Origin of the sequence: Brevibacillus brevis NBRC 100599, assembly GCF_000010165.1 — a bacterium.
Taxonomy (GTDB): Bacteria; Bacillota; Bacilli; order Brevibacillales; family Brevibacillaceae; genus Brevibacillus; species Brevibacillus brevis_D.
Genome location: NC_012491.1, coordinates 5,320,001 through 5,376,621 on the forward strand (window position 1 = coordinate 5,320,001; position 56,621 = coordinate 5,376,621).

Annotated in this window: 61 protein-coding genes (1 of these 61 cut by a window edge); 20 read left to right on the forward strand and 41 right to left on the reverse strand. The window is 48.0% G+C overall.

Going from position 1 to position 56,621, the window contains the following annotated elements:
* The 3 genes in view from BBR47_RS25265 to BBR47_RS25275 are tightly spaced (at most 18 nt apart) and all read right to left on the reverse strand, a layout consistent with a single transcriptional unit that may run on beyond the window.
* On the reverse strand, positions 1-339 hold the 5' portion of the coding sequence (locus BBR47_RS25265; RefSeq protein WP_015893279.1) for a hypothetical protein. The gene continues 111 nt to the left of window position 1, outside the view; 339 of the gene's 450 nt are visible here — the first part of the coding sequence; the start codon lies at positions 337-339; the stop codon falls past the left edge of the window.
* Between the two features lie 18 nt (positions 340-357).
* Entirely contained in the window at positions 358-1,734 is a 1,377-nt protein-coding gene (locus BBR47_RS25270; RefSeq protein WP_015893280.1) for a ribonuclease H-like domain-containing protein, read from the reverse strand.
* Complete coding sequence (locus tag BBR47_RS25275; RefSeq protein WP_015893281.1) at positions 1,724-4,006, reverse strand: DEAD/DEAH box helicase; 2,283 nt, start codon at positions 4,004-4,006, stop codon at positions 1,724-1,726. Before BBR47_RS25275 ends, BBR47_RS25270 begins: the two co-directional genes overlap by 11 nt.
* A gap of 113 nt (positions 4,007-4,119) precedes the next feature.
* Between BBR47_RS25275 and BBR47_RS25280 the strand changes: the two genes are divergently transcribed.
* Genes BBR47_RS25280 through BBR47_RS25290 form a run of 3 tightly spaced genes read left to right on the forward strand, consistent with a single transcriptional unit; the run spans position 4,120 to position 7,881 of the window.
* Positions 4,120-5,226, forward strand: a complete 1,107-nt coding sequence (locus BBR47_RS25280) for a GerAB/ArcD/ProY family transporter (RefSeq protein WP_015893282.1) — start codon at positions 4,120-4,122, stop codon at positions 5,224-5,226.
* Positions 5,204-6,724 carry a spore germination protein gene (locus BBR47_RS25285; protein ID WP_015893283.1) on the forward strand — a complete coding sequence of 507 codons (1,521 nt, stop codon included), beginning with the start codon at positions 5,204-5,206 and terminating at the stop codon, positions 6,722-6,724. Before BBR47_RS25280 ends, BBR47_RS25285 begins: the two co-directional genes overlap by 23 nt.
* Before the next feature lie 8 nt (positions 6,725-6,732).
* Positions 6,733-7,881 carry a Ger(x)C family spore germination protein gene (locus BBR47_RS25290; protein WP_015893284.1) on the forward strand — a complete coding sequence of 383 codons (1,149 nt, stop codon included), beginning with the start codon at positions 6,733-6,735 and terminating at the stop codon, positions 7,879-7,881.
* A gap of 81 nt (positions 7,882-7,962) precedes the next feature.
* On the opposite strand, the gene BBR47_RS25295 is transcribed toward BBR47_RS25290, so the two are convergent.
* Entirely contained in the window at positions 7,963-8,550 is a 588-nt protein-coding gene (locus BBR47_RS25295; protein WP_015893285.1) for a TetR/AcrR family transcriptional regulator, read from the reverse strand.
* Positions 8,551-8,707: 157 nt separating this feature from the next.
* Between BBR47_RS25295 and BBR47_RS25300 the strand changes: the two genes are divergently transcribed.
* The gene (locus BBR47_RS25300; RefSeq protein WP_041749648.1) at positions 8,708-9,271 is read left to right on the forward strand and encodes a hypothetical protein; all 564 of its coding nucleotides are present in this window, start codon (positions 8,708-8,710) and stop codon (positions 9,269-9,271) included.
* A 69-nt stretch (positions 9,272-9,340) separates the two neighbouring features.
* On the opposite strand, the gene BBR47_RS25305 is transcribed toward BBR47_RS25300, so the two are convergent.
* Positions 9,341-10,102, reverse strand: a complete 762-nt coding sequence (locus BBR47_RS25305; protein ID WP_015893287.1) for a DUF4241 domain-containing protein — start codon at positions 10,100-10,102, stop codon at positions 9,341-9,343.
* Between the two features lie 153 nt (positions 10,103-10,255).
* Between BBR47_RS25305 and BBR47_RS25310 the strand changes: the two genes are divergently transcribed.
* The gene (locus BBR47_RS25310) at positions 10,256-11,434 is read left to right on the forward strand and encodes an oxalate decarboxylase family bicupin (protein ID WP_015893288.1); all 1,179 of its coding nucleotides are present in this window, start codon (positions 10,256-10,258) and stop codon (positions 11,432-11,434) included.
* A gap of 42 nt (positions 11,435-11,476) precedes the next feature.
* On the opposite strand, the gene BBR47_RS25315 is transcribed toward BBR47_RS25310, so the two are convergent.
* The 5 genes from BBR47_RS25315 to BBR47_RS25335 all read right to left on the reverse strand — a co-directional run bounded on the left by BBR47_RS25315 (position 11,477) and on the right by BBR47_RS25335 (position 18,085).
* Entirely contained in the window at positions 11,477-12,706 is a 1,230-nt protein-coding gene (locus tag BBR47_RS25315; protein WP_015893289.1) for an MFS transporter, read from the reverse strand.
* A gap of 65 nt (positions 12,707-12,771) precedes the next feature.
* Positions 12,772-13,371: a TetR/AcrR family transcriptional regulator gene (locus BBR47_RS25320; RefSeq protein ID WP_015893290.1), complete on the reverse strand. Its 600-nt coding sequence runs from the start codon at positions 13,369-13,371 to the stop codon at positions 12,772-12,774.
* Positions 13,372-13,725: 354 nt separating this feature from the next.
* Positions 13,726-14,961: a chromate transporter gene (locus tag BBR47_RS25325; protein WP_015893291.1), complete on the reverse strand. Its 1,236-nt coding sequence runs from the start codon at positions 14,959-14,961 to the stop codon at positions 13,726-13,728.
* A gap of 256 nt (positions 14,962-15,217) precedes the next feature.
* On the reverse strand, positions 15,218-17,017 hold the full coding sequence (locus BBR47_RS25330) for a vWA domain-containing protein (protein ID WP_015893292.1): 1,800 nt from the start codon (positions 17,015-17,017) through the stop codon (positions 15,218-15,220).
* 3 nt (positions 17,018-17,020) lie between these two features.
* Positions 17,021-18,085 (reverse strand): AAA family ATPase, encoded by a 1,065-nt coding sequence (locus tag BBR47_RS25335; RefSeq protein WP_015893293.1) that lies wholly within the window; start codon positions 18,083-18,085, stop codon positions 17,021-17,023.
* A 241-nt stretch (positions 18,086-18,326) separates the two neighbouring features.
* Here BBR47_RS25335 and BBR47_RS25340 point away from each other — a divergent pair, with 241 nt between their 5' ends.
* Positions 18,327-19,868 carry a vWA domain-containing protein gene (locus tag BBR47_RS25340; RefSeq protein ID WP_015893294.1) on the forward strand — a complete coding sequence of 514 codons (1,542 nt, stop codon included), beginning with the start codon at positions 18,327-18,329 and terminating at the stop codon, positions 19,866-19,868.
* A gap of 9 nt (positions 19,869-19,877) precedes the next feature.
* On the opposite strand, the gene BBR47_RS25345 is transcribed toward BBR47_RS25340, so the two are convergent.
* Positions 19,878-20,489 carry a DedA family protein gene (locus BBR47_RS25345; protein ID WP_015893295.1) on the reverse strand — a complete coding sequence of 204 codons (612 nt, stop codon included), beginning with the start codon at positions 20,487-20,489 and terminating at the stop codon, positions 19,878-19,880.
* A 124-nt stretch (positions 20,490-20,613) separates the two neighbouring features.
* Here BBR47_RS25345 and BBR47_RS25350 point away from each other — a divergent pair, with 124 nt between their 5' ends.
* From BBR47_RS25350 to BBR47_RS25360, 3 genes are all read left to right on the forward strand, one after another.
* Positions 20,614-21,471 (forward strand): helix-turn-helix domain-containing protein, encoded by an 858-nt coding sequence (locus BBR47_RS25350; RefSeq protein WP_015893296.1) that lies wholly within the window; start codon positions 20,614-20,616, stop codon positions 21,469-21,471.
* A gap of 79 nt (positions 21,472-21,550) precedes the next feature.
* Positions 21,551-23,035: an amidase gene (locus BBR47_RS25355; protein ID WP_015893297.1), complete on the forward strand. Its 1,485-nt coding sequence runs from the start codon at positions 21,551-21,553 to the stop codon at positions 23,033-23,035.
* 93 nt (positions 23,036-23,128) lie between these two features.
* Positions 23,129-24,550, forward strand: a complete 1,422-nt coding sequence (locus BBR47_RS25360; protein ID WP_015893298.1) for a DUF1254 domain-containing protein — start codon at positions 23,129-23,131, stop codon at positions 24,548-24,550.
* Between the two features lie 56 nt (positions 24,551-24,606).
* On the opposite strand, the gene BBR47_RS25365 is transcribed toward BBR47_RS25360, so the two are convergent.
* Genes BBR47_RS25365 through BBR47_RS25375 form a run of 3 tightly spaced genes read right to left on the reverse strand, consistent with a single transcriptional unit; the run spans position 24,607 to position 27,619 of the window.
* Entirely contained in the window at positions 24,607-25,533 is a 927-nt protein-coding gene (locus BBR47_RS25365) for a glycine betaine ABC transporter substrate-binding protein (protein ID WP_015893299.1), read from the reverse strand.
* A 17-nt stretch (positions 25,534-25,550) separates the two neighbouring features.
* Positions 25,551-26,396 (reverse strand): ABC transporter permease, encoded by an 846-nt coding sequence (locus tag BBR47_RS25370; protein ID WP_015893300.1) that lies wholly within the window; start codon positions 26,394-26,396, stop codon positions 25,551-25,553.
* Positions 26,393-27,619: a quaternary amine ABC transporter ATP-binding protein gene (locus BBR47_RS25375; protein ID WP_015893301.1), complete on the reverse strand. Its 1,227-nt coding sequence runs from the start codon at positions 27,617-27,619 to the stop codon at positions 26,393-26,395. Before BBR47_RS25375 ends, BBR47_RS25370 begins: the two co-directional genes overlap by 4 nt.
* 259 nt (positions 27,620-27,878) lie before the next feature.
* Between BBR47_RS25375 and BBR47_RS25380 the strand changes: the two genes are divergently transcribed.
* The 3 genes from BBR47_RS25380 (at position 27,879) to BBR47_RS32040 (ending at position 29,550) form a co-directional block, all read left to right on the forward strand.
* On the forward strand, positions 27,879-28,427 hold the full coding sequence (locus BBR47_RS25380) for a GbsR/MarR family transcriptional regulator (protein WP_015893302.1): 549 nt from the start codon (positions 27,879-27,881) through the stop codon (positions 28,425-28,427).
* 214 nt (positions 28,428-28,641) lie between these two features.
* Entirely contained in the window at positions 28,642-29,199 is a 558-nt protein-coding gene (locus BBR47_RS25385) for a cysteine hydrolase family protein (protein WP_015893303.1), read from the forward strand.
* Positions 29,200-29,289: 90 nt separating this feature from the next.
* Complete coding sequence (locus tag BBR47_RS32040; protein WP_419761093.1) at positions 29,290-29,550, forward strand: NUDIX domain-containing protein; 261 nt, start codon at positions 29,290-29,292, stop codon at positions 29,548-29,550.
* Here BBR47_RS32040 and BBR47_RS25390 read toward each other — a convergent pair.
* Positions 29,534-29,737, reverse strand: coding sequence for a YwbE family protein (locus BBR47_RS25390; RefSeq protein ID WP_015893304.1), 204 nt, complete (start codon positions 29,735-29,737; stop codon positions 29,534-29,536). The genes BBR47_RS32040 and BBR47_RS25390 overlap by 17 nt on opposite strands.
* 78 nt (positions 29,738-29,815) lie before the next feature.
* On the opposite strand from BBR47_RS25390, the gene BBR47_RS25395 reads away from it, so the two are divergent.
* From BBR47_RS25395 to BBR47_RS25425, 7 genes are all read left to right on the forward strand, one after another.
* Positions 29,816-30,301: a hypothetical protein gene (locus tag BBR47_RS25395; RefSeq protein ID WP_015893305.1), complete on the forward strand. Its 486-nt coding sequence runs from the start codon at positions 29,816-29,818 to the stop codon at positions 30,299-30,301.
* Between the two features lie 110 nt (positions 30,302-30,411).
* Positions 30,412-32,034, forward strand: a complete 1,623-nt coding sequence (locus BBR47_RS25400) for a response regulator (RefSeq protein ID WP_015893306.1) — start codon at positions 30,412-30,414, stop codon at positions 32,032-32,034.
* 12 nt (positions 32,035-32,046) lie between these two features.
* Positions 32,047-32,409 (forward strand): response regulator transcription factor, encoded by a 363-nt coding sequence (locus BBR47_RS25405; RefSeq protein WP_015893307.1) that lies wholly within the window; start codon positions 32,047-32,049, stop codon positions 32,407-32,409.
* Entirely contained in the window at positions 32,406-35,294 is a 2,889-nt protein-coding gene (locus tag BBR47_RS25410) for an ATP-binding protein (protein WP_015893308.1), read from the forward strand. Before BBR47_RS25405 ends, BBR47_RS25410 begins: the two co-directional genes overlap by 4 nt.
* Positions 35,295-35,445: 151 nt before the next feature.
* Positions 35,446-35,652: a cold-shock protein gene (locus BBR47_RS30635; protein WP_015893309.1), complete on the forward strand. Its 207-nt coding sequence runs from the start codon at positions 35,446-35,448 to the stop codon at positions 35,650-35,652.
* An 84-nt stretch (positions 35,653-35,736) separates the two neighbouring features.
* The gene (locus BBR47_RS25420; RefSeq protein ID WP_015893310.1) at positions 35,737-36,045 is read left to right on the forward strand and encodes a hypothetical protein; all 309 of its coding nucleotides are present in this window, start codon (positions 35,737-35,739) and stop codon (positions 36,043-36,045) included.
* 189 nt (positions 36,046-36,234) lie between these two features.
* Positions 36,235-37,275, forward strand: coding sequence for an acyltransferase family protein (locus BBR47_RS25425; protein ID WP_015893311.1), 1,041 nt, complete (start codon positions 36,235-36,237; stop codon positions 37,273-37,275).
* 93 nt (positions 37,276-37,368) lie between these two features.
* Here BBR47_RS25425 and BBR47_RS25430 read toward each other — a convergent pair whose 3' ends face one another.
* Entirely contained in the window at positions 37,369-38,511 is a 1,143-nt protein-coding gene (locus BBR47_RS25430) for a sensor histidine kinase (protein WP_015893312.1), read from the reverse strand.
* A 489-nt stretch (positions 38,512-39,000) separates the two neighbouring features.
* Between BBR47_RS25430 and BBR47_RS25435 the strand changes: the two genes are divergently transcribed.
* On the forward strand, positions 39,001-39,504 hold the full coding sequence (locus BBR47_RS25435; RefSeq protein WP_015893313.1) for a S4 domain-containing protein: 504 nt from the start codon (positions 39,001-39,003) through the stop codon (positions 39,502-39,504).
* Positions 39,505-39,549: 45 nt separating this feature from the next.
* Here BBR47_RS25435 and BBR47_RS25440 read toward each other — a convergent pair whose 3' ends face one another.
* The 25 genes from BBR47_RS25440 to map all read right to left on the reverse strand — a co-directional run bounded on the left by BBR47_RS25440 (position 39,550) and on the right by map (position 56,609).
* Positions 39,550-40,386, reverse strand: coding sequence for an N-acetylmuramoyl-L-alanine amidase (locus BBR47_RS25440; protein ID WP_015893314.1), 837 nt, complete (start codon positions 40,384-40,386; stop codon positions 39,550-39,552).
* Between the two features lie 6 nt (positions 40,387-40,392).
* Positions 40,393-40,848 carry a phage holin family protein gene (locus BBR47_RS25445; protein WP_015893315.1) on the reverse strand — a complete coding sequence of 152 codons (456 nt, stop codon included), beginning with the start codon at positions 40,846-40,848 and terminating at the stop codon, positions 40,393-40,395.
* Positions 40,849-40,969: 121 nt separating this feature from the next.
* The gene (locus tag BBR47_RS30640; protein WP_081437276.1) at positions 40,970-41,107 is read right to left on the reverse strand and encodes an XkdX family protein; all 138 of its coding nucleotides are present in this window, start codon (positions 41,105-41,107) and stop codon (positions 40,970-40,972) included.
* Between the two features lies 1 nt (position 41,108).
* Positions 41,109-41,456 (reverse strand): hypothetical protein, encoded by a 348-nt coding sequence (locus tag BBR47_RS25450; RefSeq protein ID WP_015893316.1) that lies wholly within the window; start codon positions 41,454-41,456, stop codon positions 41,109-41,111.
* An 18-nt stretch (positions 41,457-41,474) separates the two neighbouring features.
* Positions 41,475-43,097, reverse strand: coding sequence for a hypothetical protein (locus BBR47_RS31440; protein ID WP_015893317.1), 1,623 nt, complete (start codon positions 43,095-43,097; stop codon positions 41,475-41,477).
* 1 nt (position 43,098) lies between these two features.
* A complete protein-coding gene (locus BBR47_RS25460; RefSeq protein WP_015893318.1) occupies positions 43,099-43,398 on the reverse strand; it encodes a hypothetical protein in 300 nt (99 codons plus the stop codon).
* Entirely contained in the window at positions 43,392-43,943 is a 552-nt protein-coding gene (locus tag BBR47_RS25465) for a DUF2313 domain-containing protein (RefSeq protein WP_015893319.1), read from the reverse strand. The genes BBR47_RS25460 and BBR47_RS25465 overlap by 7 nt, the downstream gene beginning before the upstream one ends.
* Complete coding sequence (locus BBR47_RS25470) at positions 43,940-44,755, reverse strand: baseplate J/gp47 family protein (RefSeq protein WP_015893320.1); 816 nt, start codon at positions 44,753-44,755, stop codon at positions 43,940-43,942. The genes BBR47_RS25465 and BBR47_RS25470 overlap by 4 nt, the downstream gene beginning before the upstream one ends.
* A complete protein-coding gene (locus BBR47_RS25475) occupies positions 44,743-45,177 on the reverse strand; it encodes a DUF2634 domain-containing protein (RefSeq protein WP_015893321.1) in 435 nt (144 codons plus the stop codon). The genes BBR47_RS25470 and BBR47_RS25475 overlap by 13 nt, the downstream gene beginning before the upstream one ends.
* Positions 45,177-45,425, reverse strand: a complete 249-nt coding sequence (locus tag BBR47_RS25480; protein WP_015893322.1) for a hypothetical protein — start codon at positions 45,423-45,425, stop codon at positions 45,177-45,179. The genes BBR47_RS25475 and BBR47_RS25480 overlap by 1 nt, the downstream gene beginning before the upstream one ends.
* Positions 45,426-45,428: 3 nt before the next feature.
* Positions 45,429-46,382 carry an XkdQ/YqbQ family protein gene (locus tag BBR47_RS25485; protein WP_015893323.1) on the reverse strand — a complete coding sequence of 318 codons (954 nt, stop codon included), beginning with the start codon at positions 46,380-46,382 and terminating at the stop codon, positions 45,429-45,431.
* Positions 46,383-46,397: 15 nt separating this feature from the next.
* Positions 46,398-46,988: a hypothetical protein gene (locus tag BBR47_RS25490; protein ID WP_015893324.1), complete on the reverse strand. Its 591-nt coding sequence runs from the start codon at positions 46,986-46,988 to the stop codon at positions 46,398-46,400.
* Entirely contained in the window at positions 46,985-49,207 is a 2,223-nt protein-coding gene (locus BBR47_RS25495) for a hypothetical protein (protein ID WP_015893325.1), read from the reverse strand. The genes BBR47_RS25490 and BBR47_RS25495 overlap by 4 nt, the downstream gene beginning before the upstream one ends.
* Positions 49,208-49,434: 227 nt before the next feature.
* Complete coding sequence (locus BBR47_RS25500) at positions 49,435-49,821, reverse strand: phage tail assembly chaperone (RefSeq protein WP_015893326.1); 387 nt, start codon at positions 49,819-49,821, stop codon at positions 49,435-49,437.
* Positions 49,822-49,835: 14 nt separating this feature from the next.
* Positions 49,836-50,288, reverse strand: a complete 453-nt coding sequence (locus BBR47_RS25505) for a hypothetical protein (protein WP_015893327.1) — start codon at positions 50,286-50,288, stop codon at positions 49,836-49,838.
* Positions 50,289-51,626, reverse strand: coding sequence for a phage tail sheath subtilisin-like domain-containing protein (locus BBR47_RS25510; RefSeq protein WP_015893328.1), 1,338 nt, complete (start codon positions 51,624-51,626; stop codon positions 50,289-50,291).
* A 2-nt stretch (positions 51,627-51,628) separates the two neighbouring features.
* On the reverse strand, positions 51,629-51,820 hold the full coding sequence (locus BBR47_RS25515) for a hypothetical protein (protein ID WP_015893329.1): 192 nt from the start codon (positions 51,818-51,820) through the stop codon (positions 51,629-51,631).
* A complete protein-coding gene (locus BBR47_RS25520) occupies positions 51,820-52,317 on the reverse strand; it encodes a hypothetical protein (RefSeq protein WP_231850521.1) in 498 nt (165 codons plus the stop codon). The genes BBR47_RS25515 and BBR47_RS25520 overlap by 1 nt, the downstream gene beginning before the upstream one ends.
* A 368-nt stretch (positions 52,318-52,685) precedes the next feature.
* Positions 52,686-53,339 (reverse strand): hypothetical protein, encoded by a 654-nt coding sequence (locus tag BBR47_RS25525; RefSeq protein ID WP_041749650.1) that lies wholly within the window; start codon positions 53,337-53,339, stop codon positions 52,686-52,688.
* 257 nt (positions 53,340-53,596) lie between these two features.
* Positions 53,597-53,791: a hypothetical protein gene (locus tag BBR47_RS25530; RefSeq protein ID WP_015893333.1), complete on the reverse strand. Its 195-nt coding sequence runs from the start codon at positions 53,789-53,791 to the stop codon at positions 53,597-53,599.
* Complete coding sequence (locus tag BBR47_RS25535) at positions 53,788-54,015, reverse strand: hypothetical protein (protein ID WP_041749651.1); 228 nt, start codon at positions 54,013-54,015, stop codon at positions 53,788-53,790. The genes BBR47_RS25530 and BBR47_RS25535 overlap by 4 nt, the downstream gene beginning before the upstream one ends.
* Positions 53,961-54,299, reverse strand: a complete 339-nt coding sequence (locus BBR47_RS25540; RefSeq protein ID WP_041749652.1) for a sigma factor-like helix-turn-helix DNA-binding protein — start codon at positions 54,297-54,299, stop codon at positions 53,961-53,963. The genes BBR47_RS25535 and BBR47_RS25540 overlap by 55 nt, the downstream gene beginning before the upstream one ends.
* A 380-nt stretch (positions 54,300-54,679) precedes the next feature.
* Positions 54,680-55,156, reverse strand: coding sequence for a DinB family protein (locus BBR47_RS25545; protein ID WP_015893336.1), 477 nt, complete (start codon positions 55,154-55,156; stop codon positions 54,680-54,682).
* A 28-nt stretch (positions 55,157-55,184) separates the two neighbouring features.
* Positions 55,185-55,742, reverse strand: coding sequence for a DNA-3-methyladenine glycosylase I (locus tag BBR47_RS25550; RefSeq protein WP_015893337.1), 558 nt, complete (start codon positions 55,740-55,742; stop codon positions 55,185-55,187).
* Positions 55,743-55,865: 123 nt separating this feature from the next.
* Complete coding sequence (gene map / locus BBR47_RS25555; protein WP_015893338.1) at positions 55,866-56,609, reverse strand: type I methionyl aminopeptidase; 744 nt, start codon at positions 56,607-56,609, stop codon at positions 55,866-55,868.
* Positions 56,610-56,621 lie beyond the last annotated feature (12 nt).

The window sequence follows — 56,621 nt, forward strand, 5'->3', positions numbered from 1 at the left end:
TTTGCCAGGAAAATCGGGTGAGAGGAGATTCGGGTACTCCTGAAAAAGCAGTAGCTGCTGCTTTTCATTGATCTCTTCCAGATCAATTTGATTGAGGTTGCTAGCTCTACCCCCGTTGACTAAATCGGCTTCGGCATACAGCTTCGTTACTTGATTCTCCATTTTCTTTGTCAAATAAAATGGGTAGGCAACTGTCGTGTGCTCACTCTCAATTGGCCTGATCTCCATGACCACAATCCAATTATCGCTCTCCCCCGTAAACGTATGCACCCAGTCATCATTAGCGGAGCAACCACCTAGAAGTAGAAATACGATCAAAAACAAGACAATGTGCCTCATCCCAATCCCCCCAGATGGTTACTCATCCGCCCAATCCAAAAATCCGGACAACAGGCTCTCTTCTTCCGCTTCGTTTCCACGAAGCTTCCCTTCCAACCGATCGATTCGCTTTTGATACGCCTCTGCGTCGGCCTTGGACCTGTTTCGCAACAGACTCCCGCGCTTCTTCCACTGCTCATACGCTTGCTTCGTATAATGCAAAGCCTTCTCCCAATCCTTCAGCTGGTGTTCATACAGCTTGGCAGCCTCAATATACACCTCTTCCGGGACATATCCGGTGGACTGAATGCACGACTCCCAAACGGTTAGGGCTTTTTGCCAATCCTTTTGCTTTTTGTACAGATGACCGATGGCGAGCTTGGCCCGGTTACTCCACGCATGCTCACTGTCTGCGACGAGGCGATAGCCTTCCATAGCGGCTTCCTGATCTCCAAGCGCGTCGTACCATCTGGCAATTTCGTAGCTTTCCTCGAAGGATACCGTTGCACTCGCTTGCCCTACCAATAGCCGTGTCATGTGAATGTACATCGTGATCAGAGACAGGACATCCGTTTCGTTATGACGTAGCACGCCTTCGATGACATCAGGGTCTTGGGCATGCAAAAAGTCGAAATACCGCACCGGTGCCAAATAACCGGGCAAATCATCCTCGCGAAATACATCCAGCTTTTCCTGCTCGATGATTCCCAATCGGCACGATTCCAGCTCCGCCCTCCACAGTCTCCTCGCCCCGTGCAAAAGGTCAAAATGACCAAAGGTAGGCAAAGCAGGCACTTGATCGCGCACCAGTGTATGCCTCGTCCGCACCTGCGGCCAGTCAAAGGACTTTCCGTTAAAGGTCACCAGATGCGAGGACTTCTGTGCTTGCTCCAAAAACGATTGGTACAAGGTCACCTCTGCATGCGGGCCCGGGAGAAAGTGCTGGCGCACCACGACATGCTCCCCCTCGAAACGACTGTACCCCAAAAGAAAAATCGCATTGCCTGCCCCGCCTGACAGCCCTGTCGTCTCCGTATCGAAAAACAGCAAGTCTTCTGGCTTCCTGCCCGCAGCGGACAGCGGATGCTCTCGACCAGCCTCTTCCCACATACGGATCGCCTCATGCAGCTCGGAAAAAACGTAAGCACCATGCTGCTGATCGATCGGATAGCGAACTTCGCGAATCATGACGTACTCGTCATCCCAGATGTAGGGCGATGCCTGCATTTCCTTCCACTTGTCGGCAAAAGGTATCTGTGGCTCGGCATTGCTGTCCGCTAGTACAGCCGCACTCGTCTCTTCCTCTGGCTCTTTCTTGCCAATGGACGTTTCCAGTTCGACTGCTGGCACTACCGCTTTGTCCGTTTCCAGCGAGAGATGTCCCTTCATCCGTTGCAGCTTGGATTTAAGAGACATAAGTACTTCCCCCTTGAGCGATTCGCAGCAAGGTCATGGCTAGCCCCTTGCTGCCGTCATCTGTCGCTCCCACACAAGATGGACAGCCTGACTCACACGGGCAAGAGACAATCATCCGCTCTGCCTGCGTCAAAATCGTCTCCATTTCCTTATACACTTGCTCGCTCAAGCCGATGCCCCCCGGATAACGGTCGTACAGAAAAATCGTCGGCTCCTGCGAATGAACAGCCTTTCGCTGCGGTATCACGTGCAGGTCCATCGGGTCGCACATGACAAACAGCGGAGCTACGTGCTGCAACACATGCGCCAAACCGACCAAGCCACGCTCCACATCCTCAGTCCCGATCTCACCCAGCAACGCTTCGGAAAAGCCGATCCACGCCGCATTTGTATGCAGCTCCTCTTCCGGCAAATGAATCGGTCCCGAGCCGATGTTTTCATGCGTCTCGAACTTGATTTTCTTAAAGATCGTCGCCATCGCATTCACAGCCACTTCGCCATAAGCCAACGTGCTCTGCGCATGACGACGGGACTGATCTTGCTCCAAAACCTTCAGCGAAACAGCCAGATTGGCGTCCGTGTAATAATCGACCTGCACTTCCCGGACATACGCCTTCTTTTCCTCGTAGTCCAGCTTTTCCACCTGGAATTGCGTCCCCTGATGCAAGTAAATGGCCTCATCATGCAAAAGCGTCATGGAGCTGAAACGGTCCATTTCCCCGATGACACGTTCATTTCCCCGTTCACTGATGTCGATGATCACGACATTTTCCTGCGAAGCTGACCGCAGACTGATGTTGTGGGCCGGGAATGAATCGTTCATCCAGAACCATTTGCCCCGCGAGTAATGAAGCACCTGCTCCTCGGTCAAAAACTCCAGAATTTCCACGATTTCCGCACGTCCGAAAGTATCTCCCTCACGGAACGGTAGCTCGTATGCGGCACATTTAAGATGGTCCACCAAAATAATCAGGTTATCGGGGTTGATCCGCGCTGTCTCCGGACTGCGGTCGAAAAAGTACTCCGGATTGGCGATCACATACTGATCCAATGGCGTGGAGCTGCCGACCATAACGACGACGGATTCCCCCTGCCGTCTTCCTGCCCGTCCTGCCTGCTGCCATGTGCTTGCGACCGAGCCAGGATAGCCAGTAATGACACATGCCTGAAGCTGTCCGATGTCTACCCCAAGCTCCAGGGCATTGGTGCTGACCACACCCATAATGTCGCCATTGCGCAAGCCGCGTTCGATCTCTCTGCGCTGGCTCGGCAAATAGCCGCCACGATACCCTTGGATCGTTTTTGGCCCAAGCTTGCGGCGAATCAGCTCCTGCAAATACGTGAGCAAAATCTCTACACGTACACGGCTTCTCGCAAACAGAATCGTCTGAATGCCATTGGTCAAAAACTGCTCAGTAATGTCCCGCGCCTCTAATGTGGCACTGCGTCTAATATTGAGCTGCTTGTTAACCACGGGCGGGTTGTAGAAAAGGAAATGCTTGATGCCAGACGGAGCACCATTGTTGTTGACCAGCTCCACCTCTTCTTCTGTCAGGGCTTCCGCCAATTGCTTCGGGTTGGCGATGGTCGCCGATGTGCAAATAAATTGCGGGTGGCTCCCATAAAAAGCGCAAATGCGCTTCAACCGCCGAATGACGTTGGCGACATGGCTGCCAAAAACGCCACGATATGTATGCAGCTCGTCAATGACGATGTATTTGAGATGCTCGAAAAAGGACACCCACTTGGTGTGATGGGGCAAAATAGCGGAGTGCAGCATGTCTGGGTTGGTGATGACGATATTTCCTGCCTTGCGTACCATCTGCCGGATATTTGCAGGTGTATCACCATCATACGTTTCTGATTTGATGGAGAGTCCCATTTCCGTAATCAGCTCGTGCAGCTCGGACTTTTGATCCTGCGCCAAAGCCTTGGTGGGGAACAAGTAAAGAGCCCGTGCTTGCGTGTCTTCCGATAGCGTCTGGAGGATCGGCAAATGATAGCACATGCTTTTTCCTGAAGCCGTGGGCGTAACCGCAACGATGTGTTTACCTTCGCGCACATGGCGAAAAGACGTTTCTTGATGCGTATATAAGGAGGGAATGCCTCTATTCGTTAGGGCATCTCGAATTCGTCCGTCCAGCTCACTTGGAAATGGAACGGACTTTGCTTCACGGGCAGGAATGACCCTCCAATGCGCAATGTTATCCCGAAATCGTTCGTCTGTTTTTATGTGATCCAATATGGCTGCGATATTTTTTTTCAAATTCATTTTCGTCACCTTCTTGCTACCATTTTACGAATGGACGTTCGGCATGTAAACATGGAATAAAGATCCACTTAGAACAGATACTACTACCAATCCAAGTACGTAGAGGTATATTCATGAAAGACGCTACTTTAACCTTTTTTCAGGTAGTCTGCATGCTGATGCTCACCATTGGCTTAATGAACCATGTAATTGTCATCCCGATTTTGATGGATGCCGCAAAACGAGATGCCTGGATTTCCGTTATTTTGGCCGGTATCTTCTTCATTGTATGGGTCTGTCTTCTCTATTCGACTTTTACCAAAACCCGTCAACAAAGTGTCTTTCTCTTGCTGAGAAAAGCGTACCATCCCGCTATTTCGAATGTATTGGCAGCCATTGCCTGTGTCTATTTATTCATGATGTGTGCAATTACGATGAGAGATACGGTTACCTGGATTCATGTCGCGTTTTCCCCGAAAATGCCCACTTTTTTTATCGCCCTTCTGTTGGCGTGTATTTGCTTGACCAATGCATACTTGGGCATACGCTCCATCGCAAACACAGCGGTCCTGTTCCTGCCGCTTGTCATCTTTCTTGGATTCTTTGTCATGTCTGCCAACTACACGCATAAAAGCTATATATTGCTGAAACCATTTCTGGAATACGGCATGCTCCCTGTATGGAAAGGCGTGGTCTTTGTTGGGGCGGGATTGATTGAACTGATCATCCTTCTGTTCATGCAGCAACATATCAGGTCCAAGTATTCGCTACTATCACTTTTGATCTTTGCTGTCATTTTAATTGGACTGACCTTTGGACCAGTTACGGGGGCCATTGCCGAATTCGGCCCTGCGCAATCGGAGAAGCTGAGATATCCGGCTTACGAGGAATGGCGCTTGGTTAATATTGGCCGGTATATTGAGCACATGGATTTTTTAAGTATTTACCAGTGGTTCTCAGGTGCTTTTATTCGCATGTCTCTGACGCTATTTCTCATCGTCGATATTCTTCGACTAGATAGCAACGCAAAAAGAATGATGGTCCTTGTCCTGCTCGCTTCCCTTCTGGTTGCCATTGCCATTCTCCCCTTCAGCGATAACGTGTTTTTAGACATGTTAACCGCTCACATCCTTCCATTTATGTTTTATACGATGGTCGTCTACTCATTCGTCATTATCGTGCTCGTAAACTGGACCAGTCGAAGGAGGGGAATGATTCATGAGGAGAAAAAAGGGAATTGATGTATTTGTCCCAAACGACCATCCACCATCCATTCCAGATGACCAGCCTTTAACCGAGGACTATTTCCGCCAATTGTTTGCTTTATGTGCGGATGTCATTATTGATACGATTAGCCTCCCTTATCAAGGAAATGGGGAGGATTCATCTCTCGTGACCATTATTTATTCTGAGGGTCTGTGCGATATCAAGCAAATCAATCAATATGTAGTCCCGAAATTGTCCAAAACGCATCAAACGGCTCCCATGATGAGTTCTTTGGACATGCAGCAATACAGTGAGCTATTTTTGAAAGAGGTCACCGATGATCGAAACCCTGACGATCTTGTCAAAAAAGTATTCGAAGGGGAACTGCTCCTCTTCTTTCATTCGTTAAACAAGCTGTATTGGATGGAACTCTCCGACCCGCCGCAGCGTGCCCCCGAAGAATCAAATACAGAGGTCTCTGTGAAAGGACCGCGAGATGGCTTTACCGAGGAACCACACATCAGCATCGGGCTAATCAGGAAGAGACTCAAAACCAATCGGCTCGCCGTAGAAGAGTACAGGTTGGGTGATGAAACGCACACCAAGGTCAATTTACTGTTTCTCAAAAATCGGATCAATCCGGATACTTTAGAAGAGATTCGCACAAAACTTTCCAATTTGGAAGTACAGGCACTTGTGAGCAACACGCAGTTGGAAGATATATTGACAGGCACGCGCATCCCCTTGTTTCCTCTGTTTGAGTATACAGGCCGGCCAGATTTTGCTGTGAACGCCTTGTTGCACGGAAAATTCGTCATCTTTGTGGAAGGCTCTCCTTCCGCCACGATTGCTCCTGTTACGCTGACCTATTTATTCAATACGCCGGAAGATGTCTACTCCTATTTTTGGTACAGCGCGTTTACCCGGCTCATGAGATTGTTCGGATTCATATTAGCCTTGTTTCTGCCTGGCTTCTGGATCGCCTTGATTACCTATCATCAAGACCAGCTCCCATATACGTTGGTAGCCACACTTGTTTTATCCCGACAAGGCGTCCCTATCCCTGTCCCTTTTGAAGCAATCGTGATGCTCTTATTGTTTGAGTTATTTCGGGAAGCGGGGATGCGCCTTCCTATGGCTTTTGGCCAAACCTTGTCCGTTGTTGGCGGGCTGATCATCGGACAAGCCGCCATCAGTGCAGGCCTAACCGCTCCAGGGATTCTGGTGGTAGTAGCCATGTCTGTACTGTCTACGTTTTCGCTGGTCAATCAAGACCTCGTTGGTACCGTTAGCTTGCTTCGGCTCCTTATCTTGCTTGTTTCTGGCATGGCCGGATTGTTTGGCTTTTTCATCATGGTTGGGATTATCGCACTGTACCTAACCAATTTGCGATCCTTTGGGGTTTACTACCTCGAACCAATCTCTCCCCCTGTTTTTCAGGATCTGTGGAAAGTCGTCTTTCGTATCCCATGGGGAAAATGGGGAAGCGTCCCCAAAATGCTGCAAAAAACCAGATCAAACAAGGAGAATTAACAATCGCTATGCATAAACGACGATGTTTTTTCACAATTGTATTGATCTCTTCCCTGTTAAGCGGATGCTGGGGCGCCAGAGAAATCGAGCATATGATCTACGTCAATTCCATCGGGATCGACTATGTAAAAGGGAAATTTGTGTTTTACGCGCAAATTATCAGTTTCAATAACATCGCCAAACAAGAAGCAAGCGGACAACGCAATCCGCAAACGATTTCCGTCGGCAAGGGAGAAGGAAGAACGTTGGATGAAGCCATCTTCAATCTGTATCGGACTGCCCAGCAGCGTCTGTCCTGGAGTCATATCAAGGCCATTGTTTTTTCCGAGGATGCCTTAAAGCAAGATGTGATTAATCAATTATTAGATGTGATCGACCGCTATTACGAATTTCGCTATACCGTATGGACATTTGCAACGCGAGAGCCGATTGAAGACTTATTTAACGCCAAGCCGATTCTCAACATCTCCATTCTTTATTCCCAATTAAATGACCCGGAGGATATTTACCGACAAAGCTCTGTAGTAGCCCCCTTGTTCCTCTACAAATTTATTTGGAAGTGGAAAGAAAGTGGACAAACCGTGCAATTGCCCATATTGAGTACCAACAAAGTACAGTGGACCGAAAACAAAAAAAAGCATCCCACCCTGATCATGAGTGGCGTCTGCTTTTTGCAAAACAAGAAACGAAAACTCTGCCTGCCGCGTTCGGAAATCATGGGCCTGCGCTGGTTGGATAAAGATTCGCGCCGTCCTGGCATTACCGTTTTCCATAATGGTGAGCCCATCACCACCCTCGTCATGGAAAAGATCAAGCCTTCGATCATCCCGCAAGTGGAAGACGACAAGGTGACGTTTCATCTCAAGGTGAGTACAAAGGCCAACATGCCCCAATTGGTGAAAGCCGTTCCAGAGAAGAACTTGAGGGAATGGGCGGAAAAAAGCATTGCTGAGGAGATTATGCACACCTACCAACTTGGACAAAAAACGCAGACGGATGTGCTTCAATTATCGGACGCTCTCTATCGCCAAGACCCCAAGGCATGGCACAAGCTAACGAAAAACGGGGAGCTGCCCCTACGTCCCGATACGATTTCACGTATAGATGTAAAGCTACAGCTGTTCGGGGGAAATTTGTCCAAGATTCGGGAGCATTAAAACGAACCGGGACCAGTCTATGATGACTGATCCCGGCTTTTTGGTTTTAGTTGGATTCACTGTATGTTTGGGAAAAGTCCTTTAATGAAACAAGGATGCAAGATGATGCTCCAACACTTTCGTTATCCGCTCCCCATCGACACGCTGTGGTTCGAGATAGGCATGCAGCGCCAGACCGTCGATGACGGCATAGAGCTTTTCTGTTTCTATCTCTTTGTCTAGCCCTTTGCGTAATAGATTCATTTGATCAGCAGAGTCCAACAGCTTGCGGACGCCGGCATAGATCCCGTCGTGCTGTGCATCAAAGCCTTCTCTCTTGTGTCGGAAGTACACCGTAAAAGCAAACCACACTTCCATTTCAACCATCTTTTCTTGATTCGTAGGGAGAAGCTCCAGAAAAATTTTCGTGACTCTCTCTTTTGGTGCCCATTCTTCATTGGCGGCGATATCAGCAATCCGAGCTGTCGCCCTCTCTTTTACGAGCTGCATAGCATACATTAGCAGTTCATCCTGTGTTGCGAAGTAATGTCGCAAAGCACCTAATGAAAGTCCTGCTTCTTTTGCAATGCCCCTTACCGTCGCCCCCTCCATTCCTTGCTCGACAATGACACGCCACGTTGCTTCTGCTATTTGTTCTCTTCTTTTCTCATGATCGATTATTTTTGGCATAGTTGTATTTTAACAAGCTTTGCAAAGGGCAAGCAACCCTTAACAATACAGTTGTATTATTTAAGAACCGATGGTAAAATTCTTTTTGCTAGCACAGATGTATTATAAAAAAACTCCTCATGCAGGAGAAGAAACTTCCGAAAAGGGGACTTGTATAGTGAATTTTGTTGCATGGATGATTGTCGCATGCGAAATCGCATTTTGGGTGGTCATTGTACTTGGCCTTTTCACAAGGTATGTGCTCAAACAAAAAAAGGCCGGGCTTTTTCTTCTCGCCCTGACGCCCATTGTTGATGTGGTTTTGCTCGTCGTCACGAGCGTGGATTTGTATCGCGGAGCTACCGCAACGATTCCGCATGCGCTTGCTGCCGTCTATATCGGGGTATCGCTTGCGTTTGGGAAAAGCATGATTCAATGGGCGGATGAAAAATTTCAGCAATACGTCACGAAGCAAGGTACGCCTAAACCCAAGCTATACGGCATGGAGTATGCCAAGTATTACGCCAAAAGCTGGTTTAGGCATCTCTTCTCCTATGTAATTGGGGCGGCTCTCTTAGCGGGGACCATCTACTTTATCGATGATGCAGAACGAACTGCCTCTTTATGGCAGGTTCTCCGGCTATGGACTGTTGTTCTGGGGGTTGATCTGTTGTTTACAGCCAGCTATTTTCTTTTTCCAAAGAAAGATAAGCAAGGCACCGTTTCCAAAAAGGATTGGTGAGAGGTTTTCCTGCCCAAACAATGCCCATGAGTGATTCATGTTACAAGAATCTCTCATGGGCACCTTTATTTATGCATGATCCTCGTCTTCACTGTCATCCTCACCAAATGCAAGCTCAATGCAAATAAATTGAATCACCAGCTGGCATATTTGACCGTTTTCATCTATCCCAAAATAGACAGGATAGGCTCCGTCTCCAAATCCCGTCTGAATCATCGGAATCGATAAATCGGTGCCTGGTATCCTCCAATTGATATAATCTCCAGCGCTTCTCTGATATTTTGGATGGTCTTTGTAACTTTGTGCAAAAACATCTGCAAAATATCCATCGTAAATATTGCCGTCTGGATTCTCCTTTTTCCAGCTATCATAAAAATCCAGATAAGCATCTCTCGTTTTGACATCTACCACAGTGGCAAGGCCTGCATCTACATTAAAGCCAAAATATTCACCTTCCTCTAGATTTTCGAGATTCTCGTCTCCGAGGAGGGCTTCCGTAAATTTTTGGGGAGTTTTATCTGTGAACTCCACCTTAGCAGCTGCATACCGGTAGTGATCTTCTTCGACGGTTACCACACAAACGGTTAATGGGAAGGTTCCTGTAGGGACTTTCCGAAAATACGGGGCACTATTTCTCTCCAGATACGCAAGCGGATCGCGAACGATGATGTCTCCAGTAGGGATCGTAATTTCCCCCAAAGAAAGCAGGTTGATTGGTTTCCCACTGATCTCCGTTGATGTGAAATAGGCGTGTAAATCAGCTTGGGGCTCTAACATCTGTTTTTTTTGCTCATATCGTGCTAACCATTGCTCGTTTGGAATCTTATTCATCTTTATTCCCATCCTACTATTGTCAATTTGTCAATCACTCCTAAAATTATACAGAATCACCCATAGAAACGATAGAACGGCTTGAATGCATAACGGGCAAGCCGATGCATAGGCATGGTTAGTGGATGAAGTACGACAAGGAGGTTGCCCCGAATGAATCCGCCAGACAAAGGGAATCAAATTCCTCAACCGATGAGGAGAGACGGGACCGGATGGGTCGATCTCGGCCCACGCAATATCATGCGTGATCGGCAAAATCCGAATATGCTCGTTCCTCCCGTCACAGATGCGGGCTTGCTGCCCAATCTGAAATTTTCCTTTTCAGATGCCTTCATGACGTTAAATCATGGTGGTTGGTCCCGGGAAGTCACCATTCGCGAGCTGCCAATCGCCACTACACTTGCGGGTGTAAACATGAGCCTGACGCCGGGCGGTGTGCGCGAGCTGCACTGGCATCAGCAGGCGGAATGGGCTTACATGCTACTCGGTCGTGCACGAATTACGTCCGTCGACCAACGCGGACGAAATTTTATCGCAGATATCGGCAAAGGCGATCTGTGGTATTTCCCTCCCGGCATCCCCCACTCGATTCAGGGACTTGAGGAAGGCTGCGAGTTTTTGCTCGTTTTCGACGATGGGCATTTTTCCGATCTGAATACGCTATCGATCTCCGATTGGTTTGCTCATACGCCAACAGATGTGCTTTCCGCGAATTTTGGTGTGCCTGAATCAGCCTTTGCCGACATTCCTTGCGAGCAAGTGTACATTTATCAAGACGAGGTTCCGGGTTCCATAGAAGGAGATGAAGTGGAATCCCCATACGGAACCGTCCCCCTTCCCTTTACCCACCGTCTACTTGCGCAACGCCCACTGATCACACCTGGCGGCAGTGTGCGCATCGTCGATTCACGCAACTTTCCGATCTCCAAAGCAATCGCGGCAGCACTCGTAGAGCTACGTCCCGGTGGCATGAGAGAGCTGCATTGGCATCCCAATAACGACGAGTGGCAATATTACATTTCAGGCCAAGCACGCATGACCGTTTTTACCGGAAATGGCAACGCTCGAACCTTTGACTACCAAGCAGGTGATGTCGGTTACGTTCCTTTTGCAACGGGGCACTATATCCAAAATACCGGGACGGAAACAGTGTGGTTTTTAGAAATGTTCAAGAGCGACCGCTTTGTCGATGTGTCGCTGAATCAATGGATGGCACTCACCCCGCATGAACTTGTCGCTTCCAACCTGTGTGTAGGTCCTGAATTTCTGGATGCCTTGCGCAAGGATAAATGGCCAGTAGTCAAATATCCTGGATATGGCTATGTCCGGTGAATACAAAAAGGCCAGCCCCAATGGACTGGTCTCCGTGTTTCCTCATCCTTGAATGGATGCTTGACTGGAAGCCGTTTTAGCATCCTTCAGGTTGCGGTTTTTCACTCCTAATGATAAGACGAAACAAATAAGCAAAATCAGACACGCTAGCCCGTATGGATAGTTGATATCGATATCGAATAAAAAGCCAGCTACGATAGGACCTGCAATATTGCCAAGACTGGTAAAGGCTGAGTTAAGGCCAGCAACATACCCCTGTTGATCCTTTGCAAGCATCGACATTTGGGTACTGATGGCCGGTCGCAAAATATCGATCGCCAGAAATACGATAAAGGTAACGGCAAAAATCATCCAAAATCCGTGAACAAAAAGCGTCAGGATAATAAACAATCCAGCAAAGAGCAGACAGATCGAAATGACCCTTTTCTCGCCAAAGCGATTCATGATCCAGCTAAAGGCAGTAAGCTGAACCACTGCGCCTGCTATTGACCCAAATGTAATGATAAACGCGATATCTTTCGGCTCAAACCCAAACTTGTGGTCGACAAACAAGGAAAAGACCGTTTCAAAATTAGCCAGTCCGAAAGACATGACAAACACAATGATCAAACTGAAAAAATAAGGCTCTCGATAGGAGTACATTAACTGGGAGAGAAGACTGCTTCGTTGTTTTTCACTTGAAGAAGAGTCCGCTAATGATTCTTCCGTAGGTTTCGATTCTTTGAGGATCAACAACGTGATGCACGCAGCAATTAATCCCGCAATTCCTGCCGAATAAAAAGGTACGCGAATACCAAATTCCGCAATGTATCCTCCAATGCCTGGACCGATAATAAAACCGGTAGTAATGGCTGCCGTAATATATCCCATACCGGCCGCTCGTTCTTCATTCGTTGTAATATCTGCTGAGTACGCCATTACGGCCGGCATAATCAGTGCGGCACTAATCCCGCCTAACAACCTAGAAACAAACAGCAGGACTGGAGAATTCGCTATTCCAAACATCACTTCCGAAATAGCAAATACGACCAAGCCGATCACAATGATCTTTTTTCTTCCGAACGAATCGGCCCATCGCCCGGCAATCGGGGAAAAAAGAAGCTGCGTCAGCGAAAAGGCTGCAACTAACAGACCGATAGTCCCCCCGGTAATTCCCAAACTCTCCATGTACTTTGGCATAATCGGTATAACAAGCCCGATCCCCGTAAAGACAAGGAAAATATTGAACATCAGAATCAATAAGGCTCCCTGATTTTTTAATAATAAAGCCATTTCCTATCCCTCCAATCCATTACCTAAATACTGAATATCCATTCTAGATAGTCGCGTAAAAAAAGCTAGCGGGACGGTTTGGCAATTCCAAATAAAAACACATCCATCGCTAACCGAAAAGTTGCCAGCGCTTCCTCTCGTTCCATTCGGCGCGAGTGTTGATTTAAACCAAACATCAGACTGTCCAAGATAATGGCGACTCCGGTTACATTCGTCATTTCAAATTCGCCGTTATCGATCCCCTTCTGGAGCAACTGTTGATTAAAGTCAATATAGCCTTGGATCATTTTGTTGATACGCTCCTCCACATCCGAAGGCTTCTCCAACATGTCGAAAAATTCATCAGCAGCCTTGGTCAGCGGGTGGTTCATAAAATCGGTCGCAAAATGTTCAGCCATTCCATACAATTTATCGATCGAGGTCGTATAGAGCTGTTCCTTGGCCAGCCATTCCTCTTCCCATTCGCTGTTCCAAGCTTCAATCAGATGTAAAAACAGCCCTTCCTTGCTCTTGAAATGATAATAAATGTTGCCGCCGCTGTATCCAGTAGCTTTCACGATATCTTCTATTGATGTAGCCTTGTAGCCTTTTTGCATAAATAAGATTCTGGACGCGTCCGCTATTTTCTTCTTGGTCTGCTCTGTTTGCTGCTTCTTTTTATTCAACGGTACTTCACCAACTTCCCATCCAACAATACTGAACTTTCATTCAGTATTATAAGCGTTACAAACATACTTGGCAAACCTGAAGGGCATTTTGGTTTGAGTCAACATAGTGGAGGAGAAGAAAAAGCACAGGTCTCTTCTACTCTGACACGCCAGCTGGGGGATTGACTGTCCGTCTACACTTCCAAAAGGGGACCGTCGAGCCAAAGCCACCCTACGGGCGGAAGTTTCTCAAGGAAGAAGTGTTCGACGAGCGGGTCCCCTTTTGGAAGTTCCGACTGGGCAGGCGTTGTCAAGGTCTACGAGCTCTGTGCTTTTTCTTCTCACCAGCTTTATTGGTTCGTTTGAGACCTTTCACAATAGACCGTATAAAGCCCCCGTAACCACAACGAGCCATGGCGGTAGCTTCCAGTGCTCCAGCATGATAAACATAATAGCCGCTACGATAAAATCCATCGGGGCAAGAATGGTACTTGTCCAAATCGGATCGTACAAGGCAGCGAGTAAAATACCGACGACTGCTGCATTCACACCTATAAGCATTCCTTGGATCTTGGAATTTCTCCTTAAGGAATTCCAAAACGGCAATGCGCCGATGACGAGTAAAAAGGCCGGTAGAAAAATGGCTAAAGTAGCCACTATCGCACCGACTCCACCTGCAATCAATGCTCCCAAATAAGCGGCAAATGTAAACAATGGACCCGGTACTGCTTGTGTAGCCCCGTAGCCCGTCAGAAAAGCTTCTTGCGTTACCCAGCCTGTCGGGATGACCTCCCTTTCCAGCAAAGGCAATACGACATGACCTCCGCCAAAAACAAGTGAGCCTGCACGGTAAAAGCTCTCAAACAGCGCTAGCAAGGAAAAGCCCGTACTCTCTCGGAGGATGGGCAGCACAAGCAAAAGTCCGAAGAAAACGATCCAGCACGCAATGGCTAGTGCACGACTGATCGGCACACGAAATTCAGGGAAATCCGAAACTTTTGACTGCCGGAAGAAAAGCAATCCTGCTATTCCCGCTAGAATCATGACTGTGACCTGACTCCATGCAGAATGCCACAACAACGTGATGGCAGCAGCGGTGATCGCAATCGTCACCCGTGTGCGATCCGGGGCCAGCTTTTGTCCCATCCCCCATACGGCATGAGCGACAATCGCGACAGCTACTAATTTTAGACCGTGAACCCAAGAAGCACTGCCACTGTCCACTCCCTGTAACGTGAACGCAAATATCAGGAGCGCCAAGACTGACGGCACAGTGAAGCCGAGCCATGCAGCAACCCCTCCCCACAATCCGGCTCGCATGATGCCAATTCCGATCCCCACCTGGCTGCTTGCGGGGCCAGGGAGGAACTGACAAAGCGCAACCAAGTCAGCGTAGCTTTGCTCATCCATCCATTTTCTACGTCGAATGTATTCGTTGTGAAAATAACCGAGATGCGCGATGGGACCGCCGAATGAGGTCACACCCAGCTTGGACGAAACGAGCAGAACTTCCATCACAGACTTCCAACTACTTTTTTGGTGCCCTGCTTCTTCTCGAAGATTATTCTTCACTTTGCTGTACACCTCTTTTGCTTTCCGCTTCATCATACAAGCTATTTTATCGCTTTTCCTACCCTTTCCTTGTAAAAAGATCGTAAAAAAACCCCTATCGCGGCCTATTCATGGGGGAGCGACCGCGTTTTAGCGGAAAGTTTCACCGAAGTAATGCTGGAAGCACACGCTGAGGTACTTCGTTATGCGCTCCGAAAAGTTTAAATCTAGTCGAATTTGCAATGTGAAGCACTTAAACTTTCCTACACGTTGAAGAAGGCTCCGCATCGATACGGAGCCTTCTTCAACACTGCTATTCCATCCGAAATACCGGTCCTCGCGCCACGAACGGCAAGTTACTCCCCTTCGGCAGCATGATGGCATGACTACGAGTTACTTTGATCCGATCACATTCCCCATCGGTAATGATCAAAATCGGTCCGTCCTTCGGAAAATCGGTTGCTCTCTCCAGCATGTCAATGCCCGGCTGCAGAATCGTTCCTCCGCGTCCTTTTACTTTGACGCGACCTGCAATGTCCTCGGGAGAAAGGTAGCCCGCATCATACGCCTGCGCATCACAAAAGACCACGCGCGCATACGGAACATCTCGCGCTTCACTGTAGCTCGCGATTGCCCCCAATGCTTTTCCGAGCAGCTTGGTATCCATCGAGCCGGATGTATCGATCACGACGCCAAACGTGCGTGCCAGCCGATCCGTTTCCCGAAAGCTCCAGGCAGGACGGGCAATGTCGGGTGTAGAGGACTGTCTGCGGCTTGCCCTTGCATACGTGCGACTCTTTTCCAACGGCGGAAAATGCTCGTCGAACCAACGGGCAAGCTGAACATCCCATGGTATCGGCGGTTGCCCCAAGGCGCGAATCTCTTCTACCAAACCCGCAGGCAAAAGTCCTCGTCCCCGCTCCTGGTGGTAAATCAAACCTTGCGACATCGCACTGCGATAAAAGTCATCCAGCGTCGTTCCCGGACCCTTTTCCCAAAAACGCGGATCGTTGCCATCCAGAATATCGCCCATGCCGATTCCTCGTAAAGTGTAGAGCTTGCGATACGTACGCATGTCCGTCACGATTCGATCATAGATGGCCTCTGCCGAAAGTCCCTTCAAGTCTGGGTCGTACAGTCCGCCAATTTGCGGAAAACGTCCGACACCGAGCTCCATCAGCCATTGATTGATCACATAATCGCAGCTAACATTCCAGTAATACGGGTCGCGCCCTTGGCAGCGCTCATGATGGCGAAGGCCTGCGTGCAAGAGCTCGTGTGCCATCACGAATGTGCATTCCTCTTCATCCAAGCCAGCTGCAGGATTGATGAAGATTTCGTTGGCTGTTACATCTATGGCTGCCACCGAGATTTGCAGCCGCTGACAGATCTGTGAATCCTCGATAATCGTGAAATGACTCGCTAAGGAAGCCAGCAATGGATAATGATTGATGAACCAGCCTTTGGCCTTTTGTGCCTCGGACAGCTGGTTCTCTTCATTCCCGAGAGCATCGGAATAGCCGCCCGCTACGCTGACAGCACTTTGCACCGCTTGCGCCAGCCCTATCCCCAAGAGACGCTCCCACTTCACATCTCGGTTGTAGGTGTACCGAGCATATTTATCTGCGAGAAGCATATCTGCCTGTTTTTCCCCGCCCGTTCCAAATAGCTTCAAATGCTCCGGCACCCCATGCTCCACGAACCAGTCATACAGCTCTTCTTCGCTCTTTCCCGATTTATCCAGCTCAAAGGCCATTTCAGCAGGAGGCGTCCCCAGCTTCATGTCTCTTAAAAAACGCGTTATATAACAATCGCAAGCGATGTTCCACAAAATCGGCTGCTCTTTTTCCACAAAATGTCCGAAGCCTAAATGCAACAGCGCATGTGCGAGAACATAAATCCATTCCCCGACTTCCCCTCTGCGCTTCGGATGCGCATACAAGCTGCCTTCCCGGGTCACGACTACCCAACCGTTATCCGGACAAATACTTCGCTCGGAACGTATAAAGTGCGCTCGCGATGACAGCGGACCAAACATCGGGTGATGACTCAAAAAATGGACGGCCTGTTCGTAGTTTTGCGTCGCCGGGTCGTTTTGAACTCCTCTGGCCATTGGCTATTTGCCCTTCCTGTCCATGGCCAATCGCGGTAAATCACGAATGACCTCCACAACGAACCAGTCTGGCAATCCGTCGCCATCCTCGTGCCGCGCCACTACCATTTGCGCCATTTCCAGTGAGATGGATGAGAGCTCCTTCAAGAGAGCTTTGGCTCGGTGTGCAAACCGTTTATGCTGTTCCCCCACGGAGACTTTATCCGCTGGCAGTTCTTTTTTGATCTGCGAACGGAAAGAATCCGCCAGAAAATACAGTACGTCACGATCCTCTGGAGCCGTCGGGAAAGAAGCCTCTCCCTCCAAAATACGGTTGAGCTGGTATTTGCCCTGAATATTCTTGTGAAAAGCCCGAAATTGAGCCGCATGCTGGGGCGTCAAGCATCCGTAGGCCAGTACCCCCACCATCTCTGTCGTCAAGTTCTCATCGAATTCGTTCAGGGCATCAGAGAGCATGTGCCATGAACGCGGAGTAGAAAAAGGTTCCTCGCTCTTCGGTGGTTGCGACCACAAATAGTCCGGGCGCACCTCCAAAAATTGCAGCACGTAGGAATGGATGCCGTTGCTGTACGCCCAATTCATCCATTGTTCATACGAAACTAGCAATTGCACATGGAACATCCGGTTGATCAGAGCAGACGACATCGGTTTGACAATCGCGCTATCCTGCGCGCGGTTACCTGCTCCAATCACAATGGACCCTTCTGGCAGATGGTAATCCCCGATTCTCCGCTCATGAATGAGACTGTAAAACGCCTTTTGCACTTCTTGCGAGCATGCATTCAATTCGTCAAGAAATAAGCAGTACGGTTCTTCTCGCGCAATTTGTGCAGGTGGGCAAAATCTGCTTTTCCCATCTACGATCTGTGGGACACCGATAATATCCTCAGGTGCCAGCTGACTACCCAATAACGATACGCAAGGTAGGCCCACCTGCTCGGCAAACGCCTCGACGAGAGACGACTTGCCGATACCTGGTGCGCCCCAAATAAATACGGGACGAGCTACTGCAACGTTTAGCAGCACATCCATCAGTTGATTTTGCGTTACTTGAACGGCTAGATTCATTTCATAACCTCTCTTGTTTGATTGATTTTTGCAGCAATCTACCTCTTTCCATGATGGATTTCCATTGACTAGAGCGACCGTCACACCACAAATATTTCCTAATATTACAAGAAGATTGAATAAGGAGCAAGAAAGAAAGGCAGCCATATCATTAACGCAGAGGCGGAAAAGCCTACTTCTCCTCCTTATGTAACATTCCTTTTTTTACCACGTCACATAGGCAAAGGGGGAATCACAAAAGATGAGAAAAATTATGAAAGCCAGTGGCATCACCCTATTGGTCACATCCTTGATCGGATGCAGCTCGAGCGAGCAGTTCGTATCAAGAAGCGAAAGTGGAAACAAACCATCAGCATCTGTTGAGCAAGGCCAAAGCAATCAGGTAGCCTCCAGTCCAAGTCCTCCCAGCCAACTAGCTGATTACGCCCTGAAAAAATCGGGCGATCCTCTCCCCAATGACATGTACTTCAAAGATTACGGCACCAACCAATTTGTCTCTACGGCGAAGGACCGCCTGTCTACTTTTGCCGCAGATGTGGACACCGCCTCCTACACCATAATGCGCCATTTTATAAAAGACGGGAATCTCCCGCCAGCAGAGGCCGTTCGGGTGGAGGAATTCATCAACTTCTTCCCCACTTCGTATCCCGCGCCGACCAATCAGACATTTGCGATTCAGGCCGATAGTGGCCCCTCTCCGTTTCAAAAAAATCTTCAAATAGTGCGAATCGGGATCAAAGGAAAGGAATTAAGCCCAAAAGAGCGGAAGCCCGCTAATCTCGTCTTTGTCATTGATGTATCTGGCTCGATGAATCAGGAAAACCGATTAGAGCTGGTGAAAAAAAGCTTACATGTTCTTGTCGATCAACTCCAACCTACAGATTCAGTAGGGATCGTCGTCTATGGATCAGAGGGACGCGTTCTTTTGCCCCCAACCTCTACCGAAGACAAACAGGCAATTTTATCAGCCATCGATGAACTGCAACCCGAAGGCTCCACCAATGCGGAACAAGGACTGGTGCTCGGTTATGAAATGGCGGCCCGTTCCTTCAAGCCTCCTGCCATTAACAGGGTGATTTTATGCTCCGATGGCGTGGCCAATGTAGGAGAGACAGGGGCTGAGGGCATTTTGCGTTCGATCGAGGACTATGCGCGAAAAGACATTTACTTGAGCTCCTTTGGCTTCGGCATGGGTAATTATAACGATGTCATGATGGAGCAATTAGCGAATAAAGGAGAAGGCAGCTACGCCTACATCGATACGTTTTCCGAGGCACGCCGCATTTTTACGGAATCTTTGACAGGCACCCTCCAAACGATCGCCCGGGACGTAAAAATTCAGGTGGAATTCGACCCTAAGAAGGTAGACTCGTATCGCTTGATCGGTTATGAGAACCGCGATGTCCGCGACGAAGATTTTCGCAACGACAAGACAGATGCGGGCGAGATCGGAGCTGGCCATAGCGTGACCGCTCTTTATGAAGTGAAGCTAGCTTCCCCTGTCCATGCAGAGCTCGGGACGGTTCGGGTGCGCTATCATCATGCCTCTACCCAAAAAGTAGAGGAAATCTCTGAGCCCGTGAAGGTGCAAAGTACCTTGTCTCCTGATGTGACGTTCCTTGCTGCTGTAGCAGAATACGGGGAAATATTGCGAGAGAGTCCGTATGCCGAAAGAAGCTCCCTTGCCGATGTACTCAAACTGGCGGAAGCCACAGCTACTGGAGAGGAACAGTTAGAATTTGTCCGCCTGGTAAAAGATAGCATGGCGATCAAAAGGAACTAATGCTTGTTCCTATGCTTTGGTGTCACGCCTGTATCTCATCCAAATATAAACCATCATGCCAATCGCCGAACCGATTAGCAAAAATGTGATGCCATAATGACGTATATAAACGACGACCTTGAGCCACTCTTTCTCAAGCGCCCGTCCCAACAGTAAAAAAGTGACACTCCAAAGGAATGCTCCAGCGTAAGCAAATAAAGCGAATCGTCGAAACCCCATCGTAGAGACTCCTGCCAAATAGGCAGTAATATGACGGACGCCAGGCAAAAAATAGCCAATGAGCAACAGGTATGGACCGTACTTGGCAAACAGCTTTTGGGTTGACTCTATTTTTTTCGGCGTAATATGCAAGTACGGTCCAACCTTCATAAGCAACGGCAGCCCCCACTTCCACGCGATGGTATAGCTGACCGTAATCCCTACTGCCGCTCCCAAAAAAGCGCTCAGTATTGTAAACGGCATGTGCAAAACACCGCGAGAAACCGCATAACCGGCGTACGTCATCAGTACCTCATCGGGTATGGGGAGCCCAACAACACCAAGTGTGAGCGAAAAAAAGATGCCGACATATCCATATTTCATCAAAAAAAGATCCAAATGCTGCTCCACGGCTACCTCCAATAATGTTGTCCTACTTCATTGTATTCTCTCCCTATTCTTTGGCATTCTGGCTTTTTTACAAAAAAATCAGGTCAAGGCATATGGTATCCTAAAAAAGATCTTATTTCCTTTTTCAGGTGACGTCATGAATTATATGGAGCAAATAACGTATGCCCTCTCGTTTATCGAGAAGCAGTTAACGGAAAAAGTCACTCTCGATGAAGTGGCATCAGCCGCCGGATATTCCAAGTACCATTTTCAACGCTTGTTTTTTCACGTGACAGGAGAAACGGTCGGTCAGTACATTTCGAAGAGGCGCTTGACCGAGGCAGCCAAAGCACTGTCGCTCGAACAAAAGAGCGTGACAGAAGTCGCCTTTACCTATGGCTTTGATTCCCACGAAGCCTTTACTCGCGCCTTTACCAAACGCTTTGGCCTGCCTCCTTCTGCTCTTCGCCGATCTGGTAAGATGCCGCGATACATGATGTTGGAGCGCATGGAGTTGCCGTATTTAGAAAATATTCAGCGACAGTCCATTGAGCCCTTCTATGTCCCTGCCGACGAAGCGCTGAACCTGGCAGGCTACTACTCCCCTAGTTTTTCGGTTCGTGATATTACCGGTTGCTGGAGCCGCTTGGGGCAACAAGTGGGGTGGCAGCCAACGCAAAAGCGTTATGGTATCCTTCGCTACCCAGATACATTTGGACTGGAGCTGAGCTTTACGTATTTCGCCAGTCTGCCCGCATCGGAACAAGCTGACATCGACAGTCTGGAATCGCTCACTTTGCCTGCATCAAGTTATCTTGTGTTCCCTCACAAAGGATCGGTGCAAAATCTAAAGCTGACGTATCAATACATATACGGGAGCTGGATGGCACACGCATCCGAATCCGACCAGCTGTATGCCCGATACGATTTTGAATACTACGATCACCGCTTTCTCGGAAATGACCATCCTGATTCGCTTTGTTTCATTTATATACCCGTTCTAGCCCGAGAATAGTCGGGAACGGTTCGCATTTTCGATCAAGTTTTCCTCCTTTTCCTGTCGTACCCTAGATGTGTGAAAAGGAGTGAATCGAATGAATGAACTGACCTATTTGACAGCAACGGAGCTGGGCACTTGGATTCGCGAGCGAAAAATAAGCGCCGAGGAAGCTACCCGGCATATCTTTAAACGAATCAACTCCCTCAATGGCAAAGTGAACGCCATCGTCGCCTATGATGAAAAAGGTGCGTTCCAAGCCGCCAAGCAAGCAGATAAAGAAATAGGGGAAGGCATCTATCGCGGGCCTCTTCACGGGGTACCCATTACAATCAAAGATTCTTTTGCCACAGCAGGACTCGCCACTACCTCTGGTTTCCCACCACTCAAAGGCTACATTCCGCAACACGACTCAGCAATCGTTAGCAGACTGAAGCAGGCCGGAGCCATCATCCTGGGCAAAACGAATGTCCCTCCTCTTCTGATGGACATGCAAACAGACAATGATATTTACGGTCGGACGAATAATCCATGGAATCTGGAGAGAACAACAGGCGGAAGCAGCGGAGGATCGGCAGCCGCAGTTGCTGCCGGGCTTTCCTATTTGGATATCGGCAGTGACATTGGCGGTTCGTTGCGTGTTCCGGCTCATTTCTGTGGCGTACTTAGCTTGAAGCCAACAGAAGGATCCGTTCCGTCAAGAGGACACATGCCCGGTTTTGAAGGAACCGCTGATTACACTTCCTCACGTCATCTTGCTTGCTATGGCCCCATCGCTCGATCAATCGAGGATCTCGAAATGGCCTTTTCCATCATTAGCGGTGGAAACGGCAACGCTGGCCTGCCTCATGGACCACAAGTGTTGCCACCTCCCCTCAAGGAACAGCCCCTGCACATTCGCTGGATGGAGGAGCTGCCCGGCTACCCGACGAGTCGAGCTATCCGCAATCAGTTGCGTCGCTTTGTCAAAGTGCTGGAGCAACAAGGTATGCATGTAGAACAAGTTACGGCACCACCTTTGGATGCACGCAAAGCATGGGAAACATGGGGAAAAATGATCGACGCGGAGTTAAACTCGACGACACCCCCACTCATTCGCGGTTTGGCTCATCTCATGACGATGCCGATTTATCGCCAGCTTCCTACGGCTACCATGCTCATCCCACTGACGTTTAAAAACTACATGCGTGTCTTAACCATTCGGGAGCAGCTCATTCGCAGCTTCGAGCAATTTATGGCCGACTGTGACTTGTTTTTGTGTCCGGTTAGTTGCACAACAGCTTTTCCGCATATGGAAAAATCGAAAATGTGGGGCTACAAGCCGCTTTACACCAAACCGCTGTACGTAGACGAGAACCCGCAAAACTACTGGGCCGCTACGACTTTTTATACGAATCTGTTTAATGTAACCGGAAGTCCAGTCGTAACGATGCCGATTGGTTTTGATGAGCAAGGTCTCCCTATTGGCATACAGTGTGTGGGAAAACGATGGCGTGATAGGGAATTGCTACAGAGAGCATCGACATTGTATGCGACCTTCCCAGAATGGCGAGCGCCTGCCATTTCTGTGGAACCGCATTAAGAATAAAATATTCAAGTCAATCTGCATAAAGCCCCTTTCTTGTGAAGAAAACTACCAGTGCGAACCCCATTTCTGGTAATGAGGAGGGGCTTTATGCTTCCGTTATTAAAAAAGCGTCTGACACTGATCGTTTCCATGCTTTGCATGACGCTTCACCTGTCCGGCCTGTCCTTTGCAAAAGAGACAACAAACGCTCCAGCTGTTCAACAGTCCCATCTCCTCCAATCGAAGACGTTTCTTCAATCACAGGAGAGGCTTGCCTATTCGCTTGGCATTCAAGCATACATTTACGGCTATCCGTTAGTGATGTCCGCCAAAACGATGGAAGCCATGGTCAAAAATCGGGCGCCGATCAACCAGTTTAACTATGCGGACACACTCGCTTCCCCAGCTTATCGGGATATCGTGACGCCAAACTCCGATACATTGTATATGAGCGCATGGCTGGATTTGTCGGAAACACCCGTCCGCTTGACTGTCCCCGCCAATTCGCAAAACCGCTATTATACCGTGCAAATGCTGGATGCGTACACAAATACGTTTCGCAATGTCTCCAATCGTTCCACCAAACAGCAGGCCGGACAATATATCATTGCAAGCCCACAATGGAAAGGGCCTACCCCAGCCCATATCCCTGTGATCTATGCCCCTACGAATACCGTCTGGCTCATTGGTCGTGTCGAGGTAAAGGGTGAGGCTGATTTGCCGCAGGCAGTCTCGTTTGAAAAACAAATCGCGATTGCCCCTGTCCATCCAAAATTGCAGACGGCACATGTTCCCGAAGCGCTTCCCCCTGATGTGTTGTCGTCCCTTTCTTTTTTCCAAGTGATGACGAAATGGATCCAGAGCAATCCTCCCCCCGAATGTGATCGCGTCTTGCTCGATCAGTTCGCACAAATCGGGATCGATGTCCAAAAAGGATTTGATCCTTCCGCGCTCGGTCCAGCCAAACTTGCGGGCCTACAGCGTGCTTTACAGGATGCTCCGTCCATCGTACAAAATGGCTTTCCCGGCTACGCCACCTTCCGTAATGGCTGGGGCTCCTTTTCCCCCATCGGCACGTACGGAAACCAGTTTCTCGCTCGTTCCTTTATCGCCTATTCTGGTATTGGGGCCAATGTGCCGAGCGAGGAAGCTTATTATCGCGCATTGATAGATGGCTCCGGAAAACCACTTACGGGAGCCAAAAGCTACACGTTGCATTTTACAAAGGAACAGCTTCCCAAGACGTCTGCTTTCTGGTCGATCAACGTCTATGACAACCAGTTGTTTTTAGCCAAAACAGCGGCTGATCGCGCATCGGTTCGCAGCAATACGGGAACGCTTGCGTACAATCCCGATGGCTCCCTCGATCTGTATTTGCAACAGCAACCGCCCAAAGGCAAGGAAGGAAACTGGCTGCCGCTCCCTGAGGGTGAGTTCAATCTCGTTTTGCGGGTATTCGCACCAGAGCCTGCAACGCTGGACAATCAGCACGCTTGGCCCGCTGTCATGGAAAGTAATCCAATACCATAACACAAACGCAAAAAGGCACCGCCCCATCGTGAGCGGTGCCTTCTGTATTGAGTCTGTTACTTCTTCAAATCTTCAATGGAGTTAATCTCCATGTAGGTTGGAACAGCCAAGCCCAGCTTGGTTCCTTGCAGGTTTGGACCGAGATCCTCTACGTCTTTCCCCAGCTTTTCCATGTAGTCTGCGTGCGTCGTTGGCAGCCAAGCTGCTACCATTCCATCCACATCGCCGTTCGATACACCGACCCACATTGGGCCAGCTTCTACTTGGCTAAGCTCCACTTTGTATTTCAGCTTTTGCTCCAGGACCGTCTTCACCACATTCGTGCTGGCGATCTCCGAATCCCACGCGACATAGGCGAGCGTTAATTTTTTGCCTTCTGCAGGCTGGATGCCTTCTACCCACTTGTTGACGGTAGCCTCATTATTTTTCACCCATTCGGCTGCTGCCTCTTCCGGCTTTTTGCCGCTCTCGATATCGAGCATCACTTTTTCCATGTCTGCAGGTGTCCACGAAAACTTGTCGAGGAACGCATACGCACTTGGTTGCTCCTCTTTCAGTCCTTTGCGCACGATGGTATGAATTTGCTCATCCTTCCCGAAAGTGCCTTTCGGATCATCGAGGTATTTCATTTGGAATTTAGAGAACATCCAGTGAGGTGTCCAGCCAGTCACGATAATTGGCTTTTTGTCTTTGTAGGCTTGCGTCAGAGCTGCTGTCATCGCTGCACTGGAGCCCTCCACCAGTTCCCAATCTTTCAGATCGTAGTCTTTCATGGCTTTTTCCGTCGCTTTCATCAGACCAGCGCCAGGATCGATTCCGATAATTTTATGATCCACTTGTGCTCCAACGCTATTCGGTGCAGACGTACCCGTATTGCCCTCGGCAGGCTGATTTCCCTGCGGTGTTCCCGCGTTTGAACATCCTGCCATTACCATACTGAGTCCGAGTGCGACTGCCAGCCCTTTCAAGGCGCCTTTTTTCATTTTCATGAAAACCCCTCCTACGCGTTTTTTCTCTTTCCAACACTTTGCGTGAGACGATCCAGCAGAATCGCCAAAATTACGATGGCCAGACCCGCCTCAAAACCTTCACCGATCTTGATCTGTGTTACGGCACGATACACGTCCGCTCCCAAGCCTTTCGCTCCAATCATGGAGGCAATCACGACCATGGACAGCGCGAGCATAATGCTCTGGTTAATCCCGGCCATCATTGTCGTCTTGGCAATCGGCAGCTGTACCTTCGTCAGCTTTTGCCAGTAGGTAGAACCGAACGCTTCAGAAGCCTCGATCAGATCGGCAGGAACTTGACGAATTCCGAGGTTGGTCAGACGAATCGTCGGTGGCATCGCAAAAATGACAGAAGCGATAACCCCTGGTACTTTACCGAGTCCAAAGAAAAAGATAGCAGGAATCAAGTACACAAACGCCGGCATCGTCTGCATAAAATCAAGCAGCGGTGTGACGACCTTTTGCACGGAATCATTCTTCGCGCACCAGATACCGACGGGAATCCCGATAATCACTGAGATCAGCCCTGCCGTCAATACCAGCGCAAGTGTTTCCATTGAGTGCTCCCAATAACCCAAATTCTGAATCAGAAGAAGTCCAATGAAGGTAAAAAGAGCAATTGCCACTTTGCCAGCACGATACGCCAGCAGCGTAAACAAAATGATCAGGGCCCAAAACGGGATTCCTGTTAGAATCCACGAAAACAGGTCAACGGTTCCACCGATTCCAGCTGATATGAAGTCGAACAAGAAGCCCAAATTCTTTTCCAGTCCATCTACAATCGTTTCTACCCAACTGTCGAGCGGCAGCTTCGGAAAAAATTGATTTTGACTCATGATGGATTCACCTGCCCCTCTTCAATCGTTGACTCTGGAACTTGTTGATTTACTTTTCCTGCCAAACCGCCCAGGACGGCTCCTTTTACAATCACGCCCAACAGACGGTTTTGTTCCCCGATAACCGCCACAGGAATATCTGAAAACGCAACAAGGTCAAACATCTCATTGAGAAGTGTCTGCGGTCCGACAGTCGGTACCTCTGTTCGCAGCACGGATTCCAGCGACTGTCCTGCTTCCTTGGCTCCGTTTACCGCGTCTGCCGTCAGCACACCCAGTAAAGTTTTTCGTTTGTCCACTACGTACAGACTTGATACACCGCGCTCACGCATCATTTGGAGTGCGACTCGAGGCCCTCTGTCCAGTGTGATCGTCTCTGCTCGCTTCATGACTTTTTCCGCGGACAACACCTTGGAACGATCCACATCCTCTACGAAGCGTTCTACGTATTCGTTTGCTGGATTGGTCATGATTTCTTCCGGCGAGCCGATCTGCACGATCGCACCGTCTTTCATCAGAGCGATTCGATCCCCGATCTTCAATGCTTCGTCCAGGTCATGCGTAATGAAAATAATGGTCTTCTGCATGGTGCTCTGCAGTTCCAATAGCTCATCCTGCATGTCCTTGCGAATCAACGGGTCCAAGGCACTGAACGCCTCATCCATCAACAGCACATCGGGTTCATTCGCGAGAGCACGGGCCAGGCCCACACGCTGCTGCATCCCGCCACTCAACTGATCCGGATAGCTTGCTTCCCAACCGCCGAGTCCGACAAGTGTGAGTGACTTTTTCGCTTTTGCCTCACGCTCGGCCTTTGGCATCCCTTGAATCTCCAAACCGTACTCCGCATTTTCAAGTACTGTCCTGTGAGGGAACAAGGCGAACTTTTGAAATACCATCCCCAGCTTCTTTCTTCTTACTTCCTGTAACTGCTCGGTGTTCATACTGACGATATCCGTACCGTCAATCAGGATCTTGCCTTCTGTAGGTTCAATCAACCGGTTCAATAATCGAACCAAGGTCGACTTCCCGCTTCCCGAAAGCCCCATGATGACGAAAATTTCGCCTGCATGCACCTCAAAACTCGCTTGATTCACCCCAAGGGTAAGACCCGTTTCCTTCAAGATTTCTTGCTTGGTCTTCCCCTGCTTCACCTGGGACAATGCGCGTTGGGGTTGGCGTCCAAAGATTTTGGTCAAATTCTCTACTTTGATCTTGGGCATATGGTCACCTCCAACTATTACGCCCGGCATCCGGACTGTTCTTTACCCTTACAATTGTAACCAGCCATTTTTTTTACCTCAAACTGGGTGAGGCATGATAATCCGTCATTTTCAGCGTTCAGAAAAAACTTTACGTACTTTACTTCCTGTATTCTCAGTTTATCGCGTATATACTGTACAATATCTCCATTTACTTTTTGCAGTTGGAGACGTACAATTCTAGTCAGGTTACTATGATAGAGGAGCTGCTTTTTTCAAAATGGATACCAATCAGGAAAAAATCCTCGAAAAAGCTCAGGAACGCGTGATTGAAACGCTGGCTCGCAACATGGATCTGTATGGAATCACCATGTCAACGGGACTGCTGTATGGCACATTGCTCTTTCAGGACAAATCAATGACACTCGATGAGATGGGCGAAGCACTGGGCATGAGTAAAACCAGCATGAGCACTGGCGTCCGCACATTGATGGACTTAAATATGGTAGAAAAGATATGGAAAAAAGGGACACGGAAGGATCATTACGAGGTCAATCTGGATTGGTACCAGAACTTCATTGACCTCTTTTCCGTGAAGTGGCGTCACGCCTGTGAACATAATGCACACGCCTTGAAAAAGTCGCTCCTTGAGCTTCGCGCGCTCCAGCAATCCGAAGAGCTTTCCGAAGAAGTCAGCGAGCGTGTGGACCTCAGTATCAAGCGCATTGAAAATGGGTTGGAGTATTATCTGTGGCTGTCCCGTTTGATCGACTCCTTCGAATCACATGATATCTTTCAGTTTGTACCGAAAAAGGAAAATGAATCATAAGAAGTACACAATCGAAAAAGACTCGTTCCTGACAATAGGAACGAGTCTTTTTATGGTACAATTATCCAGAGCAAATTCACGCTCTTCTATGATGAAAGGAGTGGTCAGTTATGAAAAAGGACAAGAATCAACGTTCTTATAAAGCTGTGCGTGTACCAAACAACACAAAAGGGGAACACCAACACTAACCCCCTTTCACCTAGGAGGAAATGAATTGATTCGGAAAACAGCTCTACTGATTATTGATGCGCAAGTAGGTATTATCGAAGGGCAACTTGGTCCTGTTTTTCAGCCGTCTACACTTGTCCAAACATTAAAAAAAGTAAGAGAAGACGCCTATAGCAAGGGTATTCCTGTGCTGTACGTTCAGGATGCGGATGTCGGGGAAGTCGGTTCAGACGACTTTGCCATCCACCCTGAGATCGCACCTCTCCCATCAGAAACAGTGATTCAAAAACTAGCAACTGACTCGTTTCACGGAACAGACCTGCACGAAAAGCTACAAGCGCTCGGAATTAACCACCTTGTTATCACAGGGTGCAAAACCGAGTATTGTATCGACAGCGCCTGCCGCAAAGCGACGACACTCGGCTATGATGTGACGCTCGTCAAAGACGGGCATTCTACATCGGACAATCAGGTACTGTCAGCGGAACAAATCATCGCTCATCACAATACATGCTTGCATGGATTGGGGAATATTGAGCCATTTATTTTGGTACGGGAATCAACCGAGGATATCTTCGCCCCTACCCATGATTCTTACCGATAACGTTTTGCTGAATTTCCCGAAACCGTCTCTTCAGGCGGTTTCTTGTTTTGTCCTGCTTACGATTTGATCTTGCTATAATAGAAGAAACGAATCTGCCTATCGAAGGAGAAACCATGTCGACTAGAGAAGAATACATGGAGCATTCCCGGTGGAAAAGTTGATCCCTATGAACAACTGGAGACGAGTGTCGTCCGCGAAATCAAAGAAGAAGTCAATCTCGATGTCGAGGTAAAGTTTCTGCTGTGCACCGCAGAAACTCCAAAACCGGAACCGTTCATGAAATGCAAAACGGACAGTTGCCCATGGGGTCTGTCCGTTTTTTTAAAAAAGAAGATTACTGCCCTTTTCTGATGATCTCCTGCACTCTCCCTACTTGTCCATCCGTCAAACGGACCTTGATTCCATGCGGATGGGTACTGGAGTTCGTCAGGATATCCTTGACGATTCCACGGGTGCGCTTGCCTGTGCGTTGGTCCTGTTTCAATACAATCTCGACCTCAAGACCCGCTGCGATGTCTTTTCTATTTTTTCCGTTCATTTTTCCCTTCTCCTTTTTTCGTTCTATGTCCCACCTATGATATAATCTACAAACAAATCCATCTCACCGGAGGAATCCATGCTTACTTTTGAAGAAAAACTAGCGATCATTGAATCTTTTCCACAACTGACTCGGAATGACGTCTCCCTGAAACGGGTTAATTTTCATTATGAGGAAAGCCTTCATGAAAAGAAAACGGTTGTCTATCACCTTCATCCGAACGGCAACGGCTTTGTGTTCGTCGGCTTTGTGAAGAGCTATCAAAAGCAAAAAGACGACAAAGGCTTCATCAATATCCGTGATTTCTCGGCGGAAGAACTGCGCACGGTTATCGAAGCGTCGATCCACTCTCTCTCCCAAAAACGTGAGGAAGCGCCTAAAAACACTGCCGCATCAGATCAACTGGAGCAAACATGGGTCGACAAGCAAAACCGCACGCTCTTGCTGCAACAGGAAGACGCGTTGTGGAACGTATACCACGGGATGAACCTGGAAGCTTCCTTTGAATCGTACGTAGAAGCGGAGCAGTATCTGATTGAAGAAGGATTTTCCCTTCAACAATAAGCCCTTCCTCCTCCCTGCTACATGTACCATACCAAATCGTAGACGTTTTGATCAAATGGGCGCAGGTGATCCGACCGCTTGCGCCATCCCAAAACAGGGGGGCGTACGACATGATCAAGTACAGAGATGCACTTCTTACGAATATTCACAAACAGATTGAGACGTGGTATACCCAGAAGTCCCCCGTCTCTCATGAAGAGCTATATCGCTTTCTTCATTCGTTAAAAGGGACATCCGGGACAATTGGCTTGACCGACTTGTCTGATCTGTCTCAGATCCTCCTGGATCGAATGGAAGACATGCCGGCCAAGGATTGGTCGCTCGGTGAATGGCGATTGTTTTTGCACGAGTTGATCAGCTTGTGTTACGAACAACGGCCGGAACAGGAAGTTTTTATTGAGAACCCCACTCTCCAACGGGAATCCCCTTGTGAGCAACAGCCTTTGGTCCTCATCCTGGACGATGACGTCACCCTGCTTATGTATCTAAAGGAATATTTAGAAAACCACAATTGGTCTGTCATCGCAACGGTCTATCCTCATATGGCTCTCGACTATTTTCACGACATGAACCCCGACTGCTTCATTCTGGATTTGAACATCCCGGAAACGGGCGGCTTCCAAGTGATACAGACGATTAGCGAAAAAATAAAGAAGCAATATGTGCCTACGACCATTATCAGCATCGATTGCGGACGGGAGACCCGTCTGAATGCCTATCGTTTGGGCGCAGATGACGTCATGTGCAAACCGCTTGATATGGAAGAGCTGGTTGTACGCCTTGAACGCCAGCTTCGCCGGAAGCGCTGGATGAACAGCATCTTGTTTTTGGACGAGCTAACGGGTGTCAACAATCGCAATTCTTTTGTTGATACATACCAACGGCTTCTTTCTGATGCCCAACGAACCAATACCCCCTTCTCACTGGCATTTTTAGATATCGATTTTTTCAAAGGGGTCAATGATACATACGGTCATCTGATCGGGGACGAGGTGCTGACTCGTTTTGCTGCTTTCATCGGGCAGAGCGCGGAAAAACAGGATGTATTATTCCGGTACGGCGGAGAGGAATTTATCCTGTTGATGCCGCGTACGACTGTACAGACAGGAAAATTACGCCTGGAACAAATGCTCTCTGCATTTTGTTCGCTTACGTTCGATGCTCCTGAAGGAACGTTTTCTTTGAGCTTTTCCGGTGGAATCGTACAAGTAGATGATCCTCATAGACCGCATACGTATTGGGTAGAAGCTGCAGACACTGCTTTGTATGCAGCCAAAAATGCAGGGCGGCGCCGGATTGAAACCGCTCAAATCACAGAGACACATGATACCCCTAAGGTAAAACTGAAGGTCGCGATCATCGATGACGATCCGATGATTCGCGTGATGCTTGCCGATTCCATCCAAACCAGTTTTAACGGTTGGATGCACGTCGACATCCAGACTTTCGAAGAAGGCGCAGCTTTCTTTGGCTCCACCTGGCATCAGGGACAAGAGCCTTATCTGGTCATTTTAGACGGGATGATGCCACAGATGGATGGCCTCGAGGTTCTCCGGAAAATCCGGAATTTGCCGAATGCCAAGAAATATACGGTGATTATGCTAACAGGTCGTACGGAAGAGCAAGACATAGTCCGCGCGCTTCAGCTCGGAGCTGACGACTATATGACCAAGCCATTCCGTACACGCGAACTGGAGGCTCGCATCACGCGACTGGTTAAGCGAATGCTGTAAGGAGGTAGCAAGATGGCAACCATTATGCTGGCCGAAGACGAAGCCGTGTTGCGCATGTTGATTGGCGACACGCTCGAAGACGAGGGACACGAGCTCGATATCGCTTGTGATGGAGAGGAAGCCCTGCAAAAAATCGGTCAAAATGAGTACGACTTGATTATTCTAGATTATATGATGCCAAAGCTGACAGGCTTTGAAGTATTGCAGCAGCTCAAACAGATGGACGATAAAAAGGCAGTCAAGGTCCTGATCCTCTCGGCAAAAAGTCAACATGCCGAACAGGAGAAAATGCGTGAAGCTGGTGCTGATGACTTCATGCCGAAGCCCTTTAGCCCGATGGATCTCGTCCGGAAAGTGGAGGAAATGCTCGCATGACGGGGTTCTGGGCGTTTATCAGAAAAAGCATCACACGTCGCTTCATAGCGATGATGCTTCTTTTTCTGTCACTTCTGATTGCGGGCGCTGGCATCGTTCAAAATTTGAATAGCAACGCATTAACCCATTATCAGACAGAGATATACAATACCAAGGAAAAACAAAATTTGGTCGCAGACATCGCTGAGCACACGAACCAGATCTTTTTTCGCGCAAGGGGTTATTACGCTTTCTTGAGCCCATCTGAGTACAATGAGCTATTTCTTGAGAAAAAGAAGCTGGAACAGGCGTTGGAAAAATTTAAGAAGCTTCCGCTCAATGATGAGGAGCAAACGCTTGTCGCTTCGATCGAATCTTTCTTCACGAACTTTTTTGCCAATGTGTTTCCTACTTTTTCGAGTTATGCAAAGAACGGAGACTTTGAATCCCTGCGAAAAGCTTCGGCCAGTGGCGTGAATCAGGAAGTGAACAACCTGCTTACATACGCCGGGCGGTATCAGGAAGAGCACGATCAGCTTTTATATACGAAAAACCAACTACTGTTCGAAGAGATGTCACAGATAAGCACCTGGTTTCTCGTGTACTCTCTGATGGTGCTGGTGATCATGGTAATAGTCACCATTCAAACTACGCGGGATATCGGCAGGCCGTTGGTTCGTCTATCCCAAAATGCTGAACAGTTTGCTAATGGCCGTACACCTCTTTTGCAGGATTTGAACAGGATTGACGAAATCGGTAGGCTCTCCCGCTCCCTCGACTATTTGATCAGGCAAATTCAAGCCAAAGAAGAAGTGCTCATGGCGCAAAACGAAGAGCTGCAAGCCCAGCAGGATGAACTGATGATGCAGCAAGAAGAGTTACAAGAAGCATTGGGCAAGATGGAGGAAAACGAACGGTATTTGGAAAAGAAAAACCGTTTCATCCTCTCTTTGTCGAATACGTTGGATAAAAGCGAGCTATTGTCCAGTATCATTCGCAATATAACTGAAGTCATGGATGCCGATAAAGGTGTTATCGTCATGTTGAACACTGACAGGGACGCAGCTAGCTTTGGTGTTTCGCAGAACGGTTTGGAGCAATTGCGCAAAGGATTGGATGATGGTCCCTTCGTGCGAATCAGGGAAACGGGCCTGCCATATGTCCTGATGCGTGAAAGCACTGACGCTGAGCGCGGCTACACAGAGGAAAAGTCACAAACATTTGAGCTTTACCTCCCAGTGCTAGATGCTCAGCAGACAATTGTTGCCTGTATCATCTGCTCCCGTATCGGTCGAAAATTCACGAATCAGGAGCTACGAGTCATCATCGGCATCGCTAAGCAGATTTCCTTGGCACTCGACAAGCTCGAGATGTATGAGGAGACAGAGCGACAGCGTAAAATGACGCAGGATATGCTCGATTCTGTTCAAGAAGGCATTCAGCTTATAGATTTGAGTGGAGAAACACTTCAGGTGAACTGGAATTTTTGTGAGCTCTTGTGTTACGACCATCAGCTCGCTTCGCAAGGATTTGACTTGGAACAGTTCCTTTCCCATCTACAGAGTCGAACCTCTGAGCCTGATCGGCTGATTCAGTATGTCAGATCTGTTGTTTTAGACGAAGGTGCCATTCCTTCAGGCAGTATTGTGTTTGAGATGACTGGACCGCAAATACGCTATATTCAGCTCTATGCAGAGCCATTGTACCGGAACCAAGAGAAATGGAGTACCTTGCTCGTTTACCGTGACTTCACCAAGGAATACGAGATCGACCAAATGAAATCGGAATTCGTCAGTACGGTCAGCCATGAGCTGCGTACTCCTCTCGCCAGCGTACTTGGTTTTGCGGAGCTGCTGTTAACGAAAAAGCTCAAGCCCGAACGTCAACAGCGGTACATAGCGACCATTTATCAAGAAGCTACTCGCCTGACTGCACTAATCAACGATTTCTTGGATTTGCAACGCATGGAATCCGGCAGACAGACTTATGAGCTAGAGAATGTTGCCATTGATCAAGTGATTCGGGATATTTTCGAACTTCATCGAGTACAGTCCCCTCTCCATCGGTTTGAACTCGATTTGCAAACGGAGAAAACCGTTGTTTCTGGAGACCAAGCCAAGTTGCATCAAGTATTTTTGAATCTGATCAGTAATGCCGTCAAATACTCCCCGCATGGTGGTCATGTCCGGGTGGGTTGTCGACAAGATGGCAATCGCTTGCTCGTGGAGGTCCAGGATGAAGGGCTAGGCATTCCTTCCGAAGCCATCCCTCACCTGTTTACCAAATTTTATCGCGTAGATAACTCGGATCGTCGCGAGATCGGCGGTACAGGATTGGGTCTTGCCATTGTTCAGGAAATTGTCCATATGCATCATGGAGAAGTTTCCGTTATTTCCGAATCGGGCAAGGGTAGTACATTTACGGTTACTCTTCCACTGGCTGAGCACGATTTGTCCCCTGGCTATCCAGCGGGAAGTGAGGAAGCTATTTCTCCAACTGGTCAATGCAAAGGAAACGTTGTGATCGTCGAGGACGATTTGAACTTAACCGAGCTACTGCGTCATGAGTTAACATGCTCTGGATTCAGCGTCAATTCCTTCTCTACGGCGTATGAGGCAGTAGCAGCAATCGAGGAGCTGCGACCGGATGCTGTCGTGCTTGACCTTAACTTGAAGGACGGCGAAAGTGGTTGGAAGGTCATTGAGGAGATACGCAACAACCCGGATTTACGAACTATTCCGATAGTGATCTCCAGTGCTTTTGAGGAAAAGAAAAAGGCATTTGATCTGGGGGCAACCGGCTATTTGATCAAGCCTTATCATCCAGATACCTTGTCAAAAGCGATTTTGCTGGCCATCACGAATCATGAAGCAACGGGACAGATCTTCATTCCCGACGAACAGTAAAGATGGAATGGACAAAAGAGGCTGCGTCGATGAAAGCGCGGCCTCTTTTTTTACCTACTACCAAAGAAAATCTTGGTATATTCATGAGCTTTCCATCACACATTAATAGAGGTTACTTTGTGCACTTTTGCCCTGCAAAGGAGGAGTTCATGTGTATTTCTCAAAAAAAGCAGTCGTTCCAATCGAAGAAGAGGAAACAGATGTATGGACGTGCAGTAACGAGGGCTGTACGTGCTGGATGAGAGATAACTTTTCCTTTGATAAGAGCCCGAGCTGCCCTTTTTGCCATGCCCGAATGGTAAAAGACACGCGCATGCTACCGGTCATAACCAATCACAGCAACAAACGTAACTCTTGAGTCCTTCTTTTCTTTTTTCTTGCGAGTATTCTTCCTCTTCTCTACAATAGGCTCATGACGTACGAATGTTAGAGGAGTATGCCCATGAACCAAAAAGAGATGGAAGATCAAGTGATTCAAGCCTACCAGCGCGATGAAGGCATGATGATTCTCGTTTTTGCCCAATGGTGTGTGAATCACGGTCTCGATGCACGCGAATTATACCGCCGCGCTTATCCCGCTCAAGGGGAAAATACGTTACTCGCTCAAATGCTGGACAATACCGTTCCCAAAGAAGAAGCTGAGGACATTCCTGATGCGACTCTCCTCGGCGTATTGTCACTGTTTGGCAATGACGATTTGGCGTTTGTGGTCAGTGAGACCATCGATGAAAAGAACAAGAATCCGAAATAATGTATGAAAGCCATTCTCGTGCGAAAGCTACACGCGCGGGTGTGGCTTTCTTTCTTTTTAATTTTTTCCGGAATCCCCCTCTCCTGTCCAAATACGAATCAAAGAAAACTTTAATATCATAAAACCATTCACAGTTTATTGTTTGAGCGACAACGTCAGCCGACAAACGATGAAATGGAGAATATCGAAATGTATACAGATTCAAAAATCTTGAAATCTCTGTTTTACATCCAGCTCTTCTCAAGTTTTCTCGTTGTAGTCGGTCATTTCACGGCTTCTGCACTTTCGTTTACAGATCCGTTCTGGATCGTGGCCCTCAATCAGATCAGTCGTTATGGCACTGTCCTGTTGACGATCGCCACCGGTTATTTGACTGCTTATTCTTTTGAAGCCAAGAGCCCTTCTGCTCGCGAGTTTTTTTCAGGGAAGCTTCTGTATATTTTTGTCCCTTATTTAGTATCTGGTGTCCTGTACCATTACTTGTTGAAAAAAGGGATGCCTCATACTGCCCAAGACTTTACGAACATTGTTTTAGGCAAAACGGGTGACCATCTGTACTTTGTGTTTATGATTTGTCAGTATTACGTTTTTGCCTATCTGTTTCGTCGTGTGATCACAAAGCGCAATATTTTGGTTGTCATTTGGATTCTGCTCGGTATTCAGTACATCTACATCAACTTCATCCATCAGGGCTGGTTCGGGCTCACCACGCGTCATATGCTTCCGAGCTGGATTTTTACCCTATACATGGGGCACGTGTTGTATTGGTACCGTGAATCGATCCTTTCCTTTTTGCGAAACAACCGCTCAATCCTGACGCTGATGACGGGTGTTTCCACTGCGGCTGCGCTGTTTTTTGTTATCTCAAACAAGCTGTATGTGGCTGTGCATTTGACTTTTGTCTTCGCCACGCTTTTGTCGTTTCTCGTGCTCATGGTCTTCTTTTTGGAACGCGTCGATCGTTTGCACATCAAGTTTCGAAAAGGGCTGACGTATTTTATTTTCTTGTTTCACTCTGCTTTTTTGATCATGTTCAAAGATTATTTGTTTGCGAAATACGGCGAGGTCGCTTGGCTGTTTGAAAACACGTTGTACTCGCTGCTGTACTTACTCCTGATTATCGGGTGTAGTTGTCTGATGGCGCTTATGCTGGTCTGGATGGTAAACAAACTGGAGCGTATCTCCAAAACCATACGACAAACACGTAGGCCGCTTCACGCTAACAAATAAACAGTCACGTCTTTTTTCACAAAAAAATGACCTATTCATGCTGCACGTCTGTTCTCGAGCGTGCCTTCAGGAATAGGTCGTTTTTTTTTACCGCTAGATATGATGGCTCATCGACATCGAGCCAGTTGTACACGTGTCGCAGGGCTTGAATTGCATGGAAAACTTCGTTTGCAGATCAGTAGATTCGCACGTAATCGTTCCTCCATGCCGCTCAATGATTTCTTTGCAAACGTATAAGCCAATTCCAGTACCGAGCTCCTTCGTCGTGAAAAACGGCTCAAAAATAACCGAGAGCAGGTCAGGTGGTATTGGCGATCCATTGTTGGAAACGGTAATCAAGGAGCTGTCGAGCTTTTGGGACACCTCGATGACGATCTCCTTATCGCCTGTTTTTTTATGTAACGCATCCAGCGCATTGGAAATGATATTGATAAACACCTGCTTCATCTCATCCTTGTAGCCTTTTAGTTGGAAGGTAGGATCGATACTGCATTGGATATCCACATTCACGTCAACGATATTCGGATAGAGGAAGGAAAGAATCTCATCAAACAACTCCCAAACGCTAAAAACCTCCATTTGCTTATAGACCGCTCCCTTTTTCGAGACCAGCAAAAACTGTGAAACCCGGTAATTCAATTGCCGTAGCTCATTTTCAATAATCTCTACGTAAGGGAGGTTCGGGTAATCTTCTTTTAATAAACGCGAGAATCCCATAATGGAAGTAAGTGGATTCCGGAATTCATGGACGAAGCTGGATGCCATCTGCCCTAGAATCGTGAGCCTGTCTTTGTGAGAACGCTCGATAAATAGCTTTTTCTCTTCCAAATCGTTGTCTTTGAGGTCGGTGTATTTGAAAACAGCATGTACCAAAAAGACATCAAAGCATTCGTTTATTTTCAATAGGGCAGGCATTAAAGTGGCAGGCGTAAACGGACCTTTTTGGAGAAGATCGATAACCAATTCCCGGCCCATGCACACGTTGGAAACAAAATCGCCAATGTTGGTCTCTGCCCGGTTTCGTTCATATGCGACCTTGTAAGCCAATTCTTTAATATCCTCAAGAGTGATTTCCGAACGAAAATATTCAATAACCATACGATACAGTGCTTGGCCATTCAGATGGATCAACCCCTTGTATTGATCACTGTCCGAAACGGCAATTCGTCGCTTGAATTCTTTTACGATCGCTGCCTCGTGCTCGTCCAAATATACTGCCAAGTCATCCATCGGCATCTATCCCCACTCCGAATTATAGGCAAACTCACCTTCCAGCCCATTATACTATCATTATCATTAATTAACTAAATATTTTTACTACTTTAACAAAAAAGAATAGTAAGGGGAAAGGAGCTACTTGTCAAAACCACTCGTCCTCCTGTCGTCAACAATACAATCCCCCTTGGAAACTGACCCATTATCTGGTATATTGGTGTCACGTCTATTTGGATGGAAAGGTACGGTAACTACGTATGCCAACAACTACTTTGTAATGGCCTAAAAAACTGGATAGCTTGCCCTTCGGAAAACAACCGGTTTTTCGCACAGGTGCAGTCTGCCCTTTTTTCCCATTACAAAGGAACGTAACGAAATCTGTAGGTGTATATCCTAACGGAGGTTCGCTATGGGGAATCTCCGTTTTTTTGTGTTCAAAAACAGGCCTGCCCTACAGGACATCCAAATAGCAGGTGCGTTCCTTTCACTTTTTATACGAGGTGAAGGACCATGCATACCATCGAGCATACGTGGGTATTACGTGAAAATCATGAAAATCAGCCAGTACGGCGATATTGCAGCAATTGCGGGCGAACCGTTCTCTTTTTCGATACCAACATCCGCCGCCACAACGCTAACGGCAAAAACATCTATCGCTTCGCTATCTATAAATGCGAAAAAAATCATACATGGAACGAAAAGCTGGCCATCTACAAAGCCTTTACAGATCATCGGGAGGTGCCAGATACGGAGTTTGGTGAAGAGATCGCGCCGCTCCCTATTCTCCCTTTGCTTGAATACCAGGAAAAGGGCGTTCAGGAAGTGACGATTCGTATAGAGAGTACAGAGGCCCGCTTCCGCCTCGACAAGCTGCTGTCCGAACAGATAGAAGGCTGGAGCCGCAGCCAGATTGCCCGCAAGATCAAGGACGGGCAAATTCTCCTAAATGAGCAGGAGACGAAGCCAAGTGTTGTCTTGAGTGCAGCGGATATCATCCAGATTCGGATTGGGTAAAAGTATGTATGGGAAAAGTCGCAGACGGAATCTGCGGCTTTTCTTTTATTTCTTCAATACGACTGCTTTTCGCGGCTCGTCCCACTCCACTTGCAAACCAAGTAAGGCGGCAAGCTCTCTTGTTTTCGCAAAAGCAGTTCCCTGGTCGTTTACATAGGAGACTTCCTGTCCGTTCACGGTCACTTTTTGCGTGGAAGGCTCCCATTCCACTGCTCCACCAACTGCCTCGGCAATCATACGAATGGGTACATAGGATACATCATCGATTAGTTTGCCTGTAGAAGTAAGTGTCAGTTCAACGTCGCACTTATCCACATCAGGCTGTGGTTTTTGTGGATAAGCTGTGAGAAACCTGTGGACATCCTGTTGAAACTTTGTCCATGCGTCCTTCGCTGGCATTCCTGTATAGGTTTGTGCGGTCGTATTGACGACAAAAAAGGCTGGGCAGTTTTTTCCCGTAATGTCGTAATGACGCCACAGGTGCTCGACTCCCCAGCCATGTCGCTTCAAGATATCCGCGGTCAGCGCCACTGTTTGCTCGTACATTTTCGCAAAGCTTCCATCTGCATTGACGCACATTTCAATCCCAATCGTGCAGTTATTCGGATAGTTGCTCAATTTGTTCAAGGCGGCCTGTGAATAAGTCTGCGCCCCGACGTGGTAGCCCATCTCGTCCTCCGGCAGGCAGCGAATGATTTGCTTGTCGTCCACGATGTAGTGTGCGCTCGCTACTGTCGTTGGTTTGTTGAAGTAGTTTCGGTTTGCGGTGGCATTCGCCCCGCTGCGTTCGTTGGCCGTCCAGTGGATGACGACTCCTTTTGGGACGATCTTCTTTTTGGGACGGGAATTTACGTTGGTCAGAAGCATCTCGGTGATATTCATTGTTTACTAGGACTCCTTTCGTTTGGCACGCTCTGCCTTTGCCTTGATTTCGGCGCTGACTAATTTCTCGACGGATTTGGGCATCGGCCAGCCTGCGCGGTGGGCATTGGCGGTCAGGCTTGTCCACGTGTGGTAGATGAGGCCGAAGGTGACGCCGTAGAATAAGAAGCCTGGGGTGCCCATGACGCGGTCTAGGAGATTGGCTACGGCTGGTAGGGCCATGAGGAATAAGGTGCGGGGGATTCGGGACAGGCCGTAGTCGGAGGAGTAGGATTGGTCTTTTTTGGCGGCGGAGATGCCGGTGATCCAGTCGAGGGCGATTAGGAAGAAGAGGACGATGAGGATGTCTTGGCGGTTGGTGCCGTATAGATAATGAAAGGCGGGCGACACGATTGCACCTGCTGTGGTCGCCCAGGCGTTTGCTGGGGTTGCGATGGTGTCTAGGCTGTGTAGGGGTTTCATGGTGTCTCCTCCTTTCGCTTACATAGCAAAAAAGGCCCCGCTTAGAACGAAGCCTTTTATTATTTTCGTGAACAAGAGTGTCATAACAAAGAAAAAGCGCCCTTTCATGTAAAAAGAGTGCTTAGGCCTTGTATGATTGTCCAGTAATGGTTTTAAACTCTTCTACGGTGATCTTTCCGAAGGAAACTATCTGTTTAAGCTGATCAGTGGTTGCCCAACCACAAGTATAGTAATACTGCCACTTTTGATAGTCTGTCATACTACAAGCCTCCTTGGGATAGTCTTAATTCAAGGTTAACGATGGATTGCCCGAGAACCTTGTTTTCGTTCTGTAATTGCAGAATTTGCAATTCTTTTTCTACCAATTGTCGTCCCGTGATTTCTGGCTCAGACTGTGGCCGTTGCCAGTTCTTGATCTTACCTATTTCTTGATTAGTTAGACCCTCTTCCCACTGCTCCCCCGTCCATTTTGCTTTAAAGAGTCCGTCAGTTGGCCTTTCTTTCACAATGTCTTCCGGAATCTGTTCAGGTGGTAAATCTGCACTGATCAGTACTGGTTCTACGAAAAAACCATTTACATCGATTCTGTATGCTTGGATTTGAGACATACGATTTATCTCTCCTCGTTATGTTTTTTTGGCTCGGAAGCTTGCACCAGTAAAGATAACCCTTATCCCACCTAGTGGTGGAGGATTATTGGAGTTATAAAATAGTTGTATGTCACCCGTGTAGTGGTCGATAAAAATATACCCTTGGTACAATTTTTCCTTCGCGCTCAATGAAGTAATTACAACGGGCACTTCCGTAAAGTACCTTGGACGGTGCATAAGCATCAGAGTAGCCATAAGACTGCCTTGTTGAGGCGTACTGGCTAAAGTAAGCTCGCCCATCAATATAACAATTCCAGAATTGTCTTCATTGTCTGCGATCAACCCAGCACTCGCCGGTTCATTTGTATTGGCAGTAGACCATCCGTTTTTCGGTGTCAAATCCCATTGGATTGAGTTGTGAAAATAATTGGCATACGATGAAATAGTATCTAGTTTCTGTTTATCGGCGCTACTCATAAACCCATGTAAGGAATCAGATGCCAAATGCGCCGCCATGTTATCTGCTCTCATTACTTCGCTATTCAGGAATTTGAACGAGCGATCTCCTGCGTTAGCTGATAGGATCTGATTCGAACCATTCTGTGATAAAACATCAAATCTATTTGAATGGGCATAGAGCGCCGTACGTTGATTAACTGTTTCCGAGATTTTCGTTCCATTCGTAAGGTTCACTTCTGGCGCCAAGACGAATCCAAGGTCACCCTCAACACTATATGGGGTCGGTTTTGTCCCTGCTTCTAGCTTGATTTTGCGCCATGCAGCATTTGTAAGCGTTGTACTTGGGTTAATGGCGAGAAGTACTTTTACCTTTGCAGTAAGCGGTGGCGTTGTTGCTGTAAAGAAATAAAATGACCACTTTCTACCGTTTTGCGCTGTTACATTCTTACTATTAATGAGTGTGCCATCGGTCTTGTAATACTGTACTTCTAAATAAATTGCGCCAGAAGTTATGCCGATTGTCTGCATTTCTCCTGACAATGAAAGCTGAGTATTTTCATTCATATCAATAAAGTCGCTGCTCAAATAGGGTCGCTCGTTAGCAGCGGCGCCAACTCTTGTTGCGAAGTAATCCCCTTCGCCCTCACTTCCTTTAACCACAGAAATCTTTTTCCCGCTTTGATCAGACCAACCTAAAAGTCCAAAACGACCTGTAGAGTTTTTCAATAGGTTTGGATTGTTTTGAATCTCCGGATTGCCTTGATGAAATACTTGTTGATTGTTAACCAATACCTTGCCAGCACCATTGGTTAGGAGATTGATGCCGCCATCAACTTTTTCGTTTGCCAGTGTGAAATCAATCGTTGAGTTATTTGGAAAACCTATATGAGCCTCTCTCTTTGATGGATTGTCTTTGTCTGGATAAAATTGCAAAAACACATGATCATCAGGTGCAAATGCTTTAATAGATGGATACCCATAAAAAACAGGTCGGATCGCATTTACTTTCTCATCTAAACTTTTATGAGCACTTTCGATGCCATCCTCCATGTAGTTAAGGCGAACTTCATCTACTGGCGTACCTGCTATTTGCTTCCAGGCGGGAAGAATCTTGGCAGTACCATCCGTGTTTTGTGTAATCGTGTATGTGTTCGGACGATCAACCAATCGATTAACATGTTGTTGCTTGTTATAAACCATCCTATCCACCTACCTTCCAGTTTACTTCTATGGGAATACTGATAGCTATTTCCCTCTCCGGTTTTGTAATGTTTACGTTATCCTGCCAAACCACCTCGCCTTTAACATCCTTTACTATACGCTTCGTGATAAGACCTGCTTGTTTTGCCTGAATCCGAACGAGAATCGTTATTTTGCTCGGACCCTGACGTGTCTTTTCAAGGGTGGCTGGGAACAAGTTACCATCGATTTCGACCTCTGCTTGATGGAAAATCGATTCCAAGGCATTCGTTTGTTGCTTGAGTGCGTAATCTGTTAACATAAATCGTTCTCACCTCCCGCATAAAAAGCCCCACAATCTTGAGTGATACTCTCGTAAGTCTGATAGGTTCCTATTTTGAACTCTAGATGTCCACTTCGTCTTATGACGATTCTCTCTCTGTTAACATGAACTGGGCGCATCTGTTCAAACATATCGTGAAGCATGATCAAATCAATCGGTAGCTGAAGCGAAAATTCAAATTCAATTTCCTTTTTCGAAAAGTCTTCTGTTACTGAAATTAAATCACCAACTGTTTGTCCTAATGACCGAAGTACTGGCATCGTAAATGGGAGTCTACCCCAGTGTTTCCTTTGAATGTTCTTTCTCCGATCATCAACAAGCATCAGTTGCTTGTTCCCGAAATAAATCCAATCCCATACATCTAACCCCCAGGTTGCTGTCAGGGGTAAAAACTGTTGCTCAACGTCTGAACGTTTTTGAGAATGGGCGTCTAATGCGCTGATTGCACCCTCAAAATGAAGTTCAGCGACTTTATTCTCATACCACTGCTGCGGTAACATGCTTCGGTATCTTTCTGGAATCATACAGATACCACCAATGACAGTGTAGACACAGAATCCGCTGGTACGGTTAGGTTTGCCTTTTCACCGTTTAATGTGTATTCAGTAAAATCACTTACTCCATCCACGAAAAAGAGGGCCCCTAACTGTTGATACACGATAAGGGAACGCCCTTTGAGATATGCTTTAATTAGTGTTGTGATTTGCTCCTTCACTTTCGCAACCTCCACTTCTGGCTGTACAACAAGGCGTACTGAAATAGAGATAGGGAACACCTTCGCAGGAAAGACGTTTAGATCGTGAAGCGCCTTCCGATTGTCTTCTAGTTTTGTTCGTACTTGCTGAACTAGCTCTGCAGCCGCCGGCTGACCACTTAGGTTCGTAATATATACATCAATCGAATTGTCGTGACGCGCTTTCTCAACAGCTACAGCCCCTCCAACCCCCTCAGTGTTCCGTGCCCACCGTTCGTAGTCAGCGCGCCGACCGTCCCCGTCTTCTGTGCGTGCTCTATCTATCAACCTTTGCTTGTAGGAAATGTCAGCTTCGTCTTTATGTCTTCCGAGTCCGAAGAAGACTCCATTTGCGTCAAGATATTCCCCTTCAGCCCATGGCAGAAATCGCTGTAAAAAGCCATATTCAAATAACTGCTGCTGATCACTAATCTCTTCTGCTAATGGATAAAGCAAATCGTAAAACAGTTCACCCTCTTCTGTCGCAGGTGGAGTTTCACCACGCTCTTTGGCAATGACCGCCATCCGATTTGCTATTCTCTGATAAATCTGGTCAGCCGTCTCCCGAAGTATCGGCATTTCCGGCTTCTCTAACGTTGCCATGCATCCACCTCCATTCTCGTCGAACCACGTATCCCAGCAATCTCCACATACAAAATAACCCGATTCCCCTCAAAGCGGATATCAAGCACCTCCGCGCGTTCAATCTCACTGTGCGCTTCCAGCGCTTCTTGCACTTGTGCCTTAATCACAGGCAAGGACAATGCAGACCGCATTCGCCCCTTGTCGGACAAAAAATCCACGCCATACCGCTCCGAGTAGATCGCATAACGGAACCGCCGTGTATGGAGGATCTTTTTCACCGTCTCCTCCAAGTACTCTACGTAAGTCGTAGTGCGCAAATATCTGCCATCTGGTCCCTGCCTTAGCTGCTTCGTTTCCCAATCGAACCGATATGTCCACGGAATGGGCAACTCGGTTCCTTGCGCGAATATCTCATCTGTCCCTTGCAACTGCGGAAACATCATTCCACCACCCCGAGCAGGAGGTATTGCTCGTTGTTGCATCGCAACAGAGCTACTTTTTTACCCACATCTTCTTGCAACAATCGGGCAGAACGCAGTACAGACAGCTCATACGACTCCAAGGGTGTCGGATCCTCATCCAGCTTTACAGACAAAGGCGAGAGCGACAAAAGCTTGCCGAATTCCCCTTGCGTATTCTCGATGCCGTCCTGCGCATGCCCTCGCAGTTTTGCGATAACTGAATGCATCCCTTACGTCCTCCTTTCCAATTGAAGATCCATTGTGTATTGACCGCCACGCCAACGCGCCTGGCAGCTGGTGACGATCCAATCGGTGATGGATTTATTGTCCTTTTCCATGATTTTGATTAGCCAGCCTGCGCGAAGTCTCGCAGCATTTTCATCCTCGTGCTTGACCGAAATGGAGCGTGTCTTGGGGATTTTGGACAACTCTGCAAGCTGCTTGGCTGCCAATCCAGCCACGTTTTTGTCCTCGCCTGCATCGATGACTTTTTGCATGCGTCCGATTTGTTTGACCAGGCTATCGTTAGATTTCGTTGCACTGCTCACGACCCGATCATCCCGGTAGCGCTCTGCTGTCACGACGGTGTAAACCTCCTCGATGCTCTCACCCGTCGAACTGCTTGTGAGCAAGCTCGCCTTGAACATCGGGATGATGCTGTTTTTCCCCTCGGGCAGTACCGTCAGCTTGTCTCGCTGGTATTGTACAAAATAGCGGATGCCTGTCTTTTCGTACGCCTGCTCTGTCAGTGATGTAAAGAGAGACGTATACGATTGGGACGAGATCCTCTCCTTGACCGTAAAACCGAATGCCGGGCAGCTAAAATAGATACCTGCCGACTTGATAATTCGTGCAAGCTCTGTCCCTGCATCTCCATCTAGCTTGAGCCTGGAGACTTCGTTTTTTTGCAAATACCAGCCAAGCTCGTATGCTGTTGCAGATAAATCGCCTGTCCGATCATCCCTGTCAAAACGAACGAGCGGGCCATGAAAAAGCTGCTGGGATTCTTTTAACTCCGCACCTGCAAAGAGCATCAAAAAACCCGCCGTTTGCAGCGGCGGGCCTCCCTTGATTTTCACATCACAATTTTGGGCGATTTGTCCCCTGGCAGAGGACCAGGAAAGCTCGGTAACGGCTGGGGTCAGGTCATAGCGGGTCTGTTCTTTTCCGTAAATGACTTTCATTTCGTCTGCCCTCCGTTACATTCTATTTTCTCTTTCTAGCTTTTCGTGAATCTCTCTTTTCCTGTCTTCCAACCTTTTACTGTCTATCCGTGGGGCCGCTCGCTTCTTCTGCGTCTTCTTTGCTACCTTTCCGCTCGTGTTCGGACGAGCTGGCTGCTGTCGCGTAATGACCGCACCCGGGGATAAAAGCTGCGTCTGATTGCTCCACGTAATGAATTCATCTTTGACAAACAACGGTAGCTCAATCGAGCCATGAAAATCGACGTTTTTTCCTTGGAATTTTCCGTCGCATGGCCCGATGAGCACATTCCACGCCAAATCAAGCTCGTCTATAGTCAAAAGTGCTTCAGAGCCCGTTAAGCGATCCAATCCAGCAAGCCATTGCCTAGGCCCCTGATAGCCCTGTACCTCGACATAGGGGGCCGTACTGTCTCCGGGTAAGATGAAGTCAAAAGAGATGGACTTTGGACGTCTGGAAGAGATGCGATTGCCGGACAATAACGTAATCGATGTCGAGCTTTCGATGTCGTTGCCGTAGCCACGAAACTGGATTTCCGCAGGTGTAACCGGAAACGTCAGCCTATATTTTCCCTGTAGACGGATCATTTCGTTACTCCTCCCCTCGTCTCTATTGCATCCAGCAGGGAGCGCTCGATGATGTCCTTGATTCTCTGCGCAACAGATGGATCGCTGAGCATTTTTAACATGGTTGGGATATCTTGCAGTACGCCTTGTACGTGCAGTGGAATCGAAACTTGCGGAATAGCAATGGAGACAGGCTGCGGATTCCCAGGTGAGTTACCAACAGGCGAATGATTCGGAGCAGCAGGACCTGCTTGAATTGCTGGTTTCATAGCTGCAGCTCCCGCAGATGCCTCAGGAGTCTTGTTCTGCCACCACGACTTGATCCCATCATAGAGGGCACCACCTGCAGTTGATCCACCCATGCCACCAATAAGACCACCAACTATCCCCCCGATTGCTGTACCAATCCCAGGTAACACCGAACCAATAACTGCTCCAGTAGCCGCTCCCGCTGCTGCCCCTCCCCAGCCACCAAGTGCTTCTGCCCCCACTTGTGCTGCAGTATCCAGCTTGTTCGCTGAACCTGCAATAGCTGTGACGCCTAGTAAAGTTCCAAGAAGAGGAACCCTTCTGAGTCCTCCTTTCAGCATTTTTTTCCAGCCACCGCTGGCAGCTTTACCAGTCTCAGCATGATTGCCGCCACTATCTGGTCCGGGTTGATTTCCTGCAGCAGAGGAGGTAGTTGGCGCACTGTTTTGATTTTTGTTTTTGCCGTCTGTTTTCTCTGCTTCTTTTTGCGGATTACCGCCACCAGCGTCCGGTTGTTTTTTTCCTGCCGTAGAAGTTGTTGGGGCATTGTTTTGACCTCTGCTCGTTGTTTTCCCCGCTTGTCCTTGAGGACCACCACTATTCGAAGCAGATTTTTCTCCTGTTGGAGGGCGATCCGGAGAATTTTTTTTCTTTGATTTCTTTTTAGAAGAAGGACTTTGTGTGCCATCGCAGCAACAGCAGCAGTCTTTTCCGCCAGTCTCTTCTTGAGGAAACTTTTCTTTGGTTGTCCGAAGATCTTTGATTTTTCTCAGTTGAGATATTATATGGTACAGAGCACTGCCAAGGATTAGTACTCCTCCGACAAAAATCGTAGTACTTTTTATCGACTCGTTCAAAGAGTTAAACGAGCCCATTACTCCTTCAGCTGCTTTCGAAATCCCTGTATTTATCTCAGACATTTGTTCTGCGTACAGAGTCGCGATCTCCATGGCCTCGTTTCTCGCCATCGCTTGTGCCTGCCCAGTTTTATAATAAGCATCGTTCTGAGCAGACAGTTGATGCGCATTCACCGCTTCATTCCCGACTTTATATGCGCTCTCTTTCCCCATTTCCGGCACAAAATCCCCTGTTGCCGTATCATTTACTTCTCGCAGACCCTTCGCCATGTCATCTCCGGCATCGCCTGTCAAAGTATCGAATGCACGTTGTTGTAACGTTTGATCCTTGATGCTAGAAAAAGTCATCAGGAGTTTCCCGAGGGCGATATTTATTGTTTCTTTCTCCCCTGTTGCGAGACTTCGATTCAGCGTTGCTATATCTTGGGCGGCCTTGGCCTTTGCATCCTTCTTATTTTGAGCCTTGTAATGCTTCTCAAGGATTGCGGCGAGATCACCATTACCCGACATCTTCATTGCATTCTCATACAACGCACCATACGTTTTAAAATCATTCAAAAGGTTCCCTATAGAGACAAAGGTAGCGGCCATTTTTTCAGGCGTATTCAGCAAATTGCCATTCTGTAGGTTGAAGTGAGCCAGAGACTCCACAAATTTTCCAGTCGCGGCTCCCCCTCCCTTGTTGCTTAAATACTGAACGGCATTTGACTGCCTAACGGTACTTTCATTACCCGTAGAAATCTCAATGGAGCTCATCATTTTCATGATGTCATCTTCCGTAAACCGCGTCGTGTATTTCAGCATGCTTGCTTTTTCTGCATACTTTAAACCATTGGATGCATGCACAAGTTCAGCTTTGGCCATGAGGCTGTATGCTTGATCTTTCTTTATATCAGGGTTGAGCTCACGTATGGTTATGGAAGTCTCTTCTATCTTCAGGAGTTGCTCCTTACTTTTGCCACCAGCTTCAAAAAGTGTGCGTTCTCTTTCTGTCGCCTGAGCTTCTTGGGCAACCGAACTCAGCGTTGTTCCAACAGCCTTTTCGATCATGGGAGTTAGTGAGCCCAGGAGTCCTTTTGCGAAATCGTCATATTTACCTACTAAATCAAGCGCTCCCATCATTGTTCCTGCCATTCTTTCACCTCCTTGTCCTCCCAGATGTCTACACCCAGCAGAACCCGAAAAAAGCCGGGAGACCTATCCCCCAGCCCTTTCCTCATCCTCTGCCTCAATCATCTGACAAGCAAAAATAAACAGCTTCTGCTTGTACAAATCGACTTCGTACTCGAGTAGATCCGACGGGCGGCCCCTGCCTTTTAGAAAAGCACGGCAAATATGCCAGGCCTCGCCGTCAGATCGGATTAGTTTTTTGCTTCTTCAATGGCTTCTTCTTCCGTTTGGGTCGCATTGACTTCACGGACTGCATTGAGTAGCTTGGTGTAGCCTTCTGGGTTGTCGCGGAAAATTTTCTCGACGAGCTCATACTTGGTGCCAACCTTGTACGCTTTCTTGAGCTCTTCCTGATTCCAAGGGAATTCGTGCTCCGTGGCCTTCACCAAACGAGCATCGTTGTACAGGAACCAATCCGTTTTCTCTCCCTTGTCAGCCATGCGTTCGCAATCGCGCAGCTCGGACAAATTCAGTTGGCGTACCTTCCACTCGTCACCATCAATGGTGACGGTGATTTCTTTTCGCGGAGTTTGTTCATTAGCCTTGGCCAAAAATTTCTCGAGTTTGTTTTTGTTCATATTCAAGCACTCTCCTATTCGGTGTAGATTGGCAATTCATCTAGGTAGTCCGGCTTCTCGATGGAAATCCCTTTTAGATCGTAGGTCGCGTGATCGTTGCCGTCTGCTTTGGCTTCCCACAGCGTAATCTCGTCTGGGTTCAGCACGATATTGGAAATGCGGACGCGTTCGGAGTTGCCGGCTTCCTTGTCCAGCGTCTCGCCGATCAGGAATGGGAGGACAGGGGTCTTGCCTTGCGTCAATTGATCGACGCAGTAGTATTTTAGCGCAGCGTTGGTTGCGGTAATTTTCAATGTCACTTCTACATGCCAGTCGTTGACGGTTTGGATTTTTCCTTTTTGCAGGCGATTCGTGTCGCCATACTCTACCTTGAGAACCATTTTGCCTTCCAAGGTACCGAAGATCGGGTCTCCGTTTTCATCGTAAATCTGGCAGTTTTTGAGTTTAATATCGCGTGCAATAGCCAATTACAGCACCTCCCAGTCAATGTCAAAGTATTCGATGGCATCAAGCGGCTTCGCAGACAAGAGGAAGCCACGGCGATCCCCGATGCCATTCTTTTTATCCGTAAATGTCCAGCCCGTATCAATCGCGCCCTGCTGCTCGCGGACGGTCATGTACGCGTTGACGGCAGAGACAAACACCGCGCCGCCCAAATCGTTGTTGCCGAGCTTGCCTTTGTATTTCTTGCCGACTTGGCTGATGTCGTTGACGATCTGATCCAGCGTCATGCTGACACGGATTTTGCCGTAGTCCTCGCGCTCATGCGTACCCAGAACAGCCAGCGTATTGACGGCGCTCTCGATGATGTACACGTCTCCGTCGCGAGTTGCGATCAGCGTTCCAGAACCGAGCGCACTCAAAATATCCGTGTGGCCCCAATCCTTGAGCGCTTTTTTCAATGGAACGACGACGGCCGTCAGCGATTCATGCGCAGGTGTCGCGGCGATCATACCCGCCACCCATGCGGCCCACTCCAGGCTGCCGTATACTTTTCCGTTGTTGTGTTGACCAGCGATAGCACTGTTCACGACAAAACGGGCATTTTGCGCCACTGAGCGCTCGATGTGCTTCGCCATGTTCTCGTCGTCCGCCGCTTTTCCACCGATTACCAGCGTGCTGAGCTTCTTGTTTTGTGTGCGACGATCGCTCATGAATTGCTTTGCTGCCGCTTGTACAGCCGAATCGTCAAAAGGCAGATACATCGCGTCAAAATCAGCTCCGGACACAGCCATGAACAGCTTGGTAGAGTCAGCTGAGGCAAGCGCTACCGTGCCACTTTTCGCTCCTGTTAGCGCTGTTTCCGGCACGATTGTAACGGCAGTCTCACCCAGCTTTTTCACACGCACATAGTTGGATTGGCTCGTTTTTGCTGCCAGCTCATTCGCATCCGCAAACGAAAACTTCTCCGTTTGCAGCGGGCCTGTTACCTGAAGTTCTTTTTTACCTGGCTCGGACGTCGAGACCGTGATCGTAACCTTCAGCTCGTTACCTACCAAACCCGGATACAGAGCCTCGACTCTGATTGCATCGGCTTGCTCATACGCTGCTTTTGTGGCTGTGCCATTCGTCATGCGGTACGCGAGAATCGTCGCCCCGCCTTCTGCTGCCAGCTCCACGGTATCGACCTTGCCAAATGTCTGGGCAATTCGCTCCTCAAAGCTCCCCAGCTTGACCAGCTCATCTGGCGCACCCCACTCCGCTTGATACGGTACCAGTACGACACCGCTCTTCGGTACTACACGTTCTTTTGCTTTTGCGATCAGTTCGACCGTTACACCCGGACGTTCACGTTGAATGGTCATGCTTACACCCCGCCTTTGTATTTGGTCAGTCGGCTCTTCACTTGTCCTTCTGCCAGTGGTTGATCATCTGCTTCAGAAAAAAGAGCACCTGCTACCTCGAACCGTTCGGCTCCAAGGTAAGCGGCGCTCTTGATCCACTCATGTTTGGTTTGCACAAGCTCTGGGGCCTGTGCTTGTTGTTCTTTTCGTGCCACTATGATCGGACCCCCTCTACATCAAATTCGTTGATTTTTTCTGTGACTGCTCTCTGCACCGCCACGTTGTAGGTGAACTGGAACGCGATTTCCGTCCGGTCCTTTTTATCCCGCCAAATACGCAAGGTGGAGCTGTCGATCTCGATGGACAATCCAGACGTCTTGCCTTGATAAGTGAACTGCCTTTGGCGAAGAAGCTCACGCAGCGGTTCGGCTGAAAGCGGCTGGTAGACGCCCGCTACCTTTGGATAGTGGAGGACGATGGCTGCTTCTGAGACCACCTGATAGGAAGTGAGGCTTCTTCCTTCTTCACGAACCCCTTGCGTCAAAAGAAACGCGATAGGCGGTTGGAATCGCTGCGCCATCCAATCGTCCACATTCACAACAGTAGACAGCTCAGGATACGCTTCCTTCACCAGTTCACTGAGAACAGCTAGCTCACGATCCATCCAGCTTCCACCTCCCATACTTGCGGTATTCTCATCTGTCTTCGTCACATGTCTCTTCCCCCCACTATTTCACTTCATTTGGCAAGGTATCCACGGCAAATACCCGCCGAGCAGGGAGCGAGTGCCTTTGGCTTTGACTCGCAACATCGTGTGGCGTCAATTGCCGTTTTCCCCGCTCGCCGGACATTTGAGTCGTCGGCGTACATAAAAAGCCACCCGACAGCTTCATCGGATGGCTCGTATCTCTCTTACTTGTTTCGCTTGACTCAAGTATAACCGATTTGAAGGAAAAACCGGGAAAATGACCCGATGTGTCAGGAAGTGTCAACCTTTGTCAGCCTCAACATGCTTGTGAAAATAAAAAGAAGCTGTCATCATCAGACAGCTTCATCTATTAAGCCGGGCTTTGTTTTTCATCATCCAGTCTGCTGTACCTGATCGCCATACATCGCCCATGCCATCTTCATCACGGCACTGCGCTTGATTTCATAATACCGCTGTCGGGACACACCGATTTCTTTGGCAATCAGATTGTTCTTGTCGCCATCCAGCAAAGCTTCGACTACCAACCGTTCCTGCTCTCCTGGAATCGTCTCAACCGCTTTGTTGATCCGCTCGATTTTATCCTGCAAATTTTGTAGCCTCTTCCATTTCCGCTCCCGGCGTACAACCTCTGCGTGCGTCTTATCACCATTGCTGCCTTTTCCTTTCGGCATCCCTGCATCCAGTCCGTACTGTGCGACCATTCCTTCCCCTGCTTCACGCAAAAAACGCTGGATGCGCACAATCTCGATCTGCATGTAATTGTAGTCGCGAATTTCTTCCTCCGCCTTTTGTAAAAAATCTACGATGGGTGCTTGCTCGCTCGTCCTGGCAAAACCTTCTTTTCTTGTGGATACTGTCTTTTGCTGCCCTTTTGTCTCTTGATCCCGCATGTACTTGTCCCACTCCGGGCAAGAATCGATTTTTCCTACGTGCTTATCATGAACCTGGCAATGTGATTTCTTTCCCCAGCACGTTGCCGGACACACCTCGCATACTGCTTCCATGAAAACATCTTTGCTGATCAAGGTACTATTCCCCCTCGGTCATATATATGAAGTCCGTATGATTGCTTATTGCTTATCGGTTTTCGTTGAGTCTTGCGTCTTTTCTTAATCTTTGAGACAAACCGATCTGTCCGATAATGACTCCGACCAATAAAACAACTGCTCCGATTAATGCTGCTTCTATCATTTCGTACGTATCTCCTTTGCATGGTCATTTTCTTGTATAATGAAAGGGGGCAAAGAGGATACTCACCAGTTGTATTCTTTGCCCCAAGCAATTAATGGGGATTCCGATCGTCAGTCGGGGTCTCCTTTTTTTCCTGCTGCTCTTTCTTTTTCTCTTTGTTTGCCTTTAATTGCAGATTGAACAGATTATTGATCCGAATCTGCAAATCCACCTGCTTAAACGTGACGATTAGAGCAAGGAAGCACACGACAACCGCGAGAACCTGAACGTAATCAATCGTCATCATAGCATCACTTCTCCACTGCGGATCGCCTCGAGCATCGCCGTTTTCATTTCTTGCATGCTCTCTTCGCGAGGTAGTTTGATAAAGGAAGCAAGGTACTCCATGTCAGGAAGCAAAAAGTCGAGGATCGTCAGTACGGCCCGATTATCCCCTAACTGTGCTTTTTGGAGGGTCAAGCTGAACGAGTCAGCTTCTCGGCCAATTGGCGCAAATATTTGTTTTTGCATTTACTCACTCCTTGTCTGGTCATATTCAGTTTTTGGGCTACCTGTTCTTCTGTCATTCCTTGAATAACGACATGCTTGATAATGATCCGGGCTTTTTCTGGGAGCTGCATCAACACCTCCTGAACATACAGGTCGGACAGATTGTCTTCGATCGTTTCCGTTCCCCGCATCCCTTCTTTAATCACCGTCTCCCTGCACAAACGCTTCTTGGCGGCGTATTGCAATCGCCAAGCAATCCTCTTGAGCACCTTTCTGCAATGCTCTTTTAACTGCTCATCTGTCATATGCTTCACCTTCTGTCTTTTTCGAACATCCAACCGAAAATAGGAACACTCGTTCTCTTTGTAGTACAAGTATCTCATACTATGGTAATAAGTTCAAGTTCTTTCTACCAGATTTTTGGAGATGATTTCTCCGATTAAACTTCTGCATAAATTCTAAATAAAACGTCAAAAAACACGATCCCCAGTGGAGATCGTGCCTGTGTAGAAGTATGAAATTATCCTTACACAACGGATGTTCCCACTCGATAAAAGTACAAAATTCCCATACTTTTCGAGCTTTATCTGTCCATCACACAAAAGACATGATAAAAATAAAAAAGCAAGCTCCTCTCTCATTCACAACAGAAGAGCTAGCCTGCTTTTTTATCTTTCGCACTTTTTTAATCCCAAATATTCGGTCGTTCAACGCCCATCGTTCTCATATAATCCAGCAGTTGACCGGTATGTACCGACTCATGATAGGCGATTCGGAGCAACATGTCTCCAAGTGTGCGGACATAGCCTACATCGGATCGATCAATGCGGATACTCTCCAAATCGCTCTTGGACAACCCTCTGACGAAGCGGAGAAACTCTTCTCGATATGGCTTCGCAAAGGCCAAATCTTCTTCTACGGTCGAAAACTCTTTGGTTTCATACGGATTGGGGATGTCAGACAGGGCAGCGCTTCCCCGTTGGATCAAAATCTGGTGATACAAAAACTCACCCTCCATGACATGACGAATCATTTCTCCGCACGTGAACGCTTTATCGTCAGGCTTCCAGTTCAGCATATCTGTAGGGATTGCCTTCCACACCTTGATGCTTCTACGTCTTACTTCCTCAAAGTTTAAGATTAAGAGATCATTTTCGTTCATGCCATTCTTCCCTCCCCGTAAGCTCGTCCTAATTTTTTTGATAGAGATCACAAGTCGCTACGTGATCATTGACCATGCCGACTGCTTGCATAAAAGCGTAGCAAATGGTTGAACCGACAAAAGTAAAACCGCGCTTTTTCAAGTCCTTGCTCATTTTGTCGCTGATTTCGGTTGAAGCAGGCACATCCTTCATTTCCTGAAAATGATTATGAATCGGCTTCCCGCCTACAAACGACCAAAGATAGCTGCTAAAAGACCCAAACTCCTCCACAACCCGCAAATAGGCGTGGGCGTTCTTCACGACGCCGCGAATCTTCAGCCTGTTTCGAACGATGCCTTCGTCTGTCAGCAATTGTTCGATTTTGGCTTCATCGTATTGAACGATTTTCTCCGCTTCAAAGTTATCAAACGCTCTTCGATAATTTTCCCGCTTCTTCAGGATCGTGTACCAGCTCAGTCCGGCCTGTGCGCCTTCCAAATTCAAATATTCAAAAAGCAACCGATCCTCATAGACAGGAACTCCCCACTCGTGATCGTGATAATCCATATAAATAGGGTCCTGATTCACCCAGCCGCACCGATTCATGAAAAGAAACCTCCTCCACCAAATACGAACATATATTCCTATATAAAGAATATACAATCATTGGGTATTTTGCAAGTTTTTCTTCACAAAAAAAGACCTCATCAATCCGAGGTCTCTCTGCAATCAAGCAGTTAAAATAATTGGCTTCCCCTTCGTTACAACGATGGTGTGCTCGTATTGCGCTACATAACTCTTATCAGGCGTAATGAGCGCCCAACCGTCCCTGCCATCATCCACATATTCCGTCCCCGTTGATATGAATGTTTCTATTGCCAACACGAGACCTTCTGTGAGCAAGCGTCTTTCCTTTTTGTCATAGTAATTCAAAATGTAAGCAGGCTCTTCATGCAAGCTTTTGCCGATGCCATGGCCCGTAAGGTTTTTGACGACTGTAAAGCCCTTTTTCCTTGCCTCCTGGTGAACAATGCGACCAATTTGGCTTAGCTTTGATCCCGCCTTTGCTGCATCCAATGCCTTGTACAGCGACTCCTCTGCGCATTCGCATAAGGATTGCTTCTCAGGCTCACCTTCCCCTACCACGATTGAAGCACCTGTATCGGCAAAATAACCACCCAGCTCCGCCGAGACATCAATATTGATGATATCGCCATTTTGCAGAACTGTATCATCCGGGATGCCATGCGCGACAATGTGATTGACACTGATGCATGTATGCCCTGGAAAATCATACGTAATATTCGGTGCAGATCGCGCTCCGTACTTTGCCAAGATCTCTCCGCCAATCCGGTCGAGTTCTTTTGTTGTCACGCCCGCCCGCACTGCTTTGAGCATCGTCTCCCGTGCTTCCGCCACAATGCTACCAATCCGCTTCAAACAAATCAAATCATGTTCATTTTGAATCGACATATGTTGCCCTCC

Excerpts from the sequence above, each read along its gene's own strand:
- BBR47_RS25435 (WP_015893313.1), top strand. The coding sequence starts at position 39,001 with ATGCATACCATCGAGCATACGTGGGTATTACGTGAAAATCATGAAAAT.
- BBR47_RS25425 (WP_015893311.1), top strand. The coding sequence starts at position 36,235 with ATGTATACAGATTCAAAAATCTTGAAATCTCTGTTTTACATCCAGCTC.
- BBR47_RS25330 (WP_015893292.1), bottom strand. The coding sequence starts at position 17,017 with ATGGCCAGAGGAGTTCAAAACGACCCGGCGACGCAAAACTACGAACAG.
- BBR47_RS25275 (WP_015893281.1), bottom strand. The coding sequence starts at position 4,006 with ATGAATTTGAAAAAAAATATCGCAGCCATATTGGATCACATAAAAACA.
- BBR47_RS25420 (WP_015893310.1), top strand. The coding sequence starts at position 35,737 with ATGAACCAAAAAGAGATGGAAGATCAAGTGATTCAAGCCTACCAGCGC.
- BBR47_RS25400 (WP_015893306.1), top strand. The coding sequence starts at position 30,412 with ATGATCAAGTACAGAGATGCACTTCTTACGAATATTCACAAACAGATT.
- BBR47_RS25290 (WP_015893284.1), top strand. The coding sequence starts at position 6,733 with ATGCATAAACGACGATGTTTTTTCACAATTGTATTGATCTCTTCCCTG.
- BBR47_RS25405 (WP_015893307.1), top strand. The coding sequence starts at position 32,047 with ATGGCAACCATTATGCTGGCCGAAGACGAAGCCGTGTTGCGCATGTTG.
- BBR47_RS25465 (WP_015893319.1), bottom strand. The coding sequence starts at position 43,943 with ATGATTCCAGAAAGATACCGAAGCATGTTACCGCAGCAGTGGTATGAG.
- BBR47_RS25355 (WP_015893297.1), top strand. The coding sequence starts at position 21,551 with ATGAATGAACTGACCTATTTGACAGCAACGGAGCTGGGCACTTGGATT.
- BBR47_RS25280 (WP_015893282.1), top strand. The coding sequence starts at position 4,120 with ATGAAAGACGCTACTTTAACCTTTTTTCAGGTAGTCTGCATGCTGATG.
- BBR47_RS25270 (WP_015893280.1), bottom strand. The coding sequence starts at position 1,734 with ATGTCTCTTAAATCCAAGCTGCAACGGATGAAGGGACATCTCTCGCTG.
- BBR47_RS25450 (WP_015893316.1), bottom strand. The coding sequence starts at position 41,456 with ATGTCTCAAATCCAAGCATACAGAATCGATGTAAATGGTTTTTTCGTA.
- BBR47_RS25295 (WP_015893285.1), bottom strand. The coding sequence starts at position 8,550 with ATGCCAAAAATAATCGATCATGAGAAAAGAAGAGAACAAATAGCAGAA.
- BBR47_RS30640 (WP_081437276.1), bottom strand. The coding sequence starts at position 41,107 with ATGACAGACTATCAAAAGTGGCAGTATTACTATACTTGTGGTTGGGCA.
- BBR47_RS25500 (WP_015893326.1), bottom strand. The coding sequence starts at position 49,821 with ATGAACAAAAACAAACTCGAGAAATTTTTGGCCAAGGCTAATGAACAA.
- BBR47_RS25285 (WP_015893283.1), top strand. The coding sequence starts at position 5,204 with ATGAGGAGAAAAAAGGGAATTGATGTATTTGTCCCAAACGACCATCCA.
- BBR47_RS25490 (WP_015893324.1), bottom strand. The coding sequence starts at position 46,988 with ATGATCCGTCTACAGGGAAAATATAGGCTGACGTTTCCGGTTACACCT.
- BBR47_RS25485 (WP_015893323.1), bottom strand. The coding sequence starts at position 46,382 with ATGAAAGTCATTTACGGAAAAGAACAGACCCGCTATGACCTGACCCCA.
- BBR47_RS25340 (WP_015893294.1), top strand. The coding sequence starts at position 18,327 with ATGAGAAAAATTATGAAAGCCAGTGGCATCACCCTATTGGTCACATCC.
- BBR47_RS25365 (WP_015893299.1), bottom strand. The coding sequence starts at position 25,533 with ATGAAAAAAGGCGCCTTGAAAGGGCTGGCAGTCGCACTCGGACTCAGT.
- BBR47_RS25325 (WP_015893291.1), bottom strand. The coding sequence starts at position 14,961 with ATGATGAAGCGGAAAGCAAAAGAGGTGTACAGCAAAGTGAAGAATAAT.
- BBR47_RS25380 (WP_015893302.1), top strand. The coding sequence starts at position 27,879 with ATGGATACCAATCAGGAAAAAATCCTCGAAAAAGCTCAGGAACGCGTG.
- BBR47_RS25460 (WP_015893318.1), bottom strand. The coding sequence starts at position 43,398 with ATGTTAACAGATTACGCACTCAAGCAACAAACGAATGCCTTGGAATCG.
- BBR47_RS25310 (WP_015893288.1), top strand. The coding sequence starts at position 10,256 with ATGAATCCGCCAGACAAAGGGAATCAAATTCCTCAACCGATGAGGAGA.
- BBR47_RS25440 (WP_015893314.1), bottom strand. The coding sequence starts at position 40,386 with ATGAATATCACCGAGATGCTTCTGACCAACGTAAATTCCCGTCCCAAA.
- BBR47_RS25540 (WP_041749652.1), bottom strand. The coding sequence starts at position 54,299 with ATGACAGATGAGCAGTTAAAAGAGCATTGCAGAAAGGTGCTCAAGAGG.
- BBR47_RS25305 (WP_015893287.1), bottom strand. The coding sequence starts at position 10,102 with ATGAATAAGATTCCAAACGAGCAATGGTTAGCACGATATGAGCAAAAA.
- BBR47_RS25375 (WP_015893301.1), bottom strand. The coding sequence starts at position 27,619 with ATGCCCAAGATCAAAGTAGAGAATTTGACCAAAATCTTTGGACGCCAA.
- BBR47_RS25430 (WP_015893312.1), bottom strand. The coding sequence starts at position 38,511 with ATGCCGATGGATGACTTGGCAGTATATTTGGACGAGCACGAGGCAGCG.
- BBR47_RS31440 (WP_015893317.1), bottom strand. The coding sequence starts at position 43,097 with ATGGTTTATAACAAGCAACAACATGTTAATCGATTGGTTGATCGTCCG.
- BBR47_RS25510 (WP_015893328.1), bottom strand. The coding sequence starts at position 51,626 with ATGACCATTCAACGTGAACGTCCGGGTGTAACGGTCGAACTGATCGCA.
- BBR47_RS25315 (WP_015893289.1), bottom strand. The coding sequence starts at position 12,706 with ATGGCTTTATTATTAAAAAATCAGGGAGCCTTATTGATTCTGATGTTC.
- BBR47_RS25475 (WP_015893321.1), bottom strand. The coding sequence starts at position 45,177 with ATGTTTCCGCAGTTGCAAGGGACAGATGAGATATTCGCGCAAGGAACC.
- BBR47_RS25395 (WP_015893305.1), top strand. The coding sequence starts at position 29,816 with ATGCTTACTTTTGAAGAAAAACTAGCGATCATTGAATCTTTTCCACAA.
- BBR47_RS25530 (WP_015893333.1), bottom strand. The coding sequence starts at position 53,791 with ATGATGACGATTGATTACGTTCAGGTTCTCGCGGTTGTCGTGTGCTTC.
- BBR47_RS25350 (WP_015893296.1), top strand. The coding sequence starts at position 20,614 with ATGAATTATATGGAGCAAATAACGTATGCCCTCTCGTTTATCGAGAAG.
- BBR47_RS25480 (WP_015893322.1), bottom strand. The coding sequence starts at position 45,425 with ATGCATTCAGTTATCGCAAAACTGCGAGGGCATGCGCAGGACGGCATC.
- BBR47_RS25370 (WP_015893300.1), bottom strand. The coding sequence starts at position 26,396 with ATGAGTCAAAATCAATTTTTTCCGAAGCTGCCGCTCGACAGTTGGGTA.
- BBR47_RS25550 (WP_015893337.1), bottom strand. The coding sequence starts at position 55,742 with ATGAATCGGTGCGGCTGGGTGAATCAGGACCCTATTTATATGGATTAT.
- BBR47_RS25335 (WP_015893293.1), bottom strand. The coding sequence starts at position 18,085 with ATGAATCTAGCCGTTCAAGTAACGCAAAATCAACTGATGGATGTGCTG.
- BBR47_RS25535 (WP_041749651.1), bottom strand. The coding sequence starts at position 54,015 with ATGCAAAAACAAATATTTGCGCCAATTGGCCGAGAAGCTGACTCGTTC.
- BBR47_RS25360 (WP_015893298.1), top strand. The coding sequence starts at position 23,129 with ATGCTTCCGTTATTAAAAAAGCGTCTGACACTGATCGTTTCCATGCTT.
- BBR47_RS25470 (WP_015893320.1), bottom strand. The coding sequence starts at position 44,755 with ATGGCAACGTTAGAGAAGCCGGAAATGCCGATACTTCGGGAGACGGCT.
- BBR47_RS25410 (WP_015893308.1), top strand. The coding sequence starts at position 32,406 with ATGACGGGGTTCTGGGCGTTTATCAGAAAAAGCATCACACGTCGCTTC.
- BBR47_RS25545 (WP_015893336.1), bottom strand. The coding sequence starts at position 55,156 with ATGAACGAAAATGATCTCTTAATCTTAAACTTTGAGGAAGTAAGACGT.
- BBR47_RS25495 (WP_015893325.1), bottom strand. The coding sequence starts at position 49,207 with ATGGCAGGAACAATGATGGGAGCGCTTGATTTAGTAGGTAAATATGAC.
- BBR47_RS25445 (WP_015893315.1), bottom strand. The coding sequence starts at position 40,848 with ATGAAACCCCTACACAGCCTAGACACCATCGCAACCCCAGCAAACGCC.
- BBR47_RS25390 (WP_015893304.1), bottom strand. The coding sequence starts at position 29,737 with ATGAACGGAAAAAATAGAAAAGACATCGCAGCGGGTCTTGAGGTCGAG.
- map (WP_015893338.1), bottom strand. The coding sequence starts at position 56,609 with ATGTCGATTCAAAATGAACATGATTTGATTTGTTTGAAGCGGATTGGT.